This window comes from Xylophilus sp. Leaf220 (assembly GCF_001421705.1).
Taxonomy (GTDB): Bacteria; Pseudomonadota; Gammaproteobacteria; order Burkholderiales; family Burkholderiaceae_C; genus Xylophilus.
Genome location: NZ_LMKO01000010.1, coordinates 1 through 50,636, shown reverse-complemented (window position 1 = coordinate 50,636; position 50,636 = coordinate 1). Strand labels below are relative to the sequence as shown.

Annotated in this window: 49 protein-coding genes; 24 read left to right on the top strand and 25 right to left on the bottom strand. The window is 70.8% G+C overall.

Features of this window, described 5'->3' with window-relative positions:
• Positions 1-266: 266 nt before the first annotated feature.
• Positions 267-1,223, bottom strand: coding sequence for a LysR family transcriptional regulator (locus ASE76_RS08660; protein WP_082448218.1), 957 nt, complete (start codon positions 1,221-1,223; stop codon positions 267-269).
• Between the two features lie 109 nt (positions 1,224-1,332).
• Between ASE76_RS08660 and ASE76_RS08655 the strand changes: the two genes are divergently transcribed.
• The 5 genes from ASE76_RS08655 (at position 1,333) to ASE76_RS08635 (ending at position 5,327) form a co-directional block, all read left to right on the top strand.
• On the top strand, positions 1,333-2,346 hold the full coding sequence (locus ASE76_RS08655; protein ID WP_055837790.1) for an NAD-dependent epimerase/dehydratase family protein: 1,014 nt from the start codon (positions 1,333-1,335) through the stop codon (positions 2,344-2,346).
• Positions 2,347-2,521: 175 nt separating this feature from the next.
• Positions 2,522-3,046: a DUF6622 family protein gene (locus ASE76_RS08650; protein ID WP_055837788.1), complete on the top strand. Its 525-nt coding sequence runs from the start codon at positions 2,522-2,524 to the stop codon at positions 3,044-3,046.
• Between the two features lie 39 nt (positions 3,047-3,085).
• Positions 3,086-3,379, top strand: coding sequence for a 2TM domain-containing protein (locus tag ASE76_RS08645; RefSeq protein ID WP_055837786.1), 294 nt, complete (start codon positions 3,086-3,088; stop codon positions 3,377-3,379).
• Positions 3,379-4,470: a sensor histidine kinase gene (locus ASE76_RS08640; protein ID WP_055837782.1), complete on the top strand. Its 1,092-nt coding sequence runs from the start codon at positions 3,379-3,381 to the stop codon at positions 4,468-4,470. The genes ASE76_RS08645 and ASE76_RS08640 overlap by 1 nt, the downstream gene beginning before the upstream one ends.
• Complete coding sequence (locus tag ASE76_RS08635; RefSeq protein ID WP_055837779.1) at positions 4,467-5,327, top strand: LytTR family DNA-binding domain-containing protein; 861 nt, start codon at positions 4,467-4,469, stop codon at positions 5,325-5,327. The genes ASE76_RS08640 and ASE76_RS08635 overlap by 4 nt, the downstream gene beginning before the upstream one ends.
• Here ASE76_RS08635 and ASE76_RS08630 read toward each other — a convergent pair.
• Together ASE76_RS08630 and ASE76_RS08625 are read right to left on the bottom strand one after the other, a co-directional pair.
• Complete coding sequence (locus ASE76_RS08630; RefSeq protein WP_055837776.1) at positions 5,314-6,771, bottom strand: sensor histidine kinase; 1,458 nt, start codon at positions 6,769-6,771, stop codon at positions 5,314-5,316. The genes ASE76_RS08635 and ASE76_RS08630 overlap by 14 nt on opposite strands.
• A gap of 73 nt (positions 6,772-6,844) precedes the next feature.
• A complete protein-coding gene (locus tag ASE76_RS08625; RefSeq protein WP_055837773.1) occupies positions 6,845-7,525 on the bottom strand; it encodes a response regulator transcription factor in 681 nt (226 codons plus the stop codon).
• On the opposite strand from ASE76_RS08625, the gene ASE76_RS21465 reads away from it, so the two are divergent.
• The gene (locus tag ASE76_RS21465) at positions 7,479-8,237 is read left to right on the top strand and encodes a 2'-5' RNA ligase family protein (RefSeq protein ID WP_369793394.1); all 759 of its coding nucleotides are present in this window, start codon (positions 7,479-7,481) and stop codon (positions 8,235-8,237) included. The genes ASE76_RS08625 and ASE76_RS21465 overlap by 47 nt on opposite strands.
• Positions 8,238-8,253: 16 nt before the next feature.
• On the opposite strand, the gene ASE76_RS08615 is transcribed toward ASE76_RS21465, so the two are convergent.
• Positions 8,254-8,883: an XRE family transcriptional regulator gene (locus ASE76_RS08615; RefSeq protein ID WP_055837765.1), complete on the bottom strand. Its 630-nt coding sequence runs from the start codon at positions 8,881-8,883 to the stop codon at positions 8,254-8,256.
• A 120-nt stretch (positions 8,884-9,003) separates the two neighbouring features.
• On the opposite strand from ASE76_RS08615, the gene ASE76_RS08610 reads away from it, so the two are divergent.
• The 5 genes from ASE76_RS08610 to ASE76_RS08590 all read left to right on the top strand — a co-directional run bounded on the left by ASE76_RS08610 (position 9,004) and on the right by ASE76_RS08590 (position 13,822).
• Positions 9,004-9,777 carry an aldolase gene (locus ASE76_RS08610; RefSeq protein WP_055837762.1) on the top strand — a complete coding sequence of 258 codons (774 nt, stop codon included), beginning with the start codon at positions 9,004-9,006 and terminating at the stop codon, positions 9,775-9,777.
• Positions 9,778-9,834: 57 nt separating this feature from the next.
• On the top strand, positions 9,835-10,914 hold the full coding sequence (locus ASE76_RS08605; RefSeq protein ID WP_055837760.1) for a TRAP transporter substrate-binding protein: 1,080 nt from the start codon (positions 9,835-9,837) through the stop codon (positions 10,912-10,914).
• Between the two features lie 217 nt (positions 10,915-11,131).
• Positions 11,132-11,671, top strand: a complete 540-nt coding sequence (locus ASE76_RS08600; RefSeq protein WP_055837756.1) for a TRAP transporter small permease subunit — start codon at positions 11,132-11,134, stop codon at positions 11,669-11,671.
• A 133-nt stretch (positions 11,672-11,804) separates the two neighbouring features.
• Positions 11,805-13,304 carry a TRAP transporter large permease subunit gene (locus tag ASE76_RS08595; RefSeq protein WP_055837753.1) on the top strand — a complete coding sequence of 500 codons (1,500 nt, stop codon included), beginning with the start codon at positions 11,805-11,807 and terminating at the stop codon, positions 13,302-13,304.
• On the top strand, positions 13,304-13,822 hold the full coding sequence (locus ASE76_RS08590; RefSeq protein ID WP_055837750.1) for a hypothetical protein: 519 nt from the start codon (positions 13,304-13,306) through the stop codon (positions 13,820-13,822). Before ASE76_RS08595 ends, ASE76_RS08590 begins: the two co-directional genes overlap by 1 nt.
• A 15-nt stretch (positions 13,823-13,837) precedes the next feature.
• Here ASE76_RS08590 and ASE76_RS08585 read toward each other — a convergent pair whose 3' ends face one another.
• From ASE76_RS08585 to ASE76_RS08560, 6 genes are all read right to left on the bottom strand, one after another.
• Positions 13,838-14,581: an ABC transporter permease gene (locus tag ASE76_RS08585; protein WP_055837747.1), complete on the bottom strand. Its 744-nt coding sequence runs from the start codon at positions 14,579-14,581 to the stop codon at positions 13,838-13,840.
• Positions 14,581-15,843: an ABC transporter substrate-binding protein gene (locus ASE76_RS08580; RefSeq protein ID WP_055837808.1), complete on the bottom strand. Its 1,263-nt coding sequence runs from the start codon at positions 15,841-15,843 to the stop codon at positions 14,581-14,583. The genes ASE76_RS08585 and ASE76_RS08580 overlap by 1 nt, the downstream gene beginning before the upstream one ends.
• Before the next feature lie 46 nt (positions 15,844-15,889).
• Positions 15,890-16,711 carry an ABC transporter ATP-binding protein gene (locus tag ASE76_RS08575; protein WP_055837806.1) on the bottom strand — a complete coding sequence of 274 codons (822 nt, stop codon included), beginning with the start codon at positions 16,709-16,711 and terminating at the stop codon, positions 15,890-15,892.
• Between the two features lie 11 nt (positions 16,712-16,722).
• The gene (locus tag ASE76_RS08570) at positions 16,723-17,847 is read right to left on the bottom strand and encodes an acyl-CoA dehydrogenase family protein (protein ID WP_201781849.1); all 1,125 of its coding nucleotides are present in this window, start codon (positions 17,845-17,847) and stop codon (positions 16,723-16,725) included.
• Positions 17,816-18,412: a carboxymuconolactone decarboxylase family protein gene (locus ASE76_RS08565; RefSeq protein ID WP_055837745.1), complete on the bottom strand. Its 597-nt coding sequence runs from the start codon at positions 18,410-18,412 to the stop codon at positions 17,816-17,818. Before ASE76_RS08565 ends, ASE76_RS08570 begins: the two co-directional genes overlap by 32 nt.
• A gap of 137 nt (positions 18,413-18,549) precedes the next feature.
• Positions 18,550-19,491: an AraC family transcriptional regulator gene (locus ASE76_RS08560; protein ID WP_055837741.1), complete on the bottom strand. Its 942-nt coding sequence runs from the start codon at positions 19,489-19,491 to the stop codon at positions 18,550-18,552.
• 280 nt (positions 19,492-19,771) lie between these two features.
• Between ASE76_RS08560 and ASE76_RS08555 the strand changes: the two genes are divergently transcribed.
• Positions 19,772-20,773, top strand: a complete 1,002-nt coding sequence (locus tag ASE76_RS08555; RefSeq protein WP_201781850.1) for an aldo/keto reductase — start codon at positions 19,772-19,774, stop codon at positions 20,771-20,773.
• Between the two features lie 31 nt (positions 20,774-20,804).
• Here ASE76_RS08555 and ASE76_RS08550 read toward each other — a convergent pair whose 3' ends face one another.
• The 5 genes from ASE76_RS08550 to xseB all read right to left on the bottom strand — a co-directional run bounded on the left by ASE76_RS08550 (position 20,805) and on the right by xseB (position 26,693).
• Positions 20,805-21,947, bottom strand: coding sequence for a virulence RhuM family protein (locus ASE76_RS08550; protein ID WP_236698388.1), 1,143 nt, complete (start codon positions 21,945-21,947; stop codon positions 20,805-20,807).
• 274 nt (positions 21,948-22,221) lie between these two features.
• On the bottom strand, positions 22,222-23,301 hold the full coding sequence (locus ASE76_RS08545; RefSeq protein WP_055837731.1) for a TRAP transporter substrate-binding protein: 1,080 nt from the start codon (positions 23,299-23,301) through the stop codon (positions 22,222-22,224).
• 177 nt (positions 23,302-23,478) lie between these two features.
• On the bottom strand, positions 23,479-25,377 hold the full coding sequence (gene dxs, locus ASE76_RS08540; RefSeq protein WP_055837728.1) for a 1-deoxy-D-xylulose-5-phosphate synthase: 1,899 nt from the start codon (positions 25,375-25,377) through the stop codon (positions 23,479-23,481).
• Positions 25,378-25,467: 90 nt separating this feature from the next.
• The gene (locus ASE76_RS08535; RefSeq protein ID WP_055837725.1) at positions 25,468-26,454 is read right to left on the bottom strand and encodes a polyprenyl synthetase family protein; all 987 of its coding nucleotides are present in this window, start codon (positions 26,452-26,454) and stop codon (positions 25,468-25,470) included.
• Positions 26,451-26,693: an exodeoxyribonuclease VII small subunit gene (gene xseB / locus ASE76_RS08530; protein WP_055837722.1), complete on the bottom strand. Its 243-nt coding sequence runs from the start codon at positions 26,691-26,693 to the stop codon at positions 26,451-26,453. Before xseB ends, ASE76_RS08535 begins: the two co-directional genes overlap by 4 nt.
• Before the next feature lie 242 nt (positions 26,694-26,935).
• Here xseB and ASE76_RS08525 point away from each other — a divergent pair, with 242 nt between their 5' ends.
• The 6 genes from ASE76_RS08525 to ASE76_RS08500 all read left to right on the top strand — a co-directional run bounded on the left by ASE76_RS08525 (position 26,936) and on the right by ASE76_RS08500 (position 32,808).
• Entirely contained in the window at positions 26,936-28,075 is a 1,140-nt protein-coding gene (locus ASE76_RS08525; RefSeq protein WP_055837720.1) for an aromatic ring-hydroxylating dioxygenase subunit alpha, read from the top strand.
• Positions 28,076-28,156: 81 nt separating this feature from the next.
• Positions 28,157-29,071, top strand: coding sequence for a DMT family transporter (locus ASE76_RS08520; protein WP_055837716.1), 915 nt, complete (start codon positions 28,157-28,159; stop codon positions 29,069-29,071).
• 106 nt (positions 29,072-29,177) lie between these two features.
• Positions 29,178-30,098 (top strand): sulfurtransferase, encoded by a 921-nt coding sequence (locus ASE76_RS08515; RefSeq protein WP_055837801.1) that lies wholly within the window; start codon positions 29,178-29,180, stop codon positions 30,096-30,098.
• A 399-nt stretch (positions 30,099-30,497) separates the two neighbouring features.
• The gene (flhD, locus tag ASE76_RS08510) at positions 30,498-30,827 is read left to right on the top strand and encodes a flagellar transcriptional regulator FlhD (protein WP_055837713.1); all 330 of its coding nucleotides are present in this window, start codon (positions 30,498-30,500) and stop codon (positions 30,825-30,827) included.
• A gap of 135 nt (positions 30,828-30,962) precedes the next feature.
• Positions 30,963-31,514 (top strand): flagellar transcriptional regulator FlhC, encoded by a 552-nt coding sequence (gene flhC, locus ASE76_RS08505; RefSeq protein WP_055837711.1) that lies wholly within the window; start codon positions 30,963-30,965, stop codon positions 31,512-31,514.
• Positions 31,515-31,572: 58 nt separating this feature from the next.
• Complete coding sequence (locus ASE76_RS08500) at positions 31,573-32,808, top strand: AI-2E family transporter (RefSeq protein WP_082448213.1); 1,236 nt, start codon at positions 31,573-31,575, stop codon at positions 32,806-32,808.
• Between the two features lie 90 nt (positions 32,809-32,898).
• Here ASE76_RS08500 and ASE76_RS08495 read toward each other — a convergent pair whose 3' ends face one another.
• The 7 genes from ASE76_RS08495 to ASE76_RS08465 all read right to left on the bottom strand — a co-directional run bounded on the left by ASE76_RS08495 (position 32,899) and on the right by ASE76_RS08465 (position 38,951).
• Positions 32,899-33,699: an ABC transporter ATP-binding protein gene (locus tag ASE76_RS08495; RefSeq protein ID WP_055837708.1), complete on the bottom strand. Its 801-nt coding sequence runs from the start codon at positions 33,697-33,699 to the stop codon at positions 32,899-32,901.
• A 63-nt stretch (positions 33,700-33,762) separates the two neighbouring features.
• On the bottom strand, positions 33,763-34,512 hold the full coding sequence (gene modA / locus ASE76_RS08490; RefSeq protein ID WP_055837707.1) for a molybdate ABC transporter substrate-binding protein: 750 nt from the start codon (positions 34,510-34,512) through the stop codon (positions 33,763-33,765).
• Positions 34,513-34,523: 11 nt separating this feature from the next.
• Positions 34,524-35,213: a molybdate ABC transporter permease subunit gene (gene modB / locus ASE76_RS08485; RefSeq protein ID WP_055837704.1), complete on the bottom strand. Its 690-nt coding sequence runs from the start codon at positions 35,211-35,213 to the stop codon at positions 34,524-34,526.
• Positions 35,214-35,417: 204 nt separating this feature from the next.
• On the bottom strand, positions 35,418-35,768 hold the full coding sequence (locus ASE76_RS08480) for a winged helix-turn-helix domain-containing protein (protein ID WP_055837701.1): 351 nt from the start codon (positions 35,766-35,768) through the stop codon (positions 35,418-35,420).
• Between the two features lie 10 nt (positions 35,769-35,778).
• Positions 35,779-36,066 (bottom strand): hypothetical protein, encoded by a 288-nt coding sequence (locus ASE76_RS08475; RefSeq protein ID WP_055837795.1) that lies wholly within the window; start codon positions 36,064-36,066, stop codon positions 35,779-35,781.
• A 60-nt stretch (positions 36,067-36,126) separates the two neighbouring features.
• The gene (locus ASE76_RS08470; protein ID WP_055837698.1) at positions 36,127-37,680 is read right to left on the bottom strand and encodes an acyl CoA:acetate/3-ketoacid CoA transferase; all 1,554 of its coding nucleotides are present in this window, start codon (positions 37,678-37,680) and stop codon (positions 36,127-36,129) included.
• A gap of 65 nt (positions 37,681-37,745) precedes the next feature.
• Positions 37,746-38,951 carry a thiolase family protein gene (locus ASE76_RS08465; RefSeq protein ID WP_055837693.1) on the bottom strand — a complete coding sequence of 402 codons (1,206 nt, stop codon included), beginning with the start codon at positions 38,949-38,951 and terminating at the stop codon, positions 37,746-37,748.
• Between the two features lie 159 nt (positions 38,952-39,110).
• Here ASE76_RS08465 and ASE76_RS08460 point away from each other — a divergent pair, with 159 nt between their 5' ends.
• The 6 genes from ASE76_RS08460 (at position 39,111) to ASE76_RS08435 (ending at position 46,179) form a co-directional block, all read left to right on the top strand.
• Entirely contained in the window at positions 39,111-39,896 is a 786-nt protein-coding gene (locus tag ASE76_RS08460; protein ID WP_055837691.1) for a crotonase/enoyl-CoA hydratase family protein, read from the top strand.
• Positions 39,897-39,951: 55 nt separating this feature from the next.
• On the top strand, positions 39,952-41,874 hold the full coding sequence (locus ASE76_RS08455; RefSeq protein ID WP_055837688.1) for a feruloyl-CoA synthase: 1,923 nt from the start codon (positions 39,952-39,954) through the stop codon (positions 41,872-41,874).
• Between the two features lie 10 nt (positions 41,875-41,884).
• Positions 41,885-42,649, top strand: coding sequence for an SDR family NAD(P)-dependent oxidoreductase (locus ASE76_RS08450; RefSeq protein WP_055837686.1), 765 nt, complete (start codon positions 41,885-41,887; stop codon positions 42,647-42,649).
• A 129-nt stretch (positions 42,650-42,778) separates the two neighbouring features.
• Entirely contained in the window at positions 42,779-43,771 is a 993-nt protein-coding gene (locus tag ASE76_RS08445; RefSeq protein ID WP_055837684.1) for a tripartite tricarboxylate transporter substrate-binding protein, read from the top strand.
• Between the two features lie 144 nt (positions 43,772-43,915).
• The gene (locus ASE76_RS08440; protein WP_055837681.1) at positions 43,916-45,634 is read left to right on the top strand and encodes a tannase/feruloyl esterase family alpha/beta hydrolase; all 1,719 of its coding nucleotides are present in this window, start codon (positions 43,916-43,918) and stop codon (positions 45,632-45,634) included.
• A gap of 59 nt (positions 45,635-45,693) precedes the next feature.
• Entirely contained in the window at positions 45,694-46,179 is a 486-nt protein-coding gene (locus tag ASE76_RS08435) for a MarR family winged helix-turn-helix transcriptional regulator (RefSeq protein WP_201781848.1), read from the top strand.
• Between the two features lie 35 nt (positions 46,180-46,214).
• Here ASE76_RS08435 and glcF read toward each other — a convergent pair whose 3' ends face one another.
• Genes glcF through ASE76_RS08420 form a run of 3 tightly spaced genes read right to left on the bottom strand, consistent with a single transcriptional unit; the run spans position 46,215 to position 50,145 of the window.
• Positions 46,215-47,450 carry a glycolate oxidase subunit GlcF gene (gene glcF / locus ASE76_RS08430; RefSeq protein WP_055837678.1) on the bottom strand — a complete coding sequence of 412 codons (1,236 nt, stop codon included), beginning with the start codon at positions 47,448-47,450 and terminating at the stop codon, positions 46,215-46,217.
• Positions 47,451-47,481: 31 nt separating this feature from the next.
• The gene (gene glcE, locus ASE76_RS08425; protein WP_082448212.1) at positions 47,482-48,630 is read right to left on the bottom strand and encodes a glycolate oxidase subunit GlcE; all 1,149 of its coding nucleotides are present in this window, start codon (positions 48,628-48,630) and stop codon (positions 47,482-47,484) included.
• Positions 48,631-48,639: 9 nt separating this feature from the next.
• Positions 48,640-50,145: an FAD-linked oxidase C-terminal domain-containing protein gene (locus ASE76_RS08420; RefSeq protein ID WP_055837677.1), complete on the bottom strand. Its 1,506-nt coding sequence runs from the start codon at positions 50,143-50,145 to the stop codon at positions 48,640-48,642.
• Positions 50,146-50,636 lie beyond the last annotated feature (491 nt).

Below are 50,636 nucleotides of genomic sequence, written 5' to 3'. Positions count from 1 at the left end.
CGCCACACACCGATATAGCCGCCCCGCGTCTTGACCTGCAGGTCGGCGCTCGACTCGGTGTACTCGCCGTTGGGCAGGCGCACCTGTTGGGACCAAACTAGACCAGGCAGAAACCACAAAAAGATAAGTGCGGTCACCAGGGTTGCTGTGAATGTATTCCGGTGACCCAGACTACAAGCTACCCTGTGACAAATTCGAACGCTGATGCTTTTGAAAACCACCACTATCCACCCCTAAAATCATATTGTTACATAAATAACAATATGTTACTTATTAAGGTATTGTGGGGCATGTTGAGAAATAGATCGAGGAAAGGTATTTGATCCGACAGCCAGCACCGGCGGAATCTCCCGCGCCAGGAAGTCGTAGACCGTGCGCACCCGCGGATCGACCCGGATCTCCCGGTGCACCGCCAGCCAGCAGGGCAGCGCCCCGGGCCTGAAGCCCGGCAGCACCGCGACCACGCCCGGCCAGTGGTCGATCGCGTAGCGCGCCACGAAGCCCAGGCCGGCGCCCTCGGCCACCAGCCGGCCGTAGACGATGTGGTTGTCGGTGCGCAGCGCGAAATCGCCGCGGGCCAGCGCCAGGCCGGCACGGGCGAAGCCGCGCAGGATGGTCTCGTCGCGGTCGAAGCCGATCAGCCGGTGGGCGGGCAGGTCGTCCGGGCTGCGCAGCGGCGGGGCGGCGCGCAGGTAGCGCGGATGCGCCGCGGCCACCACCTCCACCTCGCCCAGCTTGCGCGCCACCAGCGATTGCTGCACCGGCCGCACCATCCGCACCGCGATGTCGGCATCGCGCCGCAGCAGGTTGGAGAGATCGTTCGACGCGACCAGCTCGACCTGGATCTGCGGATGCGCCTGGCCCAGCCGCGCCAGCACCGGCGGCAGCAGCCAGGCGGCGGCGGCCTCGCTGGTGGTGATCCGCACCGTGCCGTGCGCCGCCGACCGCGCCGCCGCCAGGTCCCGCTGCACCGCCGCCGCGGCCTCCTGCATCTGCCGTGCCGCGCCCACCACCGCGCGCGCCGCCGCCGTGGGGGTGACGCCTCGGCCGGTGCGCTCGAACAGCGGCGCACCCAGCTGCGATTCCAGTTCGGCCACGTGGCGGCTCAGCGTCGGCTGCTGCATGCCGGTGCTGCGGGCCGCCGCCGTCAGGCTGCCGGCATCGAGCACCGCCAGGAAGCTGCGCAGCAAGGTCCAGTCGAAGGCCGTGTGTGACGTATCCATGCGGAAGTGTATAGCTCGCATGCGGCCGACAGCGTAGCGCCGCAGGGTGCCTCCCACGACACTGCGGGCCACGGCGGACGCCCCGCCCTTCCCCACAGGAACCCTCGCCATGCCCGGTACCACCTCTTCCACCCCAGCCTCCGTGCTGGTCCTGGGCGCCCGCGGGCGCTTCGGCGCAGCGGCCGCCGCCGCATTCGACGCCGCCGGCTGGCAGGTGGTCGCCCAGGTGCGGCACGGCACGGCGCCGGGCCTGCCGGCCCGCGCCAGGCTGCTGGTCGCGCCGCTGGGTGCCGACGGGCAGCCGGTCGCCGAGGCGCTCGCCGCCCACGGCCTGCCGGCGCCGCAGGTGGTCGTGCATGCCGTCAATCCCGCCTACACCCGCTGGGACGAAGAGGCGATGCCGGCCGCCCGTGCCGCGATGGCGCTGGCCGGGCGGCTGGGCGCCCGCTTCATGCTGCCGGGCAACCTCTACAACTACGGCGCCGGCATGCCGCCCCGGATCGACGCCGACACGCCGCAGCGCCCCACCACGCCCAAGGGCCGGCTGCGCGTCGACCTGGAGGCCGAACTGGCCGACCGCGCCGCAGCCGGCCGGCTGCGCGCCACGGTCATCACCGCGGGCGATTTCTTCGGCGCCGGCCGGGGCAGCTGGCTCGACCTGGTCATCGCGAAGCACCGCGCGCGCGGCCGGCTCGACTACCCGGGCGACCCGGCCGTGCTGCACACCTGGGCCTACCTGCCCGACCTGGCGCGCGCCTTCGTCGCCGCGGCGGCGGTGCCGCAGGCCGCGCCGTTCGAGCGCTTTCTCTTCGCCGGCCACGCGGTCACCGGGCATGAATTCCTGGCTACGCTGGAGCAGGCCGCGGCCGATGCCGGCCTGGCGCCGGCGCGGGGCTGGCGGCGCGGCGGCGGGCTGCCGTGGGGGCTGATGCGCGCGCTGGGCCCGGTGGTGCCGCTGTGGCGCGAGGTGGTCCGGATGCGCTACCTGTGGCAGGTGCCGCACGCGGTGGACGGGCGCCGGCTCGCGGCCGCTGTGGGTGTCCCACCGGCGACGCCGCTGCGCGCAGCGTTGGCGGCGGCCCTGCGGGATCTGGAAAAGACCACGCCCCCAGCGGCTGCCTGAGCACGGCCCGGCCGCATCGCCGGCCGCATTCCACACCGCATCCCGGCGTTTCGCGCCGCCCGGATGCGCTCCATCGCATGGCAGTTCCCGGCATGCGCCGGCCCCGGCACAGTGCGAGCCATCGGTGCCCCGCGCACCCCGTCCGCCGCCCTTCCGGGCCACCAGGAGCCGCACCATGACCAGCCCTCTCGCCATCCTCCAGCACACGCCCACCTGGGTCTTCGGCGTCTTCGCGCTGCTCGCCTGGCTGGGTGGCCGGCAGCTGCGCCGGCACACGCTGCCGCTGTCGCGGGCCGTCCTGGTGCCGCTGGGCATGGGGACCTGGTCGCTGTACGGCACCCTGTCGGCCTTCGGCGACCGGCCGCTGGCACTACTGGCCTGGGCCGCCGCGGCGCTGCTCGCCGCCACCTTCGTGCTGCGCCGTCCGCTGCCCGCCGCGGCCTCCTACGACCCGGCCGCGCGGCGTTTCGACCTGCCGGGCAGCGCGGTCCCGCTCGTCCTGATGATGGGCATCTTCGCCACCAAGTTCGCCGCCGGCGTGGCGCTGGCGCTGCATCCGGCGCTGGCGCACGACGCCGTCTTCCCGCTCGCGGCCTGCACGCTGTACGGCGGCTTCGCCGGCAGCTTCCTGGCCCGGGCGCTGCGGCTGGGGCGGATGGCGCTGCGCCAGCAGCTGCCGGCCGGGGCCGCGCTGAACTGATACGCCGCCATGCTCACACGTCCCCCAGAATCCCACCCCATGAACACCCCGCTGTCCCCCGACGAAATCGACCGCATCGCCCGCCGGCGGGCGGGTGCCAAGCTGGGCTGGTACGTGCATGCGGCGGTGTACCTGGCGGTGAACCTGGGGCTGGCCGGCCTGGCGTTCGCGACCGAGCAGCGGCGCTGGTCGGTGTTTCCGGCGCTCGGCTGGGGCCTGGGGCTGCTGCTGCACGGCGTCTCGGTCTGGGTGCTGGGATCGGGCAGCGGCCTGCGGGAGCGGATGGTGGAGCGCGAGCGGGCGCGGCTGCGGCGCCGGCAGGACGGCCTCTGATGGGCGTTGCCGCCCACCCCGCGCCGGAAGGCATCGCCCGGCTGCGGCGCGGACTGCAGACCTGGGCGTTCTGCCTGGCGATCTCGTCGGTGCAGGTGTTCGTGGACCCGGCTAAACGCTATCTGGTGGAGCTGGTCTATTCGCTCAGCATCGGCACCGCCTGCTGGTTGCTGGCCGAGCTGTCGCGGCAGGTGCTGCGGCGCCCTACCGACCCGGGCGGCTGGCCGCACGACTGGCGCGGCGCGGTGCTCTTCGTGTTCAGCGTGGCGGGCGGTTTCTTGGTCGGCACGCTGCTGGCCGATGCCTGGTTCGGCTGGTCGTCATGGGACGGCCACGGCGACGTCAAGCGCTCGGTGGCGGTCACCGCGGTCGCGGGCTTCGGCATCACCTACTTCTTCCACAGCCGAGGCCGCGCCGCGCACCTGGAAGCCGCCGCCCGCGAGGCCGCCCGCACCGCCACCGAATCGCGCCTGAAGCTGCTCGAGACGCAGCTGGAGCCGCACATGCTCTTCAACACCCTGGCCAACCTGCAGGCTCTGGTGGCGACCGACCCGCCGCGGGCCGGAGAGATGCTCGACCACCTGATCGCCTACCTGCGCGCCACCCTGGGCGGCTCGCGGGCCACGCTGCATCCGCTGCAGGCCGAGTTCGCCCGGGTCGGCGACTACCTGGCGCTGATGCAGATCCGCATGGGCGGCCGGCTGGCGTTCGCGCTCGACCTGCCCGGCGCGCTGGGAGCAGTGCCGGTGCCGCCGCTGCTGCTGCAGCCCCTGGTCGAGAACGCGATCCGCCACGGGCTGGAGCCGCAGGTCGAAGGCGGCCGGATCGACGTGTCGGCCCGCACCGAAGGCCAGGGGGCGCAGGCGCAGCTGTTGCTGGAGGTGCGCGACACCGGCATCGGCCTGCCCGCCGCCGCGGCCCTGCCGCAGGCCGGCAGCGGCTTCGGCACGGCCCAGGTGCGCGAACGGCTGGCCGCGCTGTACGGCAGCGCCGGCGCTATCGAAATAATAGCTAATGGCCGGCGCGGGACGCTGGCCAGCGTACGATTTCCCTTGCATTTCGAGCATCCGCAGGAGCCACCGGCCCGATGAGCCCCACCGACCCCTCCCTCCCCGCTGCCGGCGGCCCCACCGCCCTGATCGCCGAGGACGAGCCGCTGCTCGCCGCCGCGCTGGCCGCGGCCCTGGCCCGCGCCTGGCCGGCGCTGCGCATCGTGGCCACGGTGGGCGATGGCGCCTCCGCGGTGCGCGAGGCGCTGGCCCGTGCGCCGGACGTCCTGTTCCTCGACATCCGCATGCCGGGCCTGAGCGGGCTGGAGGCCGCGGCCGCGCTGGCCGACGAATGGCCGGCCGCGCAGCCGCTGCCGGCGCTGGTCTTCGTCACCGCCTACGACCAGTACGCGGTGCAGGCCTTCGAGGCGCAGGCGGTCGACTACCTGCAGAAGCCGGTGCAGGCCGACCGGTTGCAGAAGACGGTCGAGCGGCTGCAGGCGCTGCTGGCCGCGCGCCGTTCGGCCCCGCCGGCCGGGGACGAGCCCTATGCCCAGCTGCGCCGCCTGCTGGCCGCCCTGCCCGGCAGCGGCACCTCGCCGCCCGCCCCCGCCACCGTCGCACCGCTGCGGCTGATACCGGCCAGCGAGGCCGGCAGCGGCGGCACGGTGCTGCGGATGGTGCCGGTCGACGAGGTGCTCGCCTTCGAGGCCGCCGACAAGTACGTGCGGGTGCTGACCGCCGGCCGCGAATACCTGATCCGCACCCCGCTGAAAGAGCTGGTTCCGCAGCTCGACCCCGAGGTCTTCTGGCAGATCCACCGCGCCGTGCTGGTGCGGGCCGCGGCCATCGACACCCTGCAGCGCAACCCGGCCGGCCAACTGCACCTGGCGGTGCGCGGGCTGGGCGAGCGCTTCGTCGTCAGCCGGCTCTACGCGGGGCGGTTCAAGGCGATGTAGCGGCCGCGTTCGCCGCACCGGCAGCCGGGGGCTCGGCCGGCAGCAGCACCTCGACCCGCAGGCCGAGGCCCTCGGCGCCGGCCAGCAGGCGCAGCCGGCCGCCGTGCAGCCGGGCGATCTCGTCGGCAATCGCCAGGCCCAGGCCGCTGCCCTCGCCCTGCGCGCCGGGCGACCGGTAGAAGCGCGACAGCACCCGCGGCCGCTCGTCCGGGGCGACGCCCGGGCCGTCGTCCTCCACCTCCAGCCGGGCGCCGCCGCCGTGGTCGGGGCCGCAGCGGATGGTGACGGTGCCGTAGGCATGGGCGTACTTGACCGCGTTGTCGACCAGGTTGCCCAGCATCTCGCGCAGCAGCCAGGCGTGGCCCAGCGTGCGGGCCGGCACCACCTCCAGCCCCAGGTCGATGCCGCGCGCCGAGGCGGCGTCCAGGTGCGTCTCCAGCATCGATTCGCAGAGTGCCTTGAGGTCGACCGGCGCCGGCTCCTGGCCCTGCAGCGCATGGGCGTCGGCTCGCGACAGGGCCAGCAGCTGGTGCGCCAGCTGCGAGGTGCGGCGGGTGGCGTCGCGCAGCTTGTAGACGTCGTTTGCTTCCAAAAGCATAGCACCAGGCCGGCGCACCACGCCGGCTGCAGGCACTTTCGACTCGGATTCCTGGCGGATCGCCGCCTGGGCCCAGGCCTCGACCTGGGCCTGCAGCCCGGCCAGCGGGGTGCGCAGCTGGTGGGCCGCGTCGGCGACGAAGCGGCGCTGGCTCTCCGACTGGGCGTTGACCAGGCCGAAGAGCCGGTTGAGCGCCTGCACCAGCGGCCGCACTTCCTCGGGCGAGGCCCGGGCGTCGAGCGGGCTCAGGTCGCGCGGCGAACGGTGCTGCACCGCCTCGGTCAGCGCGGTCAGCGGGCGCAGGGCGTGCTGCACCGCCAGGTGCATCGCCAGCGCCGCCAGCGCCAGCAGCACCAGGTTGGGCAGCAGCGCCCGCAGCAGCAGCGAGCGGCCCCACTGCTGGCGGGGATCGGAGCCGTCGGCCAGCTGCATCACAAGCTCGCCCGCCGGCGTCTGCACCCGCTGGGCGACGATGCGGTAGACCACGCCGTCGTGCTCGCGGCTGAAGAACTCGGGTTCGCGGGTGCCGGGGCGCATCGCGTCGATCCAGTCTTCGCCGTAGAGCAGGCGGCCGTCTTCCGAGGTGACGCTGTAGGCCGCGTAGCCGTGGCGCTCGCGCAGGAATTCCTCGACCGGCGGGGCGAGCAGCAGCGTCGGCATGGCGCGGGCGCGGTCGGGCACGACGATCGAATCGGCCATCAGCGGCACCATGCGCAGCAGCTGCGCGTCCTGCTGCAGCGCGGCGCTGTCGGCCGAGCGGTAGTCGAGCCAGGCGCTGAAGGCGGCCAGCAGCACCAGCGGCAGCAACAGCAACACCAGCAGCCGCCGCTGCAGCCCGAGCCGCATCGAGCGCCAGCGGCGGTGCGGCGAAGGGGCCGGCGCGCCGGGCGCTGCCGGCGGGGCCGCGGCGGTCCCGGCCTCAGGCAAGGGCGCGCCCGGTCAGCTCCAGCCGGTAGCCGAAGCCGCGGATCGCCCGCAGCGCCACGCCGTGCGGCTCCAGCTTGCCGCGCAGCCGCGAGACATAGACCTCGACCGCGTTGGCGGTGATCTCCTTGTCCCATCCGGTCAGGGCCTGCAGCAGCTTTTCCTTGCTGGCGGGCTTGGGGGCGTGCAGCAGCAGGTACTCCAGCACCGTCCATTCGCGCGGACCCAGGTCGAGCGGCTGGCCGTCGATGCTGCCGCGGCGCTGCGCCGTGTCCAGCTCCAGCGGGCCGAAGCTCAGCACCGCCGAACTGGCCGCCTGGGAACGGCGAAGCAATGCGCGCAGCCGGGCCAGCAGCTCCGGCAGCTCGAAGGGCTTGACCATGTAGTCGTCGGCGCCCAGGTCGAGGCCCTGCACCCGGTCCTGCAGCGCGTCGCGCGCCGTCAGGATCAGCACCGGCAGGGTGTGCGCGTCGCGCCGCAGCCGGTGCGTCAGCTCCAGCCCGTCCATGCCGGGCAGGCCGATGTCGATGACGGCCGCGTCGAAGCGTTCGGTGCGCATCACCTCCTCGGCCCGCTCGCCGCTGCCGACCCAGTCGACCGCATAGCCGGCGCCGCACAGGCCCAGCTTGATGCCGCTGGCGAGCATGACGTCGTCTTCGACCAGGAGCAGTCTCATGGATGGATGGATGTGTGAAAGGCAGGAGGGCCGCGGAGCCGACACTGCAAAGATAGCACCCGCCTCCCGGGCCGCGCCCCAGGGCATGCCCCATGGTGCGAACGACGCGGGCACGCCAGCGTCGTGGGAAGGCGGGTATCGTGCCGGTCGGCCCGCACTACCTTCCTCGTATCCACATGCCTGCCAGCGCCCTGATCGTCACCCTGCAGATGGACCCCGCGGCCGCCGAACGCTTCACCGCCCTGCGGCGCGCCCATTTCCCGCCCGCGCGCAACTGGCTGGAGGCCCACGTCACGCTGTCCATGCGCTGCCGGTGGCGTCGCTCGACACGGTCCTGGCCGATGCGGCGGACCTGGCGGCGCGCACCGGGGCTTTTGCGTTGCAGGTGGACCGGTTGCTGTTCCTGGGAGCGGGCGTGGCCTATCTGCTGTCGTCGCCCACCGCCACCGACGTGCGCCGCACGCTGGCCGGACGCTGGGACGCACTGCTCGGGCGGCAGGACCGCCAGTGGCACGGCCGGCTGCACGTCACCGTGCAGAACAAGGTCGCGCCCACCACGGCGCGCGCGCTGCAGGCCGCGCTCGAACAGGATTTCGTGCCGCATGCGGTGGGCGCCACCGGCCTGCAGGTCTGGTACTACGAGGGCGGGCCGTGGCGGCATGCGGCCACGTTCGCGTTCGCCGGTGCGGCCGGCGGCCCCGCAGGCGGCTGAAACGCGGTCTCGCCGGTCAGCGGGTCGATAGCACCAGCAACGCCCGTGCCTGCGCACGCCCCACCCGCGACAACGCGTGGGTCAGGTAGCCGGGGAAATGGATGCAGTCGCCCACCGTCAGCCGCTCGGTGCGGTCGGAAAAACTCACGTCGATGGTGCCGGACAGCACGTAGAGCATTTCCTGGCCTTCGTGCTGCGCATGGACCGCCGCGCCGTCGGCACCGGGATAGATCACGAAGGCCTCGAACGAACCGACCGAATGGCCGTGCAGCAGCGGTGCGAACTGGTGCTGCGCCGGTTCGTCGGCCCGGTAGCGCGGCGCCAGGTCGCTCTGGCGGGTGACCTTGATGTCGGCCTTGTCCAGCGTCTCGCCGACCAGGTGGCCGATGCTGGTGCCCAGCGCGGTGGCGAGCTTGGCCATGACCGAGATCGAGGGTGTCTTCAACCCGCGCTCCAGCCGCGAGATGTGGGCCTTGTTCACGCCGATGGCGTCGCCAAGCTCCTCCACCGTCATCTGCTTGAGCCGGCGCAGCGCCTTCATGCGGGGACCGAAGCTCGCGAATGCGCCGGCGGTGGCGCCGGCATCTGCCGGCAAGGGCGCCAGCGGGACGGCGGCATGCACCGCGGAAGACTTGGGAGACGGCATGTTGCGATGTTGACATAAGTCAACGTGTTGACCAGAATAGGTCAACACGTTGACTGAGGCCTGCGGGCTGCTCGCGGCCATGGCCGGCCTGCCCTTACTTCCTATCCAAAAAGGACATCCATGCGCAGCGACCAGGACATCAAGGATTCGGTTTTTCGCGACCTGCAGGAGAAGGCCTCGCCGGTGTCGTACAGCCCGAGCGAGCAGCTCGCGCTGGCCTGCCGGATGCTGGCCGAGGAAGGCCACTGGGCCAACGGCCTGGCCGGCCAGATCACCGCCCGCGGCGAGGCGCCGGGCACCTACCTCACACTGAAGTTCGGCATCGGCGCGGACGAGGCCGTACCCGGCAGCTTCATCCTGGTCGACGACGACCTGCAGCCGCTCGACGGCGTCTCGCTGCCCAACCCGGCCACCCGGTTCCACCTGTGGGTGTACCGCCACCACCCGGCGGTGAACTGCATCGTGCATACGCATCCGGCGTCGGTGTCGGCACTGGCCATGACCGGCCAGCCGCTCGCCATCGCCTGCATGGATGCGACGCCTTTCTACGAGAACTGCGGGCACCTGGAGGAATGGCCCGGCCTGCCGATCACCAACGACGAGGGCCGCATCATTTCGCAGGCGCTCGGCGACCGCAACGCGCTGCTGCTGGCCCACCACGGGCTGCTGACGGCGGGCAGGACGGTGGCCGAGGCGACCACCCTGGCCATCTGGATGGAGCAGGCAGCCGGCATGCAACTGCGGGCCGCCGCCGCCGGCACCATCCGCCCGGTGCCGGGCCACCTGGCACGCGAATCGCGCGACTTTCTGCTCAAGCCGCAGATCACCGACATGACGTTCCAGTACTTCGCACGCCGCGCGCTGCGCGCCGATCCGGCCTGTCTGGCCGGCTGACCGCGCGCAGCTCGCCGACCCCGAGCCGATTCGTACCTCCTCCCACGAAAGACCGCCATGCACCGCCGCGCCCTGCTCTCCACCACCGCCGCACTGGCCGCCGTCTCGGCACCCGCCCTGGCCCAGGGCAACCCCGCCGTGCGCTGGCGCATGCCGTCGAGCTTTCCCAAGTCGCTCGACACCGTCTATGGCTGCGCGCAAGCGATCTCGGACACGGTGCGCAAGCTGACCGATGGAAAGTTCGTCATCAGCCCGTTCGCGGCCGGCGAGCTGATGCCGCCGCTGGCGATCCTGGACGCGGTGCAGGGGCGCAGCGTCGAATGCGGGCACACGGCCGGCTTCTACTACGTGGGCAAGGAACCTGCGCTGGCGTTCGACACCGGCGTGCCCTTCGGCATGACGCCGCGCCAGCACAGCGCGTGGATGGCGCGCGGCGGCGGGCTGGAGTTGATGCGCGGCGTCTACGACCGGTTCGACGCGGTGCAGATCCCGTGCGGCAACACCGGCGCGCAGATGGGCGGCTGGTTCCGCAAGGAGATCAAGCAGGTCAGCGACTTCGAAGGCCTGCGCATGCGGGTGCCGGGCCTGCTGGGCAAGGTCTACACGAAGCTCGGCGCCACGCCGCAGCAACTGCCGGCGGCGGATGTCTACCCGGCGCTCGAGAAAGGCACGCTGGACGCCGCCGAATTCGTCGGGCCCTACGACGACGAGAAGCTGGGGCTGTCGAAGGTGGCACGCTACTACTACGGCCCGGGCGTGATGGAGCTGGGCGCCTCGCTGTGCTTCATCGTCAACAAGAAGGCCTGGGCGGAGTTGCCCGAAGCCTACCGTGCCGCCTTGGAGGCCGCCTGCGCCCAGGCCGGGGCCGACATGCTGGCCAAGTACGACGCCAACAACGTTCCGGCCCTCAAGCGCATCGTGGGCGCCGGCGCCCGGCTGAGCTACTGGCCCAAGCCGGTGATGGACGCGCTGCACAAGGCCACCCGCGAGGTGATGGAGGAAGAGTCGAAGACCAACGAGACGTTCGCCAACGTCTACGGGAAGTGGCGCAGCTTCCTGGACGAGCAGCTGCTGTGGGGCTCGGTCAACGACGGCGCCGCCGAGCAGTACATGCTGGGCACCCGCCGCAAGACCTGACGCCGCGGCGCCGCCGCGCCCGCCCATCTCCATCCGCCTGCCGGGAAACACGCCCGCGCCGCGCTTTTCCATAGGGAAAACCCCGCCGATCCGCGTCAGCTTAATTTCAGCGCGGCGCGCGGGCCCGGCAGTACGATCCGCCAGCCCTGCCGCAGGGACGCCCCGCGGCGCGCGGGCGTGCTCCCGTTTCGCGGCTTTCCCGAAGAAAGGCATCGACGTGTCCGTCCTCCTCAAATTCGCTTTCCTGGTCGACTGGATCAGCACCCGGCTCGGCAAGCTGGCCGCCTGGGCGGTGCTCGCCGCGGCGCTGATCTCGGCGGGCAACGCCTTCATCCGCTACGGCTTCGACGTCAGCTCCAATGGCTGGCTGGAGATCCAGTGGTACCTGTTCGCCGCGGTGGTGATGCTGGGCGCGCCGGTGGTGCTGCAGCTCAACGAGCATGTGCGGGTCGACATCCTCTACGGCAAGCTCAAGGGCCACGGCAAGGTGTACGTCGACATCCTCGGCCTGGCCCTCTTCCTGATCCCGGTGATGGCCATGCTCGCCTGGTTCAGCTGGCCGCTCTTCATCCGGATGTACGAGACGCACGAGATGTCGGGCAACGCCGGCGGCCTGATCCGCTGGCCCGCGATGCTGCTGCTGCCGCTGGGCTTCGGGCTGATGGTGCTGCAGGGCCTGTCCGAGATCATCAAGCGGGTGGCCTACCTGATGGGCGTGCACCAGATGGACACGCATTACGAAAAACCCGTCCAGTGAATTCGCTCTCCCCCAGGCTCCGCACTTCGTGTCTTCGCCAACCCCCTTCCGGGGGCGACGCTGGCGGACCGGCAAAGCCGGATCCACTGCGTCCTCGGGCAAGCCCAAAACCATTCCCTAACTGAGTAGTGCCATGCAAATGGAAAATTTTGCCCCGATGATGTTCGGGGGGCTGGTGCTGATCATGCTGATCGGCTTTCCGGTGGCGTTCTCGCTGGCGGCGCTGGGCCTGGCCTCGGGCTTCTTCGCGATCGAGATGGGCTGGTTCCCGGCCAGCTTCATGGCCAACCTGCCGCTCAACATGTTCGGCATCCTGAGCAACGAGCTGCTGCTGGCGATCCCGTTCTTCACCTTCATGGGCGCCATTCTCGAGAAGTGCGGCCTGGCCGAGGACATGCTCGACTCGATGGGCCAACTCTTCGGCCCGGTGCGCGGCGGGCTCGGCTACTCGGTGATCATCGTGGGCTTCATCCTCGGCGCGATCACCGGCACGGTGGCGGGCCAGGTGATCGCGATGGCGCTGATCAGCCTGCCGGTGATGATCCGCTATGGCTACAACATGCGCTACGCCACCGGCGTGCTGGCGGCTTCCGGCACCATCACCCAGCTGGTGCCGCCGTCGCTGGTGCTGATCGTGATGGCCGACCAGCTCGGCCGCTCGGTGGGCGACATGTACAAGGGCGCCTGGGGCCCGTCGATCCTGCAGGTGCTGATCTTCGCGGGCTACACCTTCATGCTGGGCGTGTTCAAGCCGCACCACGTGCCGGGCGTGCCGAAGACGGCGCGCACCCTGCACGGCTGGGCGCTGTGGCGCAAGTGCCTGCGCGGCATCCTGCCGGCCGCGGCGCTGATCTTCGCGGTGCTGGGTTCGATGGGCGGCCTGCCCGGCATCAACGTCGCCATCGCCACGCCGACCGAGGCCGGCGCGATGGGGGTGGTGGGCGCGCTGATCCTGGCCGCGATGCACAAGCGCCTCACCCGGCCGCTGATCTGGGAGGCGATGGTCGGCACGATGCGGCTCACCGCGATGGTGGTCTTCATCCTGATCGGCGCGCGTGTGTTCTCGATGGTGTTCCAGGGCGTCGACGGCGCGCTGTGGGTGGAGCACCTGTTGAGCGGCCTGCCGGGCGGCCAGACCGGCTTCCTGATAGTCGTCAACATCTTCATCTTCTTCCTGGCGTTCTTCCTCGACTTCTTCGAGATCGCCTTCATCATCCTGCCGATGCTGGGGCCGGTGGCCAACAAGCTGGGCATCGACCTGGTGTGGTTCGGCGTGCTGCTGTGCGTGAACATGCAGACCAGCTTCATGCACCCCCCCTTCGGCTTCGCGCTGTTCTACCTGCGCGGCATCGCCGACACGCTGTTCAAGGAGAAGCGCATCGCCGAGCCGATCAAGTCGAGCGACATCTACCTGGGCTCGATCCCCTGGGTGGTGATGCAGTTGCTGCTGGTGACGATCGTGATCTTCGTGCCGCAGACGGTGACGATGTTCCTCGACAAGGACGAGGTGATCGACCTCGACAAGGTCAAGATCGAGATGCCGGCCGAAGACGTGCAGCCGCCCGCGGCGGCCGAGTCGGCCGACGACGAGCAGAAGCGCGTCGAGGAGATGTTCAAGCAGGGCAACAAGTGATGGCGGTGCACGTGACCGATCCGCTGGCGCCGCTGGGCGCGCATTTCGGGCCGCCGCCGTTCCGCTTCGCGCCTGCGGGCGGCACCCTGGAATCGCCGGCGTTCTCGCCCGCCTTCCGGCTGCTGGCGGGCACGATCGTCGGCGGCTGCTGCTTGTGGGTGGCGCGGCTGTGGATCAATGGCGCGCTGCAGCCCGGCAGCGGCCTGGTGTGGGTCGGCGCGGGCCTGGCGATGATGCTGTGGACCCTGTGGCACCTGCTGACCAGCCGCACCCGATTGAGCGCAGAGGGCCTGCACCAGCGCTGGATCTGGGACAAGGCGATGCCGCTGCGGGAGCTGGCCTTCTGCAAGCTGATCCGGGTACCGGGCCTCGACTGGCTGATCGCGCCGCGGCTCTACGCCCGCACGCTCACCGGCAAGTTCACCGTGTTCTATGCGGCCTCGCCCGCGATGCTGGCCGAGTTCGCGCGGTTGCGGGACGAACTGCAGGCGTTCCGCCGGGGCGGCGCGCAGGTCTAGCGCCGGGGGGCCCGGTCAGCGGTGCGTCCACCACCGGTGCGCACCGCGGGCCGCCTGGTCGAGCATGAAACCCAGCGCACCGATCAGCACGATGGCGGCCATCAGCTCCGAATAGGCCAGCCGGTCGCGGGTGTCCAGCACGAAATAGCCCAGCCCGGCCTGCACGCCCAGCATCTCGGCCGGCACCAGCACGATCCAGACGATGCCGATCGCCAGCCGCACGCCGGTCAGGATGTGCGCGGTGATGCCCGGCAGCACCACCTGCCGGACCGTCTCCCACCGCGTGGCCGAAAGGCTGCGCGCCAAGGCCAGCCACTGCGGATCGAGCTGGGCCACGCCGGCGGCGGTATTGAGCACGATCGGCCACACCGCGGCGAACGCCAGCAGGAACACCACCGGTGCATCGCCCACGCCCAGCACCATCACCGCCACCGGCATCCACGACAGCGGCGACACCATGCGCAGGAACTGGAACAGCGGCCCCGTCGCCTGCGCCACGCTGCGCGACACGCCCACCGCGACCCCCACCGGCACGCCCACCGCGAAGGCGATGCCCAGGCCCGCGGCCACCCGCTGCAGGCTCAGGCCGATGTGCAGCCAGATGTCGCTGCCCGCCAGCAACTGCAGCAGTGCCGCCGCCGACACCCCGGGCGCGAAGGCCGCGGCGATCGGCGTGCGTTGCGCCAGCAGCGCGGTGCCGGCCGACCAGAACGCCACCGCGGCCAGCAGCCCGGCGATCGGCAGAAGCGCCCGCCGCATCAGCCGGCAAGCGTCTCGCGACGCGTGTAGTCGGCCGGCACGCCGAAGACCTGCGGGCCGCCCACCGCCTCGATCGCCTTGCGCACGAAGCGGTCGTCGACCAGGTCGCGCGCGACGAAGGCCGGATCGAGCTTCTCCAGAAAGTCGGCGGCGCCTTCGACCTTCGTCTGCTGGATGGCCCGCACCAGCTCCTGGGTGTACGAGGGGTACGGGTAGGGTTGGAAGTCGATCCGCCGTTGCTGCCAACCCTTGTGCCGCACGATGCCGCGGGCTTCGTAGTCGGCATAGTCGGTCGCGGCCAGAACCTTGGCGAGCGTCTGCGGTGGATGCGGCGTATAGCGACGCTCGCCGGCGTTGGAGAGCAGTTGCGCGGTCTGCAGCCGGTTGTCGCGTGTCCAGAGCTGGGCGCGCACCAGGGCGGTGGTCACGCGCTGCGCCCACTCGGGCTTCTCGGCCAGGTCGCGCTCGGCCAGGAAGGTGACGCAGCAGGCATGGTCGCGCCAGACGTCGCCCGAGAAACGCAGCACCTTGCCCACGCCCGCGATCTCGGCCGCGGCATTGAAGGGCTCGGCGACGATGAAGCCGGCGATGCTTTTCGCCGCCAGCGCCGACACCATCTCGGCCGGCGCCAGCACGACCAGGTTGACCTCTTTCGGCCCCACCGGCGCGCCGCGCGCACGGGTGACGGCAGACAGTCCGGCGTCGCGCAGCAGCCGCTGCAGCAGGATGTTGTGGACCGAGTACCAGAACGGCACCGCCACCGTGCGGCCGCCCAGGTCGGCCAGGCCGCCGATTTCGGGAAGCACCGTGAACGCCGATCCGTTGATGTGGTTCCAGGCCACCGTCTTGGCCGGGAATTTGGCGCCGTAGCGCACCCACAGCGTGGCGGGCGTCAGCAGGTGGATCACGTTGACCTGCCCGGCGACGAAGGCCTCGACCACTTGGGCCCAGCTGCGAAAGAGGCGGGGCGGTTCCGTCTTCAAGCCCTCTTTCTCGAACAGGCCCCGGCCATGGGCCACCAGCAGCGGCGTGGCGTCGGTGATGGGCAGGTAGCCGATCTTCACCGGCTGGTCGTCGCCCTTGAACGTTTGGGCACGGGCATCGCCGGCTGAGAGCAGCGGCGCGGCCACGCCGGCGCCGGCCAGGGCCGAGAGGCGCAGCATGTCGCGCCGCGTCAGGCCGCAGCCGCAGTCGGACGAGGCGCAGACATGGTGCCGCTGGGGCGCGGAATGGCTTTCGAGTAGGGACGTCGGTGCGGTCATGCCGGTGCTTTCGGGCGGTAGGAGAAAAAGGATGCGCGTGGCGGTATCAGGCCGGTGCGGCCGGGGCGTGCGGCGCATGCGGCGCATGCGACGCTTGCAGCGCCCCGAGGATGTCGAGGCGCAGCGCGGTCAGGTCAGCCATGTGCCGCTCGCGCGGCCGCGGCGCGGCCACGGCCCATTCGCGCAGCACCCCGCCGGGCCGGCCGCCCATCAGCAGGATGCGGTCGGCCACCAGCAGCGCCTCGTCGACATCGTGGGTGACCAGCAGCGTGGCGGCATGGCGGCGCTGCGTCACCTCCACGAGCAGGCGCTGCATGCCGGCACGGGTGATCGCGTCGAGCGCCGAGAACGGCTCGTCGGCCAGCAGCAGCGCAGGCTCCCGCGCCAGCGCGCGCGCCAGCGCCACCCGCTGGGCCATGCCGCCCGAGAGCTGGGCCGGGTACAGCGCGCCCTGGCCGGCCAGGCCGACGGCGGCCAGCGCATCGTCGGCCCGGCGGCGCAGCGCGTCGGTGCCGAGCCGGGGCTGGTGCTTGAACGCGAGCCCGAAGGCGACGTTGCGCGCCACGTTCAGCCACGGCAGCAGTCCGGGCTGCTGGAACACCAGCGCCGCGCGCGGATGCGGCGACTGCAGCGGCTGCCCTTCGAAGCGCACCGTGCCGGCCCGCTGCACCGCCAGACGTGCCAGCACCCGCAGCAGGGTCGATTTGCCGCAGCCGCTGCCGCCCAGCAGGCACACGGTTTCGCGCGGCGCGACCGACAGCGACACGCCGTCGAAGAGCGGCGGCGCGTCGCCGTCGCCGTAGCCGAAGGAGAGCCCCTCGGCCTGAAGCAGCGGCGGCGTCTGTGCGGTCTGCGGTTTCTCCAGCATCGGTGGCGCCATCAGGAAGCCGTTGCGGCCTGCGCGGCACCGGCGGCGTAGTGCGCCTGCAGCGCGCCCTGCAGTTGGGTCACGCTGGGCGTGACGATCGGGATGAACGCGGCCTCGCGCCAGCGGCGCGCGAAGCTCAGCGGCTGGTCCCGGTGGTATGCCTTTCCGCCGCCGGCCAGCAGTTCGAGATGCACCGCCTGCTGCGCCAGATCGGCCAGCGCGAGCCGCAGCCGGAACAGGGCCGCCGGCTGTGTGACGAAGCTGCCGTTCTGCAATCCCGCATTCAGTGCCTCCACCGTCTGGCCGAGTGTGCGGCCGTGCCGCTCCACCGGCGCGGCCAGCACGCCGCGTGCGGAACCAGCCGCCTCGGCGGCGGTGGACAGCGCTGCACGCGCCAGCCCGATCGACAGGCCGCACTGCAGCGCCAGGAAAGCGGGCCGTACCTGGGGCAGCCAGGCGTTCGCGTCGGGATGCAGCAGGTCGGACGCGCCGAGCGGCAAAGTGTCGATATCGAGCGCCGCAGTGTTGCTGCCCCGCAGCGCGATCAGGTCGAGGTCGGGGCTGCGCTGCAGGCCGGCCCGGCCCGCCGGCAGCGCCGCGACGAAGGGCGGGCCACCGCCGGGGCGCTGCACGGCGACCGCCGCCAGGAAGTCGCCCGGCGCGCCGCCGCGCAGGTTGGTGCACCACGGCACCCGGCCCTGCAGCAGCCAGCCCCGGCCGCCAACCGCATCGGTCGCATGCACCTGCAGTTCGGCGATGCCGCCCAGGTACTTCATCGCGTTGGACAGGCCCGATGCACCCGCGATCTCGCCGCGCAGCAAGGCCGGCAACGCGCGCTCCCGCAGCACCGCGTTGGGCGACTGCAGCAAATATTCGATGAAGGAGCGCTGCCCCCAGAAGACGAAGGCGGCCGCCAGCGACTGCCCCGCCACCGCGGCGATCGCCTCTACCGCATCTGCGGTGCTGCCGCCCTGCCCGCCCGCCGCCTGCGGCACGCCCAGGCCGAACAGGCCGGCCTGCGCCAGGCGCGGCACCACCTCGTGCGCATGGGTGGCCTCGGCATCGAGCGATTCGGCGTGGCCGGCCAGCCACGTACGCAGTTCCTCAGCCAGCACGGGCCGCCCCGGCGCTCGCATCGGCGGCCAGGGCCGCTCCGCCTGGCAGCCAGGGGTGCAGCTCAGGGTTGACCGGGCTCTGCGCGAGACTGTTGGCGAAGTTGCAGAGCGTGGCCAGGCTGATGCCCAGCACCACCTCCAGCGCCTCCTGGTCGCCCAAGCCGGCCGCGCGGAAGGCCTGCAGCGCCGCGTCGGTCACCTGGCCGCGGGTGACGATCACCGCTTCGGCGAAGACGCGCACCGCGTCGAGCCGCGCCTGCCCGGTGTCGCTGCCGGCCTGCAGCGCACGGACCGCGGCGGCGTCGAGGCCCGCCTGCCGCAGCGCGACCTTGCTGTGCCCCGCCACGCAGAAATCGCAGCCGTGCACCCGGGCCGCGGTGATCTGCACCACCTCGCGCTCGGCCAGCGAAAGCGCGGTGCGGCCGTTGATCTGCGACACCGTCTGGTAGGCCTCCAGCGCCACCGGCGCATTCGCCAGGATGCCGACCAGGTTGGGCAGGAAACCATTGGCGGTGGCGGCCCGCTCGACGGCGGGGCGGCTGGCTTCGGGCGCGGTGGCGGCGGTGTGGAGTGCGAGGCGGGTCATGGTCGGAACGGCGAGGGCCGGAGGGGGGATGGCTGCATCGTCGTGCCACGGCGGCGACGGGGCAATGCCTGGGCGTCTTGCATTTATGGCCGTTCGTATCGGGTGCGCACCAAAGCCATCGCCGCCGGCACGGGCGTTCACACGGCGGCGGCGGCCAGCGCCGGCGCGCGGGTGTGGCGACGCTGCCAGGCCCCGGGCTGGGCGCCCATCACCCGTTTGAAGGCCCGCGAGAACGCGGCGTAGGAGGCATAGCCCACCGCCTCGGCCGCCTGCGCGATCGGCTCGCCCTGCGCCAGCCTGCGGGCCGCGATCTGCATCCGCAGCAGCAGCAGGAACTGCAGCGGCGGCTGGCCGCAGGCCGCGGCGAACTGCCGGAAGAACGCGGCCCGCGACAGGTGCACCCGCTGCGCCATGTCGTCCACCGACCACGGCCTGCCGGGCGACTGCAGCAGGTCGGCCACCAACGGCGCGAAGCCGGGCCGCCGCAGCAGCGACCAAAGGCCGCGCACCTGTGCGTCGCCGCGCGCTACCTCGCGCAGGCCATAGAAGAACAGCAGGCCGGTGAGCCGGTCCATCACCGACGAGGGCATGCTGCCCACCCGCCGCGCCTCGTCGCGCATCAGGTCGAACAGTGCGCCGGCCGAAGCCATCGGCGCCTCGTCGGCGCGCAACACCAGCGCCGCCGGAAACGCGTCGGCCACCAGTTCGCGCATCGGCCCGCCGAACGCGAAGAAGCCGCAGGCGAGCCCGGTCGCACCGACGTCGACCGATGTGCCCAGCGGCTGCATCGGCAAGGGGCCGCAGGCGATCGCGGCGTCTTCGTAGGGCGAGAGGAAGTGCGGCACGTCGCGCATCAGGAACACGCCGTCGCGCGGGCCCAGGGCCACCGGCGGACGGCCGGGCAGGTGCAGCCAGCAGCGGCCGGCCAGCACCAGGTGGAAGCTGGCGCGGGCCCGGCCAGCGGTGGAGGCGCGCCAGCGACCGCAGTACTGGCCGACGTGGAACACGCTCGCTTCCCAGGCCAGGCCGTCGAGCAGCCAATCGACCACCCGGTCGAGATCGAGGTCGGGCGGCGGCATCGCGGGATTCGCCAGGGCACGGATCGAAAGGCCGGAGTTCGCAGTCATAGGCGCGCGAGTCTGGTACCGCACGGCCACGCCGCCAACGAAGTTTTGCGCCTGAGCTTATGCGGGCACGGCCATGCGGCGCGCGCTAGAGTGACCGGAAACAGCGCCGCCGCCGACCCGCGACCGCGCCCCGGAATACGCACGCATCTTCGGTCGCTCGGCATCCCTGCGCGGATGTCCGTATGCTGCAGCTCTCGTCCGTCCGATCTTCGCCTGGAGTACACCCGTGACCCTGCCCACCACCCGCCTCGGCCGCACCGGCCTCGTCGTCTCGCGCCTGGCGCTCGGCACCATGACCTTCGGCCTGCAGACCGAGGAGCCGGTGGCCTTCCAGATCCTCGACAAGGCCACCGAGGGCGGCATCGATTTCCTCGATACCGCCGACGTGTATCCGCTGGGCGGCGGCTGGCAGAACGCCGGCCGCACCGAAGAGATCGTCGGCCGCTGGCTGCGCGCCGCACCCGGCCGGCGCGAGAGCGTGGTGCTGGCCACCAAGGCGGTGGGCATCATGGGCCCGCACGCCCGCAACCAGGGCGCCTCGCGCCGCCATCTGCTGCAGGCGATCGACGCGTCGCTGGCGCGGCTGCAGACCGACTACGTCGACCTGTACCAGCTGCACTCGGACGACCCGAACACCCCGCTCGACGAGACGGTGGAGGCGCTCGACACCATCGTCAAATCTGGCCGCGCGCGCTATGTGGGCGTGTCCAACTACCTGGCCTACCGGCTGGCCCGCGCGCTGGGGCGGGCCGACGTGCTGCGGCTCACCCGCTTCGTCTCGGTGCAGCCGCGCTACAGCCTGCTGTTCCGCGAGATCGAGCGCGAGCTGCTGCCGCTCGCCGCCGAGGAAGGCCTGGGCGTGATCCCCTACAACCCCCTTGCCGGCGGCCTGCTGACCGGCAAGCACCGCGCCGGCGCCGCGCCCACGCCCGGCACCCGCTTCACCCTGGGCAATGCCGCCGACCGCTACCAGGAGCGCTACTGGAACGAGCGCGCCTTCGGAACCGTCGAGCAGCTCGGCGCCCTGGCCGACGAGGCTGGCGTGCCCCTCACCACCCTGGCCGTCGCCTGGGTCATGGCCCACCCCCAGATCACCGCTCCCCTCCTCGGCGCCAGCCGCCCCGACCAACTGGACGCCACGCTGGCCGCTGCAAGCTACACCATCCCCGCAGACCTGAAGGCGAAGCTCGACGCGATCACCCACGAGTACCGCCACGGCGACGCAGTGCGCTGACGGCTCGTTCCTGCAGATGGCAATTCGCCGCCTAGGACTTCTTGGCGATTTGCTTCGACACTCCCGTCAGTTCGCCCACCGCTTTTTCGTCGTTGGGCGCTACACCGCCAAGCCATGCGGCGGTCGCTGCCCCGTCGTTTTCAAGTGCGGCACGCCGCTGCGCGGCGAATCGCGCGTACTCGGCCTGCGCATGGACGACCGCCTGTTCGTGCGAAACGGTCCCGGCGCCTGCCAACACTTGCCTGTCGTTAAAGCTCAGGAATGCATCCAGCTTCTCGCTCCAATCCTTCAGAAAGACTTCCTTGCGGCGCATGGCCTGGTCTTCGGCGAAGTCCAGCCACATGGTGACGATGCGATTGAGTTCGGTGACTTCACGCTCGTCCAGGTAGTTCTTCGCCACACCGACATCGGCCTTTTGTACCGTACCTTTTCGGCTGCTCGTGAGGCCCATGTGCGGCCGCGTGTGGTCGGCACGGCGACGGATGATCTCGGCTGCGGTCTGCCCGGACACGGCATAGTGCAACTTATTCTGAATAGTGCGAAAGAACGCCGTGGTTTCCGGCAACGTGGGCAAATAGTCGGCGGCCAAGGTGAAAATTTCGCGCACCCGCAGGTACATGCGTCGTTCGCTGGCGCGGATATCGCGAATGCGCTCCAGCAGTTCGCCGAAACGGTCGGGCACCGACGATTTGCCTACGGGAGGATTCTTCAGCCGCTCGTCGTCGACCACGAAACCTTTCAGCAGGTACTCGCTCAGATGTGCCGTAGCCCATTGGCGGAACTGGGTGCCGCGGGCCGAGCGGACCCGGTAGCCCACTGCGAGGATGACGTCCAGGCTGTAATGGCGCACCGTACGTCTTACTTGGCGACTGCCCTCCTGGCGAACCTGTAAGCCGGACTTACAGGTTGCCCCGGGGTCCGCTTCACCCTCCAAATAGATGGCCTTGACATGCTGGGTGATGTTTTGCGGAGTGGTCTGGAACAGCGTGGCGATCTCGGCTTGGCTCAGCCACAACGACCCGTTTTCCACTCGCATCTCAACGCGGGTGATCCCGTCATCGCTGGTGTAGAGAACGAACTCGCCAGCCCCACCATCGAGGTCGGAAGGACCGCCTGCGCCACCCGCCTCCAAATCATCGGCAACACCTTGCCCTGTCTTGCGTACATCGGTCACCCAGTGCCTCCTCCAGATCGAAGACCGCTCGCATCTTGCGGCAGCCTGCATCGTTGCAACCCTCGTGCATACGATGGACCGCGATGCGCGGCTCCGGATTCTTACTCACGAAGAGGGCAAAGACACCGCGAACACCACGCAAACGAAAACGCCGCCCAAAAGCGGCGGCGATCCATTCACCAAGAACACCGTGGAACCGGCTTAGCCGGGCCACCGGTGTTGCCCCCGGCGAGGGGGTAGGCGTAGACGCGAAGCGCGTAGCCTGGGGGTGTACTTACAAGGTGACGCCCTGCATGTAGCTGTCGAAGCGCGCCTCGGCGAAGCGCGACCACAGCAGCTGGTCCTTCTGGAACGCGCGGTAGTCGGCGTACAACGTCTTCCAGTCGGCATTCTTCGCGTCCAGCTCGGCGTATACCTCCATCGCGGCCTTGAACGATGCATCGAGCACCGGCTTCGGGAAGGCCAGGACCTTGGTCTTGGCGCCGACCAGCTGCTTCAGCGCGGTCGGGTTGCGGGCGTCGTACTTGGCCTGCATGTCGACGTGGGCGTGCGAGGCCGCGGCCTGCACGATGGCCTTGTACTCGGGCGTGAGGGCGTCGTAGGCCTTCTGGTTGACCTGCAGGTCGAGCTGCAGGGTGCCTTCCCACCAGCCGGGGTAGTAGTAGTACGGCGCGACCTTGTTGAAGCCGAGCTTCTGGTCGTCGTACGGTCCGATCCATTCGGCGGCGTCGATCGTGCCCTTCTCCAGCGATTGGTAGATTTCGCCGCCGGGGATGTTCTGCGGCACGGCGCCCAGCCGCTCGATGACGCGGCCGGCGAAGCCGCCGATGCGGAACTTCAGGCCCTTGAAGTCTTCGACGGTCTTGATCTCCTTGCGGAACCAGCCGCCCATCTGCGCGCCGGTGTTGCCGCAGGGGAAGTTGACCATGTTGTACTTGGCGTAGAACTCGCGCGTCAGCTTCAGGCCGTTGCCCTCGTACATCCAGGCGTTGAGCTGGCGGGTGTTCATGCCGAACGGTATGGCCGCGCCGACGGCGAAGGCCTCGTTCTTGCCGAAGAAGTAGTAGCCGGCGGTGTGGCAGGCCTCGATCGAGCCCTGCTGCACGCCGTCGATCACGCCGAGTGCGGGCATCAGCTCGCCGGCCGCGTGCACGCTGATCTGGAACTTGCCGCCGGTCATCTCGCCGACCTTCTTGGCGAAGGTCTCGGCGCCGCCGTAGATCGTGTCGAGCGGCTTGGGGAAGCTCGATGCCAGGCGCCAGCGCACCGCGGCCTGGGCATGCACGGCCGGCGCGGCGCCGGCGGCGAGGACACCGGCAATCCCGGCATGCTTGATGATGGAACGACGATCCATGGCTTGACTCCGATTTTTTGGAAAGACCGATCCCGGCAGTGGCGCAGCGGCGCAGCGCACCCCGGGTCGGGGCCATTCTAGGAATCGTCTTTTGCGGCGGCGCAGCGGGTTTTCCCGCGCGGCGGTGCCGGTATTCAGCAAACTGCAAGCTTGCCGCGCGGGCCGCGGCGGTGGCGCTCAGCCGCCGAAGCGTGCGGCGATCGAGGCCGCGATGCCGGTCGCGTCCAGCCCCGCCAGCGCCAGCAGCCGCGCCGGGTCGCCGTGCTCGATGAAGTGGTCGGGCAGGCCCAGCTGCAGCACCGGGCGCACAATGCCGGCGGCGTTCAGCGCCTCGGCCACCGCGCTGCCGGCGCCGCCCATCAGGCAGCCCTCCTCCACCGTGACCAGCGCCCGGTGCGACTCGGCCACCCGCAGCAGCATCGCAGTGTCGAGCGGCTTGGCCCAGCGCATGTTGACCACCGTGGCGTCGAGCTTCTCGGCCGCCTCCAGCGCCGCGTAGAGCAGCGTGCCGAAGGCGAGGATGGCGATGCCGCTCTGGCCCTGGCGGCGCACCTCGGCCTCGGCATAGGGCAGTGCTTCCAGCGACGCCAGCGGCACCGTGCCGGCCCCCGCGCCGCGCGGATAGCGCACGGCGACCGGGTGGTTTTGCGCGAAGGCGGTCGAGAGCAGCTGGCGGCACTCGCGTTCGTCGGCCGGGCAGGCGACCGCCATGTTGGGGATGCAGCGCAGAAAGGCGATGTCGTAGGCGCCGGCGTGGGTGGCGCCGTCGGCCCCGACCAGCCCGGCGCGGTCGAGCGCGAACACCACCGGCAGGTTCTGCAGCGCCACGTCGTGCACCAGCTGGTCGTAGCCGCGCTGCAGGAAGGTCGAGTAGATCGCCACGACCGGCTTCAGCCCTTCGCAGGCCATGCCGGCGGCGAAGGTCACCGCATGCTGCTCGGCGATGCCGACGTCGTAGTAGCGGCCCGGGAACCGCCGTTCGAACTCGACCATGCCCGAGCCTTCGCGCATCGCCGGGGTGATGCCGACCAGGCGCTCGTCGGCCGCAGCCATGTCGCAGAGCCACTGGCCGAAGACCTGGGTGAACGTGGTCTTGGGCGCGGTGGCCGGCTTGACCAGGCCCACCGACGGGTCGAACTTGCCCGGCCCGTGGTAGGCCACCGGATCGGCCTCGGCCAGCTTGTAGCCCTGGCCCTTCTTGGTGACCACGTGCAGGAACTGCGGGCCGTCGAGCAGCTTGATGTTCTCGAGCGTGGGGATCAGCGAATCCAGGTCGTGCCCGTCGATCGGGCCGACATAGTTGAAGCCGAACTGCTCGAACAGCGTGGCCGGCACCACCATGCCCTTGGCATGCTGCTCGAAGCGCCGGGCCAGCTCGAACAGCGGCGGCGCGGCCTTCAGCACGCTCTTGCCCACGTTCTTGGCGGCCGCATAGAAGCGGCCGCTCATCAATTGCGCCAGGTAGCGGTTGAGTGCGCCCACCGGCGGGCTGATCGACATGTCGTTGTCGTTGAGCACCACCAGCAGCTTGCCGTCGAGCACGCCGGCGTTGTTGAGCGCCTCGAAGGCCATGCCCGCGCTCATCGCGCCGTCGCCGATGATCGCGACCGCGTGGCGGTCCTCGCCCTTCTGCTTGGCGGCCATCGCCATGCCGAGGGCGGCCGAGATGCTGGTCGACGAGTGGGCTGTGCCGAAGGTGTCGTAGTCGCTCTCGGCCCGCTGCGGGAAGCCCGACAGGCCGCCCTGCTGGCGCAGGGTGGACATGCGGTCGCGCCGGCCGGTGAGGATCTTGTGCGGATAGGTCTGGTGGCCCACGTCCCAGACCAGCCGGTCGCGCGGGGTGTCGAACACCGCGTGCAGCGCGATCGTCAGCTCGACCGTGCCCAGGTTGGAGCTGAGGTGGCCGCCGGTCTTCGAGACGCTGTCGATGACGTAGGCCCGCAGTTCGCCGGCCAGTTGCTTCAGCTCGTCGCGCGAGAGGGCGCGCAGCGCCGCCGGATCGTCGATGCGGTGCAGCAGCGCGGCACCCGCGGCGGCGTCGGGTGGCGTGTGGGCGTTGGAATCGGCGTGGGACATACGGATCTTCTTGCTATATCTTTGATAGCTGGTCGCCGGCGTTCCGCGCCGGCTGGAGCATGTTTTGGCACTGCATCGGCATGGCGTGGCCTAGGACGAGCGGTCGATCACCATGCGGGCCAGCGCCTGCAGGGCGGCGGTGTCGGCCAGGTCGGAATCGGCCAGCGCCTGCAGCGCGTCGCCGAGCAACTCGGCCGCATAGGCGCGGGAGCGGTCGAGGCCCAGCAGCGAGACGTAGGTGGGCTTGTCCTGCGCGGCGTCCTTGCCGGCGGTCTTGCCGAGGGTGGCCGAATCGGCGACCACGTCGAGGATGTCGTCGACCACCTGGAAGGCCAGCCCGACCGCCGCACCGTAGCGCTGCAGCGCGGCCAGGGCGCGTGCCGGCGCCGCACCGCAGGTGGCGCCCATCAGCACGCTCGCCTCCAGCAGCGCGCCGGTCTTCAGGCGGTGCATGTGGCGCAGCTCGGGCTCGGTCAGGGGCAGGCCGACGCTGGCCAGGTCGATCGCCTGCCCGCCGGCCATGCCGGTGTGGCCGGCCGCCACCGCCAGCCGGCGGCAGAGCGCGGCCTGCACCGCGGGCGGCACCGGCACCGTGTCGGGCACCAGCAGCTCGAAGGCCAGGGCCTGCAGCGCGTCGCCCGCCAGCAGCGCGCCGGCCTCGCCGTAGCGCACATGGACCGTCGGCTTGCCACGGCGCAGCACGTCGTCGTCCATGCAGGGCATGTCGTCGTGGACCAGGGAGTAGGCGTGGATCAGTTCGACCGAGCAGGCGGCGCGCAGCGCGGCCTCGTCCAGCGCGGCGGCGAGCGACGCGGCATCCAGGCCGTGGCCCTGCATCTGCCCGTCGAAGGGCGCCACCGCGGCGCGAGCGCCCAGCACCAGCAGCGGACGCAGCCGCTTGCCGCCGTCGAGCACCGCATAGCGCATCGCCGCGCCCAGCGAGGCCGGCGCGTCCTGCGCGACCCAGTCGGAGAGGGCCTGCTCGACGCGGGCCAGATGGTGGTGGCTCCATTCCTTCAGGGCGAAGGCCGGTGCGGGTGCCGCCGCCTCGGCGGCCGCGGGTGCGGGAAACGTCATGTCGGCGTCCAGGGCTTGATGCCGCCGTCGTCCAGCACCTTGATCTGCGCCTCGACCGCCTGCAGCTGGGCACGGCAGAAGGTCAACAGCGCGGCGCCGCGCTGGTAGCCGACCAGCAACTGGTCGAGCGGCAACTGGCCGGCGTCGAGCCGGGAGACGAGCTGCTCCAGTTCCTGCACCGCTTCCTCGTAGGTGGCGGGCAGTGCGGCGGCGGTGGGGGTGGCGGGTGCCTTGGGCATCGTGGGGAAATGCGGCGCAAAACCGTCTGGGGGAAACGGTCGATTCTAGGGGGGCATGCCAACCCAGGCGCCACCAAAGGCAACCGCCATGTCCCTTCTGCGCGTCGGCACACCGGTCGGCGGAAGGGGTCGCGGGTACAATCGGGCTTCCCCGGGCCGGCTTCATGCCGGCTTCGCTTTTTCTACTGTGCCCCCGCGCACTCCTGTTTCTCCCTGTGGGGAGTCTTTAGGTCAGGTCACCCATGTCTGATTTAAGTCTTCGACTGCAGCAGGCCACGAGCCAACTACCAGTTTCCAGCTACTTCGACGAGGCGCTGTTCCAACGCGAACGCGTCCGGCTCTTCCAGAACGGGCCCCGCTACGTGGGGCATACGCTGGCCGTGCCCGAAAAGGGCGACTACTACGCACTGCCGCTGGAAAGCGAAGGTCGCGCCCTGGTGCGCGGCGCCGACGGCGCGGTGCAGCTGGTGTCGAACGTCTGCCGCCACCGGCAGGCGGTGATGCTCAAGGGCCGCGGCTCGCTCGACGGCCATGCGCCGGGGCACGCCGGCGGCAACATCGTCTGCCCGCTGCACCGCTGGACCTACGACAGCCGCGGCCAGCTGCTGGGCGCGCCGCATTTCGCCGAAGACCCCTGCCTGAACCTGCGCAACTACCCGCTGCAGGAGTGGAACGGCCTGCTCTTCGAGGCCGGCAGCCGCGACGTGGCCGCCGACCTGGCCGCGATGGGCCCGCGCGCCGACCTCGACTTCTCCGGCCACGTGCTCGACCGGGTCGAGATGCACGAGTGCCACTACAACTGGAAGACCTTCATCGAGGTCTACCTGGAGGACTACCACGTCGGCCCGTTCCACCCCGGGCTGGGCCAGTTCGTCACCTGCGACGACCTGCGCTGGGAGTTCGGCCAGGAGTATTCGGTGCAGACCGTCGGCGTGGCCAACCGCCTGGGCAAGGCCGGCAGCCCGGCCTACCAGCGCTGGCAGGACCAGCTGCTGCGCTACCGCGACGGCCGCCCGCCCAAGTACGGCGCCATCTGGCTCACCTACCACCCGCACATCATGGTGGAGTGGTATCCGCACGTGCTCACCGTCTCGACGCTGCACCCGATCAGCCCGACCAGGACGATGAACATGGTCGAGTTCTACTACCCCGAGGAGATCGCCGCCTTCGAGCGCGAATTCGTCGAGGCCCAGCAGGCCGCCTACATGGAGACCTGCGTGGAGGACGACGAGATCGCCGAGCGGATGGACGCCGGACGGCGCGCCCTGCTCCAGCGCGGCGACGACGAGCGCGGCCCCTACCAGAGCCCGATGGAAGACGGCATGCAGCACTTCCACGAGTGGTACCGCGGCGCGATGGGCGACGACCCGGCGGTGCGCTGATCGCTATCGAATGCATAGCACCATGCCGGCATCACACGCCGGCTACAGCCCTTTTTCCCGCATGAAACCGGACCCGGCGGCATGAAGGCCGGCTGGATGCTGCTGGCGGCCTTCTTCTTCGCGACGATGGGCGTCTGCGTCAAGATGGCGTCGGCCAGCTTCAACCCGGCCGAGCTGGTCTTCTACCGCGGCCTGATCGGCATGGCGGTGATGGTGGCGCTGGCGCGGGCGCGCCGGATACCGCTCGCCACGCGCTATCCCGGCATGCACGCCTGGCGCAGCATGGTGGGGGTGACATCGCTCACCGCCTGGTTCTACGCCATTGCCCACCTGCCGCTGGCGACCGCCGTCACCCTCAACTACATGAGCAGCGTGTGGATCGCCGCCTTCCTGGTCGGCGGCACGCTGATGGCCTGGCGGCCGGGCGCCGGCCACGACCGACCGCCGCTGCAGGGGGCGCTGGTGCTCACCGTGCTGACCGGCTTCGCCGGCGTGGTGATGATGCTGCGGCCGACGATCGACCCGCAGCAGATGCTGGCCGGGGTGGTGGGCCTGTTCTCGGGCGTGACCGCCGCTTTCGCCTACATGCAGGTGATGGCGCTCTCTCGGGCCGGCGAGCCCGAGGCGCGCACCGTCTTCTACTTCGCGGTGGGATCGGCCGTGACGGGCCTGGCCGGCATGGCGCTGGTCGGGGTCTCGCCCTGGTCGTGGCAGGCGGCGCTGTGGCTGCCGCCGCTGGGCCTGCTGGCCTCGGGCGGCCAGTACTGCATGACGCGCGCCTACGCCACCGCCGGCAACCACCGCGGCACGCTGGTCGTGGCCAACCTCCAGTACACCGGCATCGTCTTCGCCGCCGGCTACGGGGTGCTGCTGTTCGGCGACACCATCGCGCCGATCGCCTGGGCCGGCATGGCGACCATCATCGCCAGCGGCGTGGCGGCCACCGTGCTGCGGGGGCGCACGCCCGCGCCGGGCGACACGGTGCGGCGGCGCTAGGGCGGCGGCGCCACCACCGCCGCGGCCCGCCACTGCCGGGCTACCATTTGGGCCAGCGGTGCGCCAACCCCGGCGCACCTCCCGCACCGAACGCCAGGAGCCCGCCATGCCCCAACCGCACGCCCCCTATACCGCCCTGATCTCCGCCGAGGAGCTGCAGGCCCTGCTCGCCGCGAAGGCGCGGGTCATGGTCTTCGACTGCAGCTTCGACCTGATGCGGCCCGAGGCCGGCGCCCAGGCCTTCGCCGAGCGCCACATCCCCGGCGCCCTGCATGCCGACCTGGACCGCGCGCTGAGCGCCAAGCACGGCCTGCCCGGCGCCCACGGCACGGTGGTGGTCGCCCGCGAGGCCGACCGCCCCGCCAGCGGCGGCCGCCACCCGCTGCCGAGCCGCGAGAACTTCGCCACCTGGCTCTCGTCGGTCGGCTTCGCCAACGACATGCAGGCGGTGGTGTACGACCGCAACAACGCCAACTACTGCGGCCGCCTCTGGTGGATGCTGAAGTGGGCCGGCCACGACGCGGTAGCGGTGCTCGACGGCGGCCTGCAGGCCTGGGAGGCCGCCGGCGGCGCGGTGGCGACGGGGCAGGAGCCGTCGCACTTCCAGACCAGCTTCGACCTCCGCGCGCCGCTGCGCACCCTGGTCACGGTGCAGGACGTGGCGGCCGGCCTGGCCGACCCGGACCGCACGCTGGTCGACGCCCGCGCCCCGGCGCGCTTCCGCGGCGAGGTGGAGCCGCTCGACCCGGTCGCGGGCCACATCCCCGGTGCGCTGAACCGGCCCTTCGCCGAGAACCTGGGCCCCGACGGGCGCTTCAAGCCGGCCGAGGTGCTGCGCCGGGAATTCGATGCGCTGCTGGCAGGCCGCTCGCCCCGGGGCGTGGTCGCCTACTGCGGCAGCGGCGTCAGCGCCACCCCCAACGTGCTGGCGGCGGAACTGGCAGGGCTGGGCCCCGTCGGCCTGTTCGCGGGCAGCTGGAGCGAATGGAGCAGCGATCCGTCGCGCCCGGTCGCGACCGGCGAATAGCAACTGCGGCCCCGGGCGCCGCAGTACGGTCCGCGCACCGCGAGCCGCCCGAAATCTTTTTTCCGGCGACCTGCCGGGTGCTCCCAAAAAGGTAGCTTGCTATCTTTTTTGCGACAGCAGGGTGCGCGGGATTTGTCCGACACCCGCTTCCGGTCGCCCGCAGGAGGACGAACGCGGGTCGAGCGCCTTCCCGCGCGGTGCCCAAGCTTTCAGCACAAGCGGCGGAGACAGCGGCCCTTGTAAGGCAAACACCTACAAGCCCGGATGGAAACCAGACAAAACGCACGGTGAGACGCTGACTTAATTTCTGTTTGGGACGTCTTCACAATCCATTTCACCGAATCGCCTCACATGCAATGTTGCATACGGTCGGAATCGGACCTGAAAAGGACTGACCCCATGAACACCGAACAAATGCTTGCCGAGATCCGTGAAGCCAACCTGACGTACCTGATGCTGGCCAAGAACCTGATCCGTCAGGACAAGGCCGAAGCCGTCTTCCGTCTTGGCATCAACGAAGAATCCGCCGAGCTGCTGGCCTCGCTGTCCTCGGCCCAGGTCCTGAAGCTGGCCACCGGCAACACCCTGCTGTGCCGCTTCCGGGTCGACGACGACATGGTCTGGAACCTGCTCACCAACCAGAGCACGCCCGCCAAGATCGGCAACGAGGCGACCAACCGGCTGCACGGCAACATCCTGATGGCGGGGCGCCTCTCCGAGGTCATTTAGCTCCCCCCAGGCTGCGCGCTTCGCGTCTTCGCCTGCCCCTCGAGGGGCGAAGCCGGCGGACCGGCGGGGCCGGATCCGCGGCTTCCCTGAAAAAGTCCTCCCCTCTTTCGACCACCGTTTCCAGGAATACCAGCCATGACCGCAGTTGCAGCAGCACCCAAGAGCGTCCTGAACGAATCGCGCCAGATCGAGCGGGCGGCGATGCTCATCAAGATGGGTGCGCGGATGCAGGTGCTGGAGTCGGAGACGACGCTGTCGTACGAGCGGCTGATCCGGCTGTACAAGGAGATCGCGGGCAAGTCGCCGTCGAAGGGACAGCTGCCCTTCTCGACCGACTGGTTCCTGACCTGGCAGGAGAACATCCATTCGTCGCTGTTCCTCAACATCTACGAATACCTGAGCAAGGGCGCGTCGCTCGAACCGGTGGATGCGCTGACCAAGGCCTACCGCCTCTACAACGAACAGGTGGACGCCGCCGGCATCGAGCCGCTGCTGTCCTTCACCCGGGCCTGGCGCCTGCTGAAGTTCGTCGATGCCTCTATGCTCGAGATGACCACCTGCTCCAAGTGCACCGGCCGCTTCGTCACCGAGCCCTACGAGAACGCCCGCCACTTCGTCTGCGGCATGTGCAACCCGCCCGCCCGCGCCGGCAAGAGCAAGGCCGCCGGCGCCCTGATGCTGCACTGAGCGTACCGGCGGCCTTCGCCTACAGCGTCCTGCCCCACCGGGCGACAGAATCGCCCGGATGCAACAGCCGCCGCCCCCTCCTCCCGCTGCCGACGGCCCGGAGGCTGCGCCGGCAGCCGCGGTCGACGTCGTCACGCCCGCCCCCAACACCCGCCTGATCGAGCTGCCGCCCGGCGCAGACCCCGACCAGCCGCGGGTGCTGCTGCAGATGCCGGTGGACGTGCGCAGCATCTCCCTGGTCGTGCTGGCGGTACTGGCCAGCATCGTGGTGCTGCGCTGGGCGGGGGCCGTCTTCATCCCCTTGCTGCTGGCGCTGATGCTCACCTATGCGCTCGCGCCGGTGGTGGAGTGGTTCTGGCGCCGGCACGTGCCGCGGGTCTTGACCACCACCGTGCTGCTACTGACAATCGTCGGCTCGATCGGCTCCACCGCGTACTGGCTGAGCGCCGACGCGGCCGAGCTGTTCAACGACCTGCCGGTGGCCGCCAAGAAGGTGCGCGACACCCTGCGCGCCCGCAGCCAGCAAGGCCCCGGCGTGCTCGACACGGTGCAGAACGCCGCCACCCAGATCGAGCAGGCCACGCAGGGGCAGGCCGCGCCGCTGTCGCCCCGCGGCGTGACCCGGGTGCTGATCGAGCGGCCGCCCTTCAACATCCGCGACTACCTGTGGAGCGGCACGGTCGGCCTGATGGGCTTCGCCGGGCAGATGATGGTGGTGCTGTTCCTGACCTTCTTCGCCCTGTGCGCCGGCGACACCTTCCGCCGCAAGCTGGTGAAGATCACCGGGCCCAGCCTGTCGCGCAAGAAGATCACGGTGCAGCTGCTCGACGAGATCACCGGCCAGATCGAGCGCTACCTGCTGGTGCAGCTGGTGATGAGCGTGGTGGTCGGCATCGCCACCTGGCTGGTGTACTGGGCGCTCGGCATCGAATATTCGGCGGTCTGGGGCGTGGTGGCCGGCCTGCTTAATTTCGTGCCCTACATCGGCTCGCTGGCGGTGACCGGGGGTTCGGCGCTGGTGGCCTTCCTGCAGTTCGGCACCGTCGACATGGCACTGATCGCCGGCGGCGCGTCGCTGGCCATCCACACCATCAGCGGCAACCTGGTGACCCCGTGGCTCACCAGCCGGGCGAGCAGCATGAACCCGGTCGTGGTCTTCGCCAGCGTGCTGGCCTGGGGCTGGCTCTGGGGCATCTGGGGCCTGCTGCTGGGCATGCCGATCATGATGGTCATCAAGGCCGTCTGCGACCGGGTGGAGGACCTGAAGCCGATCGGCGAGCTGATGGGGAAGTAGGCCCCGACTCGCTAGTGACAGGAGCTGAATCCAGGCAGCGACGCCGTGCGCCGATGCTTCCGCGATACCAACGAAAACTTGTAGCGCCGCTCAGGGATTGCCACCGGCGGAACCGCCCACCAGCAAACGCCGCAGCGCCTGCCGCACCGGTGACTCCACCGGCGCATCGGCCTCGCCGGTGATCCGTTGCCGGGCCAGGCTGCGCGCCTCGGCGGTGCGCATGTCGATCTCGCGCACCACCTGGCCCTGGTCGAACACGAAGGCGACGTCGGCCAGGGACAGCACGTCCTCGACGTCGTGGGTGATCATCAGCACCGGGATGCCCCAGCGGGCCTGGACCTGCTTCAGCTCCTGGCGCAGTTCGGCGCGCAGCGCCGGGTGCAGGGCGGCGAACGGTTCGTCGAGCAGCAGCACCCGGGGCTCGCAGGCCAGCGCGCGGGCCAGGGCGACGCGCTGCTGCTGGCCGCCGGAGAGTACCCGCGGCCGGCTATCGGCGAGCGGGGCCAGGCCGAAGCTGTCGAGCAGCGCCTGCACCCGCGTAGCCTCGTCGGGCGACAGGCGCCGCTTGCGCCAGCTGCGCAGGCCGAAGGCGACGTTGTCGCGCACCGAGAGGTGCGGGAACAGCGCGTAGTTCTGGAACAGGAAGCCGACCTCCCGCGCGGGCGCCGGCAGGTCGATGCGGGCCGCGGCGTCGAACAGGGTGCGGCCGTCGAGCCGCACATGGCCGGCGTCGGGCCGCAGCAGGCCGGCAATCGCCTGCAGGGTGAGCGACTTGCCGGCGCCCGAGGGGCCGTACAGCGCGGCGAACGGTGCGTCGGTCGCGAAACGCGCCGCCAGCGCGAAGCGCCGCCTGCCATCGACCACCGACAGCTGCAGGTCGACGTCGATCATGGGGTGCGGCGCCCGCACTGCATCACCGGCACACCCTGTGCACCGCCCTGCGCGCCGTGCCGCTCACGGCTTGCCGAAGCCGTAGCGCGCCAGGATCTGCTGCCCGGCGTCGGAGCCCAGGAAGGCGATGAAGTTCTTCGCCAGCGCCTTCTGCTGGCTGTCGGCCACCACCGCCACCGGGTAGCTGACGGGCGTGTGGCCGGTCGGCGTCAGCACGACCTTGACCTTGTCGCCGGCGATCGCGGCATCGGTGCGGTAGACGAAGCCGGCCTCGGCCTCGCCGCGGCTCACGTAGTCGAGCACCTGGCGCACGCTGTCGGCCTGCACGAACTTCGGCTCCAGCACCGTCCAGAGGTTGGCGGCCTCCAGCACCTGCCGTGTGTAGCGGCCGACCGGCACGGTGGCGGTCTTGCCCACCGCGATCTTGCGGACGGCCGGGCCGGCGAGGTCCTGCAGGGTCTTGACGCCGGCACCGTCCTGCGCCGGCTCGACCAGCACCAGGCTGTTGGTGACGAAGTTGGCGCGGGTGGCCGGATCGACCAGCTTCTGCGCGGCGCCGCGGTCCATCGTTTCCTGGTCGGCGCTGGCGAACACGTCGACCGGCGCGCCCTGGGCGATCTGCTGCAGCAGCGTGCCCGAGGCGGCGAAGTTGTAGCGCACGGTAGCGCCGGGGTGCGCGGCCTCGAAGCGCGGCGCCAGCTCCTTGAAGGCATCGGTCAGGCTGGCGGCGGCCGACACGGTGATCTGCTGCGCGGCGGCGGCGAAGGGCAGCGCGAGCGCCAGGACGAGCGAAGCGATACGGGTGGTACGCATGGGAACATTCCTTAGGGACGGAGGGAGAAGAAGCGGTTGGACAGCACCAGCACCGCGATGGAGAGCACCGAGGTGACGACGACCAGCACCAGCGCCATGTCGTCGTGGCCGGCCTGCACCGCGTCGTAGATCGCCATCGACAGCGTCTGCGTCTGCTGCGGGATAGAGCCGGCCACCATCAGGGACGCGCCGAATTCGCCCATCGCCCGGGCGAAGGCCAGCAGCGCGCCGGCCAGGATGCCGGGCCAGGCCAGCGGCAGGGTGATGCGCAGGAACACCGACCAGCGCGACTGACCGAGCGTGCTGGCCGCTGCCTCCAGCGAACGGTCGACGCCCGAGAACGCGGCGCTGGCCGACTTCAGCACCAGCGGCAGCGCCACCACCGCAGAGGCGACGACCGCGCCGTGCCAGCTGAAGATGATGGTGTAGTCGAGGTGCTCCCGCAGCCAGCGGCCGAGCGGGCTGCGCCGTCCGGCCGCCACCAGGATCGCGTAGCCGATCACCGTCGGCGGCAGCACCAGCGGCAGCATGAAGACCGATTCGAGCACCTGGCTGCCGAAGAACCGCTTGCGGGCGAACAGCCACCCCAGCGCGACGCCTGCCACCAGCGCCAACAGCGTCGCCAGCCCCGCCACCTTGAGCGAAAGGGCCAGCGGGAACCAGTCCATGGACAGCAGCAGCGGGGGTATCGTCGTATCCATGCGGGTATGACGGATTGTGGCACAGGGGACTTGCCGGACGGCCAGGCGGATGCGTGCGACCCACCCAGGCCGTTTCGGGTGCCGAATCGTACTCCAGCCGGCGTCTGGCGCCGGCCATCAGCTATCAATACCGTAGCAAAAGCATTGCCGGACGCCACCGGCACGGAGGCCCGCAGCCGTCCGGGGGCTCCTGGCGCACGCCGCTCAGGGCGCCAGCATAGCGGTCAGCGCGTCGATGTCGGCCGCGGCCGCGGTGCGCGCCGCCGCCTCGATCGCCCGGTAGTGCCGCACAACCGCCTCGCCCACGGCGGTGAGCGAGGTGCCGCCGCCGTGGGCGCCGCCGGCGGAGGTCTGCACCGCGGGCGTGCTGAGCGCCCGGTTGGTCTCGTCGACCAGCAGCCAGGCGCGGCGATAGGACATGTCCATCTGCCGCGCCGCGGCCGAGATGGAGCCGGTCTGCGCGATCGCCTCCAGCAGGGCGACCTTGCCCGGGCCGATGGCGATGCTGTCGTCGCGGTAGATCCGCAGCCGGAACTGCGCCTTGGGTGTCGTCATGGCGCGCGCGTCACTCTTCGCCCAGCACCTCGCGGATGGCCTCGGCCGTGTTCTCGGCATGCTGGGCCACCTGGTCGACGTTGCGGCCGATCACCTCCAGCGCATAGGTCCCCGAGACGATGCCCCGGTACCAGACCTCGGCCGCCAGCACGTCGGGCGCCATGCCCTCCACCGCGCCCACCAGGCAGTCGATCACCGACTGCAGGCCGGCGTCGGCGTAGAGCTCTTCCGATTCGAAGCTCACCCGGTACTCGTAGAAACCGGCGCGGCTGCCCTCCACCTCGATACGCACAATCATCGAACCCTCCTTCATGCTGGGGCACCGATTGTGAACGGCGTTGGCGGCGTCGGCCGTTTCTCAGGCCATGGCGGCGGCCAGACCTCCCCAGTGCGTGTCGAAGATCTTCGGGTCCATCGTCGCCACTTCGCCGATCAGCGGCCGGAAGCCCATGTGCGCCACGACGTCGCGTTCGATGTCCACGCCCGGCGCGATCTCGGCCAGCGCCAGGCCCTCGGGCGTCAGGCGAAACACCGCGCGCTCGGTGACGAACACCACCTCCTGCTGCCGCAGCGCCGCGTCGTGGCCGTTGAAGGTGATCTGCTCCACCTGCTCGATGAACTTGCGCGAGCGCCCCTCCTGCACGATCTCCAGCCGTCCCCCGCCCACCCGCACCTGCAGGCCGCCGGCGGTGAAGGTGCCGCAGAAGACCAGCTTCTTCGTGGAGCGGGTGATGTTGACGAAGCCGCCGCAGCCCACCGGCCGGCCGTTGAACTTGCTGACGTTGACGTTGCCCTGCGCGTCGGTCTGCGCCAGGCCCAGGAAGCTCATGTCGAGCCCGCCGCCGTCGTAGAAATCGAACTGCGTGGTCTGCTCCAGGATCGACTGCGGGTTGTAGGCCAGCGCGAAATCGCCGCCCTGCGCCGGCACGCCGCCATTGACGCCGCTCTCCACGCTCAGCGTCAGCAGGTGGGCCACGCCCTCCTCCGCCGCCACCGCCGGCACGCCCGCCGGAATGCCGATGCCCAGGTTGGTGACGGCGCCGGCCCGCAGTTCCAGCGCGGCGCGGCGGGCGATCACCTTGCGCTCGTCGAGCGGCATCACCGGGATGCCGTGCATCGGCACCCGCGCGTCGCCGCAGAGCGCCGGATCGAACTGGGTGGCGATGGTCTGCATGTGGTTCTCGGGCGCGCCGACCACCACGTAGTCGACCACCAGGCCCGGAACCTTCACCGCCTTCGGATGCAGGCTGCCGCGCGCGACGATGCGCTCGACCTGCGCGATGACGATGCCGCCGCAGGCGCGCGCCGCCTGGGCGATGGCCACCTGCTCCAGCAGCACGCCCTCCTTGTCGAGGGTGATGTTGCCGTCCTCGTCGGCCACGGTACCGCGGATGATCGCCACGTCGATCTTCGGGCAGGGGTAGTGCAGCCACTCCTCGCCGGCGAACTCGACCAGGCGCACCAGGTCCTCGCTGCAGGCTGCGTTGAGCTTGCCGCCCTCCAGCCGCGGATCGACGAAAGTGCCCAGCCCGACCTTGGTCAGCAGGCCCGGCGAGCGGCTGGCGATGTGGCGCGTCAGCTGCGAGAGCGAGCCCTGCGGGAAGTTGTACGCCTCCACCGCGCCGTCGAACACCATCTTCATCATCTCGGCGCCGGTCTGGCCGAAGTGGCCGGCCACCACCCGCCGCACCATGCCCGGATGGGCGAAGTGCACCATGCCGCCGTCGCGGCTGTTGCCGACCGCGCCGCAGGCCCAGGTGGCGAGGTTGCGCGGATGGCCGGTGGCCAGGAAATGCCGTTCGATGCCCTTGAGCACTTCCTCGGCCAGGCTGGTCATCGCCAGCCCTCCCAGGAAGAGGGTGGCGTCGTCGCGCACGAGCGCGCCGGCCTGGTCGGCGGTGATGACTTGCATGGAAGCTCCGATGGAAAGAGAAAAGTTCTTTGGAACGGTGGGCGGCAGCGGGGGCGGCGCGCGCGTCAGCGCTTGCCGGCGTCGGTCACCCGCACGATGGTGGCCATGCCGGTGTCGCCGGCGGCGCAGCCGGTGAAGAGACCGGTGCCGCCGCCGCGCAGCACCAGTTCCTCGACCAGTTCCATCACCGCGCGCAGGCCGGTGGGTGCCTGCGGATGGCCCCAGACGAGCGAGCTGCCGTAGTTGTTCATCCGCTCCCAGGCGAAACCGGTGTCGCGCGCCAGGGCGATGTCGTTCACCGCGAACGGGTTGTGGGTCTTGACGGCGTCGATCTGGTCGATGGCGAGGCCCGCGGCCTTCAGCACGTTGAAGCAGGCGGGCGACGGCGCCATCGGCATGTAGCCCGGCTCGACCCGCGCCATGCCGAAGCCGAGGATCCGCACCTCGATATCCGGGCGGGCCGACATCGCGCGGGCCAGCTCGCGGGTGGTGACCAGCGCGCCGGCGTTGCCGTCGGCCGGATGCGTCTGCCCGCCGAAGGTGACGGTGCCGTCGGGCTTGACCGGCTTCAGCCGCGCCAGGCCTTCGGCCGTGGTGGGAAAGATGCCCTCGTCGGCCGACAGCACGCCGGCCGGCTTCTTGCCGCGCGGATCGCCCAGCGGCACCTCGACCATGTAGCGCCGCTGGAAGGCGCGGTCGTCGGCCAGCGCGGCCTCGTACTGGGCGTGGCGGTGCAGCTTCACCGCATGCTGCTCGGCGGTGTCGATGCCGTAGCGTCGGGCCACGTTCTCGCCCGTCTCCAGCATCGCGTTCTTGGCATACGGGTCGTGCGCCATGTTGTCGGGCACCCAGTGCTCGGTATGGCCGTAGCCGCCCGGGCCGGCGGGGTTGGGGTAGTACACCACCGGGCCGTTCGACTGCTTGTCGGCCATCACCAGCAGCGCGCAGCGGGCGCTGCCCAGCGCCACCTCCTGCGCCGCCATCTGCAGCGCCCGCACGCTGGTGGCGCAGGCCTGCTGCACTGTGGGGCCGGCCACCCGGTCGATGCCCATCAGCCCGGTGACATAGGGCGTGCCGTAGAAGCTGCCGCGGTACGGGTTGGTGTGGCCGAGGATGGCCAGGTCGATCTGCGACAGGTCGGCACCGCGCGCCTCGAGCGCGGCGCGGCCGGTGCGAGCGGCCAGCGGCAGCGGGTCGAGCGTGGCGAGCGCGCCCTGCCATTTGGCGAACGGGGTGGACCAGTAGAGGCCGTAGGGAATGTATGCCTGCATGCGATGTCTCCTTGCTTTTTCTGGGCAGCGGCGCTGCGGGATTGCGAGATCGGGGATTACCCGCAGGGCCTGCACCGAAGGCCCCGGACGGCATTGCCGCCCCCGAAAACTAGTTATATACTATAACCAAATCACACTTCGCAAGCAAGAAAGCGCGCCATGTCCCAGCCCTCATCCGCCACCGGCCTCACCGTCGAGATCCAGGACACGATCGCGATCCTGCGGCTCGACCGGCCCGCCAAGCGCAACGCCCTCAACGACGCGCTGGTGCTGGCCCTGCGCGACGCCTTCGAGCGGATGCCCGCCACGGTGAAGGCCGCGGTGGTGCACGGCGCGGGCGACCATTTCTGCGCCGGCCTGGACCTGTCGGAGCTGAGCGAGCGCGACGCGGTGCAGGGCCTGCACCACTCGCGCATGTGGCACAAGGCGCTCGATGCGCTGCAGTTCGGCCCGGTGCCGGTGATCGCGGCGCTGCACGGCGCAGTGGTCGGCGGCGGGCTGGAGCTGGCCAGCGCGGCCCACATCCGGGTGGCCGACGCCACCACCTTCTACGCCCTGCCCGAAGGCACCCGCGGCATCTTCGTGGGCGGCGGCGCCTCGGTGCGGGTGCCGCGCCTGGTGGGCGTGGCCCGCATGACCGACATGATGCTCACCGGCCGGGTGTACGACGCCGAACAGGGCGAGCGCGCCGGCTTCGCCCAGTACCTGGTGCCGGCGGGCGAATCGCTGGCCAAGGCGATCGCGCTGGCGCAGAAGGTGGCCGGCAACGCGCCGATGACCAACTACGCCCTGACCCAGGTGCTGCCCCGCATCGCCGACCAGACCGCCGACCACGGCCTGCTGACCGAATCGCTGGTCGCGGCCATCGCCCAGTCGGCACCCGAGGCCAAGGCCCGCGTCGCGGCCTTCCTGCAGGGCAAGGCCGCCAAGGTGCAGAAGGGCTGACACGCCCGCCCTGCCCCGCCGGCCGCGCCACCACGAGAACGACAGGAGACATCCCATGGCCGCAACCACCCTCGCCGCGGACGCATCGTCGGCCACCGCCGCGCCCGCCCGCTACCGCCCGATGGCCTACGGCGACGACACGCCCCGGGTCACGGAAGGCCCGACGGCCGGCGTGCGCTACCTGGTCAGCCGCACGCCGCTGCAGCCCTACGCCCGCAGCATGGGCGAGCGGCTGGCGCACTGGGCCCGCACCGCGCCCGACCGCACCCTGTTCGCCCAGCGCCTGCGGCAGGTCGACGGCACGCTGGGCGACTGGCAGCACCTGATCTATGCCGATGCGCTGCAGGCGGCGCGCCACGTGGGCCAGGCGCTGCTCGACCGGGGCCTGAGTGCCGAGCGGCCGGTCGCGATCCTCAGCGAGAACTCGCTCGACCATGCGGTGCTGGCGCTGGCCTGCCTCTACGTCGGCGTGCCCTACTGCGCGGTGTCGCCGGCCTACTCCACCGTCAGCACCGATTTCGGCAAGCTGCGCCATGTGCTCGACACGCTGACGCCGGGCCTGGTCTTCGCGGGCGATACGGCCCGCTACGGCGCGGCGGTGCGCGCGGTGGTGCCGGCCGACTGCGAGGTGGTGGTGGCGGGCGATGCGGCACTGCTGGAGCGGCCCGCCGGGCGCGTCACCGCATTCCAGTCGCTGCGCGGCACGGTGCCCACGCCCGCCGTCGATGCGGCCGCTGCCGCGGTGGGGCCGGACGACATCGTCAAGTTCCTCTTCACCTCCGGCTCGACCAAGCTGCCCAAGGCGGTGGTCAACACCCACCGCATGTGGTGCGCCAACCAGCAGCAGATGCTGCAGGCGATGCCGGTGCTGGGCGAGGACGGCCTGGTGCTGGTCGACTGGCTGCCGTGGAACCACACCTTCGGCGGCAACCACAACTTCGGCATCGCGCTCTACAACGGCGGCACGCTCTACATCGACGACGGCAAGCCCACCGCCGCGCTGATGCCCGAGACGCTGCGCAACCTGCGCGAGATCGCGCCCACCGTCTACTTCAACGTGCCCACCGGCTTCGAGGCGATCGCCGAGGCGATGAAGACCGACGCGGTGCTGCGCCGCAACCTGCTCTCGCGGGTACGGCTCTTCTTCTACGCCGCCGCCGCGCTGGCCCAGCCGGTCTGGGATGCGCTGCACCGCAGCGCCGAGCACGAGGTGGGCGAGCGGATCGTGATGGGCGCCGGCCTGGGCATGACCGAATCGGGCCCCTTCGCCCTGTACGTGAACCGGCCGCAGGTCGGCTCCGGCGACGTGGGCGTGGCCGCCGCCGGCCTGGAGCTGAAGCTGGTGCCCCAGGGCGGCAAGACCGAGCTGCGCTACCGCGGCCCCAACATCACCCCCGGCTACTGGCGCAACCCCGAGGCGACGGCCGAGAGCTTCGACGAGGAGGGTTTCTTCTGCACCGGCGACGCGGTGGCCTGGGCCGACCCGGACGACGCCGCGCGAGGCCTGCGCTTCGACGGGCGCATCGCCGAGGACTTCAAGCTCTCCACCGGCACCTTCGTCAGCGTGGGGCCGATGCGCGCGCGGATCATCGCCGCCGGCGCGCCCCATGTGCAGGACGTGGTCGTCACCGGACTGAACCGCCGCGAGGTGGGCGCCCTGGTCTTTCCCACACCGGCGGTGCGCGCCCTGGCCGGCCTGCCGCCCGGCGCGCCGTGGGCCGAGGTGCTGGCCAGCGCGCCGGTGCGCGCCCGTTTCCAGCAGCTGCTCGACGCGTTGGCCGCCACCGCGACCGGCAGCGCCACCCGCATCGCCTGCCTGCTGCTGCTCGACGTTCCGCCCTCGATCGACCGCGGCGAGATCACCGACAAGGGCTCGATCAACCAGCGGGCGGTGCTCCAGCACCGCGCCGCCCTGGTCGATGCCCTGCACGACGGCCAGGCGCCCGGCGCGCTGCGCCCCTCCTCCACCCCCCTCTAGGACAACCACCATGGACATTCAAGGACACGCCGCGATCGTGACCGGCGGCGCATCGGGTCTGGGCGAAGCCACCGCCCGCGAGCTGGCCCGGCTGGGCGCGAAGGTGGCGGTACTCGACCTGAACCTCGCGCGCGCGACCGAGGTCGCGGCCGAGATCGGCGGCATCGCCTGCGCCTGCGACATCGCCGACGCCGCCAGCGCCGAGCCTGCGCTGGCCCGCGCCGCCGAGGCCCACGGCCCGGCCCGGGTGCTGATGAACGTGGCCGGCATCGGCAGCGCCAAGCGCGTCGTGCAGCGCGACGGCAGCGCCGCGCCGCTGGACGCCTTCGAGCGGGTGGTGCGGGTCAACCTGGTCGGCAGCTACAACATGAGCCGGCTCTTCGCCGCCCGGTGCGTGCCGCTGGAGCCGCTGGCCGGCGGCGAGCGCGGGGTGATGCTGTTCACCGCATCGGTCGCGGCCTTCGACGGCCAGGTGGGCCAGCAGGCCTACAGCGCGTCGAAGGGCGGCATCGTCGGCATGACGCTGCCGATGGCCCGCGACCTGGCGCAGTACGGCATCCGCGTCTGCACCCTGGCGCCGGGCCTGTTCGCCACGCCGCTGATGCAGGAGCTGCCCGAGGCGGTGCAGGCATCGCTGGCCGCCTCGATCCCGTTTCCGCCGCGGCTGGGCCGGCCGGAAGAGTTCGCCCAGCTGGCGGCGCACGTGGTCGCCAACGGGCACCTGAACGGCGAGGTGATCCGCCTCGACGGCGCGCTGCGGATGGCGCCGCGCTGACGCCGGCGCAGGCCGGCGACGGACCGGCGCGATCGGCAGTCCTGGAATGCCGATGCTATGTTTTTAATAGCTAGAAGCCGGCGCCATACGCCGGCCCCAGGCACTTTCGATACTTAAGAAGGAGACGACATGACTTTGCACCGCCGCCATCTCTTGCAGGGCCTGGGCGCCCTGGCCGCCACCGGCCCCTTGGGGCTGCGCACCGCGCAGGCCCAGGCGCTGGACCAGGTGAAGATCTTCTACGGCTTTCCCGCCGGCAGCTCGGGCGACACCGTCGCGCGGCGGGTGGGCGAGCGCTTGGCCGGCAGCCCCTACACCCGCAACCCGGCGGTGGTCGAGAACAAGCCGGGCGCCGGCGGGCGCATCGCGCTGGAATCGCTCAAGGCGTCGCCGGCCGACGGCTCCTGCCTGGCGCTGGCGCCGGTCTCGGCGCTGGCCAACTACCCACACATCTACGCCCGGCTGGCGTACCAGCAGAGCGATTTCGCGCCCGTCTCGATCGCCGCGGTGATGCACCACGGCCTGGCCGTCGGCCCGATGGTGCCGCCCGAGGTGAAGACGCTCAAGGACTTCGTCGCCTGGGCCAAGGCGCATCCGAAGGACGCCAGCTACGGCTCGCCCGGCGCCGGCACCACGCCGCACTTCATCGGCGCGCTGCTCGGCATCGAGACGCAGACCGAGCTGAAGCACGTGCCCTACCGCGGCTCGATCCCCGGCGTGACCGACACCGTCGGCGGCCAGATCGCCGCGATGGTCACGCCCAGCGGCGACTACCTGCCGCACTTGAAGAGCGGCAAGCTGCGGGTGCTGGCGACCTCGGGCCGGCAGCGCTCGCCCTACCTGCACGACGTGCCGACCTTCGCCGAGCAGGGCCTGCCCAGCCTGACGGCCGAGGAATGGTTCGGCTTCTACGCCCCGGCCCGCACCCCGGCCGCGACGGTGGCCGCCGCCAACGCGGCCATCGCCCAGGCGCTGCGCGAGAAGAGCGTGACCGACAGCCTGGCGATCGTGGGGCTGATCGTGCAGGGCTCGACGCCCGAGGAGATGGCCGCCTCGCAGAAGAGCGAGTACGAGCGCTGGGGGCCGCTGATCAAGAAGATCGGCTTCACCGCCGAGTCCTGAGATCACCCCCAGGCATCGCGCTTCGCGTCTTCGCCCACCTCCTGCGCGTTGGCGATACCGGGGGACCGGCAGAGCCGGATCCACGGTATCCCTGAGCCGCCGAACACCTCTTCTTCGCCTTTCCCGTTCCTCCGGAGATTCGCCATGTCCACACGATTCCGTACCTTCGCCCCTTCCCCTGTGCTGGCCGTCGCGCTGGCGGCCACGGTCGTCGCCGCGTGCGGCGGGTCCGACGGGCCGCCCGCCGCGCCGCAGCTGGCGGCGGCCACGCCGGGGACGCTGCAGTCGTGCACCGATCTGGTCGGGCGCGGGGGCTTTGCCAACACCACCCTGACTGCGGCCACGCTGGTGCCGGCGGGCACGTTGGCGGTCGCCGGGCAGCCGGTGGGCGAGCACTGCCTCGTGACGGGGCGAATGTTCAACCGTGTGAGCCCCGTCGACGGACAGACGTATGCGATCGGCTTCGAGATGCGGCTGCCGCGGGCGTGGAACGGCCGCTTCTTCCACCAGGTCAACGGCGGCACCGACGGCGCGGTTCTGACCGCGACCGGCGGCATCGGCGGCGGCGGCCCTCTGACCAGCGGGCTGCAGCAGGGCTTCGCGGTGATCTCGTCGGACGCGGGGCATGCCGCCGCGCAGAATCCGCTGTTCGGACTGGACCCGCAGGCCCGGCTCGACTACGGCTACCAGGCGGTCGGCAAGCTGACGCCGATGGCCAAGGCGCTGATCGCCACCGCCTACGGCAAGGGCCCCGACCGCTCCTATCTGGTCGGCTGCTCCAACGGCGGCCGGCATGCGATGGTGGGCGCCGCCCGGTATGCGGACCAGTACGACGGCATCCTCGCCGGCAACCCGGGCTTCAACCTGCCGAAGGCGGCGGTCGCCCAGCTCTACGGAGCGCAGCAGTTCAACACCACCGCCACCAACCCGGCCGACCTGGCCAGCGCCTTCACCCCGGCCGAGCGCGCGCTGGTCGCCGGCAAGGTGCTGGAGCGCTGCGACGCGCTCGACGGCGCGAGCGACGGGCTGGTGCAGGACGTGCAGGCCTGCAAGACGGCCTTCTCGCTCGACCGCGACGTGCCCACCTGCACCGGCGGCCGCACCGGCAGCTGCCTGAGCGGCGCGCAGAAGACGGCGCTGGGCAACATCTTCAAGGGCGCCCGCAACAGCGCGGGCAACGCGGTGTATGCATCCTTCCCGTTCGACGCGGGCATCACCAGCAGCAACTGGGCGGGGTGGAAGTTCAGCTCGTCGATCGGTGCGGCGCGGGACCCGGTGGCGGTCGGCTTCATCTTCCAGGTGCCGCCGGCGCCGGTCTCGATCCTGGCCGACACCAAGGCCTTCGCGCTCGGCTTCAGCATGGACACCGACGCGCCGAAGATCGCCGCGACCAACGCGCTGTACGGCGAATCGGCGCTGTCGTTCATGACGCCGCCGGCGGGCGATCTCTCCACCCTGCACGACCGCGGCGCGAAGATGATGGTCTACCACGGGGTGAGCGACGGCGTCTTCTCGCCCGACGACACCGTCGCCTGGTACGACCAGCTGCGCGCCAGCCGCGGCGGCTATGCGGCCGACTTCGCGCGGCTCTACCTGGTGCCCGGCATGAACCACTGCAGCGGCGGCCCGGCCACCGACCAGTTCGACATGGTCAACGCCCTGGTGCAGTGGGTGGAACAAGGCCGCGCGCCGGATCGGGTGATCGCCACCGCCCGCGGCGCCGGCAATGCCGGCGGCGTGAACACCGAACTGCCCGCCGGCTGGTCGGCCAGCCGCAGCCGGCCGCTGTGCGCCTATCCGCAGGTCGCCCGCTACAACGGCAGCGGCGACACGGAAAGCGCGGCCAGCTTCAGCTGCCAGTAGCCGCCGGGGCGCTTATGCGCGGCGGCGGGGCCGGCCTGCCGTCGCGTCACAATCGGCCGATGCCCTCCCCGCGCAAAAGCGCCGCCCCGTCCGCCGTCGCCACCGCCACCACCGAGGTCGACACCCGCTACCTCGAAAGCCTGGTGGGCTATAACGCCCGCCGCGCGTCGCTGGCGATCATCGAAGTCTTCATGGAACGCATGGCGGTCTACGGATTGACGGTGGTCGATTTCTCGGTGCTGTCGCTGGTGGCGCACAACCCGGGCATCACCTCGCGCCAGCTCTGCACCGCGCTCAGCATCCTGCCGCCCAACCTGGTCGGCCTGATCGCGGCGCTGGACCGGCGCGGGCTGGTGGAGCGCCGGCCCCATCCCACCGACGGCCGCGCGCTGGGGCTGCACCTGACCCGCAGCGGGAAGGCGCTGGTCAAGCAGGCGGAAGCGACCGCGGCCGAATTGGAGGTGGACGCCACCGCGCGGCTGACCGAGCGCGAACGCGCCACGCTGATCGCGCTGCTGCGCAAGGTGTACGGCGGCAGCGCCTGAGGCGGTACGGCGCCGGGTGGCGCCGGACAGCGGGCTTACGCGGCGGCAGGAGCGAGCGCCGCATCCAGCAGCTCGATCCAGTGCCGCACCGGCACCTCGCTGCCGCTCTGCAGGTGGGTGATGCAGCCGATGTTGGCCGAGACGATGGTCGTCGGCTGCAACTGGTTCAGATGGCCCAGCTTGCGGTCGCGCAGCGGATAGGCCAGCGCTGGTTGCAGCACCGAGTAGGTGCCGGCCGAGCCGCAGCACAGGTGCGATTCGTTGGCCGCCACCTGGATGTCGAAGCCGAGCGCGCGCAGGTTCACCTCCACCCCGCCCCGCAGCTTCTGCCCGTGCTGCAGGGTGCACGGTGGGTGGTAGGCCACCACGCCCACGGGCGGCGTGACACGGGATTTCAGGGCCGGCACCAGCTCGGGCAGCAGCTCGCTCAGGTCGCGGGTCAGGTCGCTGATCCGCCGGGCCTTGGCGGCATAGGCCGGGTCGTCGCGCAGGATGTGGCCGTATTCGCGCACCGTGGCGCCGCAGCCCGACGCGTTCATCACGATCGCCTCGGCCTCGCCGCGCTCCACGATCGGCCACCAGGCATCGACGTTGGCGCGCATCTGCGCCTTGCCGCCGGCTTGGTCGTTGAGGTGGAATTTCACCGCGCCGCAGCAGCCGGCCTGGGGCGCCACCATCGCCTGGATGCCGGCCGCGTCCAGCACCCGCGCGGTGGCGCTGTCGATGTTGGGCATCATCGAAGGCTGCACGCAACCCGCCAGCACCAGCACCTTGCGCACATGGCTGCGGCTGGGCCATGCGCCCGGTGCCTGCCGGGCCGGCACCTTCGCCTTGAGCGCGCCGGGCAGCAGCCCGCGCACCGCCTGGCCCAGCTTCATCGCCGGGCCGAAGAGCGGCGACGGCAGCGCCTCCTTCAACATCCACCGGGCGGCGGCCTCGCCGGCCGGCCGCGGCACCTTGCTGTCGACCACCTTGCGGCCGATATCCACCAGGTGGCCGTACTGCACCCCGCTGGGGCAGGTAGTCTCGCAGTTGCGGCAGGTCAGGCAGCGGTCGAGGTGCAGCTGGGTGCTGCGGGTCGGCGTGTGGCCCTCGAGCACCTGCTTGATCAGGTAGATGCGGCCGCGCGGGCCGTCCAGCTCGTCGCCCAGCAGCTGGTAGGTCGGGCAGGTGGCGGTGCAGAAGCCGCAGTGCACGCACTTGCGCAGGATGGCCTCGGCCTCCATGCCGTCGGCGGTGCCCTGGAATTCGGGAGCGAGTTCGGTTTGCATGGGGTGTGGTTCTTGTCGGTGGGCCGAAGCGCTAGCGCATCGGTGCCGTGGGTGCCGCTGCCGGCGGTCCGGCGGTCTGCGTGCCCCGGCCGGCGGATGCGGGGCGATTGAAGATGCCGGCCGGATCGAACTCTTTTGTCAGCGCGCCCTGGATGCGCTCCAGCACCGGCGAGACGGCGTCGAAACGTGGCTCGTGCGCCGACGCGGCAGACGCGCGGAACAGCGTCGCATGGCCGCCGGCAGCGCGCGCCGCGGCCCGCATCCGCGCCGACGCACCGGGCGCCGCGCGGTACCAGCGCTGGCCGCCGTGCCATTCAACGAGCGGTGTTTCGTGCAGCGGCATGGCTGGGGCGGTCTGGGGCACCGACAGGCGCCACAGATCGAAAGCATCGGATTCGCTTTTGTCGAACCATGGGAGCTGCTGGTGGCGCAAGGCATCCCACCGATCCGCGGTATCCGCCACCCGCTTGCCGCCGAGCTGGGTGCACGCCGCCTCGACCGCCGCGACCGCGCCGCGCAGGCGCAGGTACAGCACGCCTTCGCCGTGCTCTTCCAGCCACGCGCTGGCATTGAGCGGCAACGGCCGCCCGCCCCAGCCGTGCAGCAGCGCCAGCGCCTCGGTCTGGCTGCAACCGAAGCGCAGCGTGGCCTCGGCCGGCATGTGGGGCAGCACCTTCAGGCTGACTTCGGCGATCACGCCCAGCGTACCCCGTGAGCCGGCCAGCACGCGCGACACGTCGTAGCCCGCCACGTTCTTCATCACCTGCCCGCCGAATGTCAGCACCTCGCCACGGCCGTTGACCAGCGTGGCGCCGAGCACGTAGTCGCGCACCGACCCCAGATTGGCCCGGGCAGGCCCCGCCAGCCCGGCCGCCACCATGCCGCCGACGGTTCCACCCGCGGCGAACTGCGGCGGCTCGAAGGGCAGGCACTGGCCTTTTTCCGCCAGCGCGGCTTCCAGCTCGGCCATCGGCGTGCCGGCGCGCACGGTGACGAACAGTTCGCTCGGCTCGTAGCCGGTGATGCCCGAGAACGCGCGCGTGTCGAGCGTTTCGCCCTCGACCGCATCGCCGTAGAAATCCTTGGTGCCGCCGCCGCAAAGACGCAGCGGCGTGCCGTGCGCGGTCGCCGCACGGATGCGGTCGACCATCGTGTCGAGCGCGGAAGATGCCGAAACCATGGGTTCGTCCTAGAAACGCGGAAGATCGGCGAAGGGCTGTACCTGTCCGGCGCGGACCACCTGCTTGCCGTATTCGGCGCACCGCTGCAGCGTGGGAATCACCTTGCCCGGATTGAGCAGGCCTGCCGGATCGAAAGCGCGCTTGACGCCGAACATCTGCTCGTTCTCGGCGGCGCTGAACTGTACGCACATGCTGTTGAGCTTTTCGATGCCGACACCGTGCTCGCCCGAGATGGTGCCGCCCATGGTGACGCTGGTCTCCAGGATGTCGGCGCCGAACAGCTCGCAGCGGTGCAGCTCGTCGGGATCGTTGGCGTCGAACAGCACCAGCGGATGCAGGTTGCCGTCGCCGGCATGGAACACGTTGCAGCAGCGCAGCCGGTACTTCTTCTCCATCGCCTGGATCGCCAGCAGGATGTCGGCGAGCCGCTTGCGCGGGATCGTCGAATCGAGGCACATGTAGTCGGGGCTGATCCGGCCCGATGCGGGGAACGCGTTCTTGCGGCCGCTCCAGAATTTGAGGCGCTCGGCCTCGTTCTCGCTCACCGCGATCGCGGTCGCGCCGCAGTGGCGTAGCACGTCGGTCATCCGGCCGATCTCTTCGGCCACCTCTTCGGGCGTGCCGTCCGATTCGCAGAGCAGGATGGCTTCGGCATTCAGGTCGTAGCCGGCCTTGACGAAGTCTTCGACCGCCGCGGTCATCGGCCGGTCCATCATCTCCAGGCCGGCCGGAATGATGCCGGCCGCGATCACCGCCGCGACCGCATCGCCCGCCTTGCGCAGGTCGTCGAAGCTGGCCATGATGCAGCGGGCCAGCTGCGGCTTGGGCACCAGACGCACGGTGACCTCGGTGGTGATCGCCAGCATGCCTTCGCTGCCGATGACGAGCGGCAGCAAGTCGAGGCCCGGGCTGTCGAGCGCATCGCCGCCGAACTCGACGGCGTCGCCCTCCGCGGTGAAGCCGCGAACCCGCAGCACATTGTGCAGGGTGAGTCCGTACTTGAGGCAGTGCACACCCCCCGAGTTCTCGGCCACGTTGCCGCCGATGGTGCAGGCGATCTGGCTCGAGGGATCCGGTGCGTAGTAGAGATTGAACGGCGCCGCCGCCTCGCTGATCGCCAGGTTGCGCACGCCGCACTGCACGATCGCCGTACGGCACAGCGGATCGATTTTCAGGATGCGGTTGAACCGGGCCAGCGAAAGCGTCACGCCCATGAAGTGCGGCATCGCACCGCCGGACAAACCGGTGCCCGCCCCGCGTGCCACGACCGGAACACCCAGGCGGTGGCAGGTCCTGAGCACCGCCGCGACCTGCGCTTCGGTCTCCGGCAACGCCACCACGAGCGGCCGCATCCGGTAGGCGGTCAAACCGTCGCATTCGTACGGCGTCGTGTCTTCATCGTGCCAGATCAGCGCATGCGGAGGCAGGTCGCGCTGCAATGCACGAACGACCTCCTGCTTGCGTGCCGCACGTTCGGTGGGATCTTGCGGGTTCGTCTGGGTGGTAACGGTCATGGGCGCGGTGGATCAGCGTGAGCCCGCCAAGATGACAGGGTCGCCACAAAGATCAAAGAGGGATTACGCCGACCTTGGGCTCTAAATTCGCCCTTCTGATTTCATGGACGAACTGCCATGGCTTGGCACCCGATCTGCCAGCCTACTGTACGAAAAAGCGCGTTCGTGCGGGTAGAAGTTTTTGGTTGGTTGGTACGCAAAAACTTCCGACAAAAGCATCGATGGCGGTTTGCCCCTTCTCCACTTCAACCGACCCGCTTGGCTGAGTATCAGGGTGCCTTGAAGCGTTTTGCGCGCGCCGCAAAAGGTAAAGCCCCCGCATCCTGGGGATGCGGGGGCTTTACGGGCTGTAGGAGCCTGACGATGACCTACTTTCACACGGGAACCCGCACTATCATCGGCGCGGAGGCGTTTCACTGTCCTGTTCGGGATGGGGCCATCAAGCCGGTGCCCTGCGAGGCGCGCGAGACGAAATAGGAGGTCGCCATCGC

Bases quoted from the DNA above. Each gene is read 5' to 3' on its own strand.
- ASE76_RS08660 (WP_082448218.1), bottom strand. From the start codon at position 1,223: ATGGATACGTCACACACGGCCTTCGACTGGACCTTGCTGCGCAGCTTC.
- ASE76_RS08655 (WP_055837790.1), top strand. From the start codon at position 1,333: ATGCCCGGTACCACCTCTTCCACCCCAGCCTCCGTGCTGGTCCTGGGC.
- ASE76_RS08650 (WP_055837788.1), top strand. From the start codon at position 2,522: ATGACCAGCCCTCTCGCCATCCTCCAGCACACGCCCACCTGGGTCTTC.
- ASE76_RS08645 (WP_055837786.1), top strand. From the start codon at position 3,086: ATGAACACCCCGCTGTCCCCCGACGAAATCGACCGCATCGCCCGCCGG.
- ASE76_RS08640 (WP_055837782.1), top strand. From the start codon at position 3,379: ATGGGCGTTGCCGCCCACCCCGCGCCGGAAGGCATCGCCCGGCTGCGG.
- ASE76_RS08635 (WP_055837779.1), top strand. From the start codon at position 4,467: ATGAGCCCCACCGACCCCTCCCTCCCCGCTGCCGGCGGCCCCACCGCC.
- ASE76_RS08630 (WP_055837776.1), bottom strand. From the start codon at position 6,771: ATGCGGCTCGGGCTGCAGCGGCGGCTGCTGGTGTTGCTGTTGCTGCCG.
- ASE76_RS21465 (WP_369793394.1), top strand. From the start codon at position 7,479: ATGCCGCTGGCGAGCATGACGTCGTCTTCGACCAGGAGCAGTCTCATG.
- ASE76_RS08625 (WP_055837773.1), bottom strand. From the start codon at position 7,525: ATGAGACTGCTCCTGGTCGAAGACGACGTCATGCTCGCCAGCGGCATC.
- ASE76_RS08615 (WP_055837765.1), bottom strand. From the start codon at position 8,883: ATGCCGTCTCCCAAGTCTTCCGCGGTGCATGCCGCCGTCCCGCTGGCG.
- ASE76_RS08610 (WP_055837762.1), top strand. From the start codon at position 9,004: ATGCGCAGCGACCAGGACATCAAGGATTCGGTTTTTCGCGACCTGCAG.
- ASE76_RS08605 (WP_055837760.1), top strand. From the start codon at position 9,835: ATGCACCGCCGCGCCCTGCTCTCCACCACCGCCGCACTGGCCGCCGTC.
- ASE76_RS08595 (WP_055837753.1), top strand. From the start codon at position 11,805: ATGCAAATGGAAAATTTTGCCCCGATGATGTTCGGGGGGCTGGTGCTG.
- ASE76_RS08590 (WP_055837750.1), top strand. From the start codon at position 13,304: ATGGCGGTGCACGTGACCGATCCGCTGGCGCCGCTGGGCGCGCATTTC.
- ASE76_RS08585 (WP_055837747.1), bottom strand. From the start codon at position 14,581: ATGCGGCGGGCGCTTCTGCCGATCGCCGGGCTGCTGGCCGCGGTGGCG.
- ASE76_RS08580 (WP_055837808.1), bottom strand. From the start codon at position 15,843: ATGACCGCACCGACGTCCCTACTCGAAAGCCATTCCGCGCCCCAGCGG.
- ASE76_RS08575 (WP_055837806.1), bottom strand. From the start codon at position 16,711: ATGCTGGAGAAACCGCAGACCGCACAGACGCCGCCGCTGCTTCAGGCC.
- ASE76_RS08570 (WP_201781849.1), bottom strand. From the start codon at position 17,847: ATGCGAGCGCCGGGGCGGCCCGTGCTGGCTGAGGAACTGCGTACGTGG.
- ASE76_RS08565 (WP_055837745.1), bottom strand. From the start codon at position 18,412: ATGACCCGCCTCGCACTCCACACCGCCGCCACCGCGCCCGAAGCCAGC.
- ASE76_RS08560 (WP_055837741.1), bottom strand. From the start codon at position 19,491: ATGCCGCCGCCCGACCTCGATCTCGACCGGGTGGTCGATTGGCTGCTC.
- ASE76_RS08545 (WP_055837731.1), bottom strand. From the start codon at position 23,301: ATGGATCGTCGTTCCATCATCAAGCATGCCGGGATTGCCGGTGTCCTC.
- dxs (WP_055837728.1), bottom strand. From the start codon at position 25,377: ATGTCCCACGCCGATTCCAACGCCCACACGCCACCCGACGCCGCCGCG.
- ASE76_RS08535 (WP_055837725.1), bottom strand. From the start codon at position 26,454: ATGACGTTTCCCGCACCCGCGGCCGCCGAGGCGGCGGCACCCGCACCG.
- xseB (WP_055837722.1), bottom strand. From the start codon at position 26,693: ATGCCCAAGGCACCCGCCACCCCCACCGCCGCCGCACTGCCCGCCACC.
- ASE76_RS08525 (WP_055837720.1), top strand. From the start codon at position 26,936: ATGTCTGATTTAAGTCTTCGACTGCAGCAGGCCACGAGCCAACTACCA.
- ASE76_RS08520 (WP_055837716.1), top strand. From the start codon at position 28,157: ATGAAGGCCGGCTGGATGCTGCTGGCGGCCTTCTTCTTCGCGACGATG.
- ASE76_RS08515 (WP_055837801.1), top strand. From the start codon at position 29,178: ATGCCCCAACCGCACGCCCCCTATACCGCCCTGATCTCCGCCGAGGAG.
- flhD (WP_055837713.1), top strand. From the start codon at position 30,498: ATGAACACCGAACAAATGCTTGCCGAGATCCGTGAAGCCAACCTGACG.
- flhC (WP_055837711.1), top strand. From the start codon at position 30,963: ATGACCGCAGTTGCAGCAGCACCCAAGAGCGTCCTGAACGAATCGCGC.
- ASE76_RS08500 (WP_082448213.1), top strand. From the start codon at position 31,573: ATGCAACAGCCGCCGCCCCCTCCTCCCGCTGCCGACGGCCCGGAGGCT.
- ASE76_RS08495 (WP_055837708.1), bottom strand. From the start codon at position 33,699: ATGATCGACGTCGACCTGCAGCTGTCGGTGGTCGATGGCAGGCGGCGC.
- modA (WP_055837707.1), bottom strand. From the start codon at position 34,512: ATGCGTACCACCCGTATCGCTTCGCTCGTCCTGGCGCTCGCGCTGCCC.
- modB (WP_055837704.1), bottom strand. From the start codon at position 35,213: ATGGATACGACGATACCCCCGCTGCTGCTGTCCATGGACTGGTTCCCG.
- ASE76_RS08480 (WP_055837701.1), bottom strand. From the start codon at position 35,768: ATGACGACACCCAAGGCGCAGTTCCGGCTGCGGATCTACCGCGACGAC.
- ASE76_RS08475 (WP_055837795.1), bottom strand. From the start codon at position 36,066: ATGATTGTGCGTATCGAGGTGGAGGGCAGCCGCGCCGGTTTCTACGAG.
- ASE76_RS08470 (WP_055837698.1), bottom strand. From the start codon at position 37,680: ATGCAAGTCATCACCGCCGACCAGGCCGGCGCGCTCGTGCGCGACGAC.
- ASE76_RS08465 (WP_055837693.1), bottom strand. From the start codon at position 38,951: ATGCAGGCATACATTCCCTACGGCCTCTACTGGTCCACCCCGTTCGCC.
- ASE76_RS08460 (WP_055837691.1), top strand. From the start codon at position 39,111: ATGTCCCAGCCCTCATCCGCCACCGGCCTCACCGTCGAGATCCAGGAC.
- ASE76_RS08455 (WP_055837688.1), top strand. From the start codon at position 39,952: ATGGCCGCAACCACCCTCGCCGCGGACGCATCGTCGGCCACCGCCGCG.
- ASE76_RS08450 (WP_055837686.1), top strand. From the start codon at position 41,885: ATGGACATTCAAGGACACGCCGCGATCGTGACCGGCGGCGCATCGGGT.
- ASE76_RS08445 (WP_055837684.1), top strand. From the start codon at position 42,779: ATGACTTTGCACCGCCGCCATCTCTTGCAGGGCCTGGGCGCCCTGGCC.
- ASE76_RS08440 (WP_055837681.1), top strand. From the start codon at position 43,916: ATGTCCACACGATTCCGTACCTTCGCCCCTTCCCCTGTGCTGGCCGTC.
- ASE76_RS08435 (WP_201781848.1), top strand. From the start codon at position 45,694: ATGCCCTCCCCGCGCAAAAGCGCCGCCCCGTCCGCCGTCGCCACCGCC.
- glcF (WP_055837678.1), bottom strand. From the start codon at position 47,450: ATGCAAACCGAACTCGCTCCCGAATTCCAGGGCACCGCCGACGGCATG.
- glcE (WP_082448212.1), bottom strand. From the start codon at position 48,630: ATGGTTTCGGCATCTTCCGCGCTCGACACGATGGTCGACCGCATCCGT.
- ASE76_RS08420 (WP_055837677.1), bottom strand. From the start codon at position 50,145: ATGACCGTTACCACCCAGACGAACCCGCAAGATCCCACCGAACGTGCG.